This window comes from Cytobacillus massiliigabonensis, from assembly GCF_900199725.1.
In the GTDB taxonomy this organism is placed as follows: domain Bacteria; phylum Bacillota; class Bacilli; order Bacillales; family Cytobacillaceae; genus Cytobacillus; species Cytobacillus massiliigabonensis.
This window is the reverse complement of the sequence record NZ_LT904904.1, coordinates 148,969-206,639: the sequence shown is the minus strand read 5'-3', so window position 1 is coordinate 206,639 and position 57,671 is coordinate 148,969. Positions and strand designations below refer to the sequence as shown.

Genomic DNA, 57,671 nt, shown 5'->3' with positions numbered 1-57,671 from the left:
ACCTTCGATGGAAAAGGCAAATTAGTCATGCCCGGACTAATTGATGCGCATACTCATACATGCCAGCAGCTTCTGCGCGGAAGAATCACCGATGAATACCCTATGATTTGGACACGAATCATGGTTCCATTTGAAAGCACTCTTCAGGAAAAAGATGTTTATATAAGTTCTCAGCTAAGCTGTCTTGAGATGATTAAGTCTGGCACAACTGCATTCATCGATGCAGGCGGAAGACATATGCATAAGGCAGCGGAATCTGTTTTGGAATCTGGTTTAAGAGGTGTTATTACTTGTTCCACAATGGATTATGGCAAGGATATTCCTGATACGATGAAATCGGGGGCAGAGGAAAATATTCGCAGAAATCTGGATTTGTATAACCATTTTCATGGGGCAGGTGACGGAAGAGTGGATGTATGGTTTTCACTAAGATCCATTATTACTTGTACACCTGATTTAATCCAGAAAGTTTTTGAAGCAGCAAATGAATGCTCCACAAGTGTGCAATCCCATATGAACGAATATACAAATGAAATCAGTTATTGCTTAGAAAATTTTAAAATGCGCCCATTTGAATATCTTGAATCTTTAGGTGTCCTGGATCAAAACTTCCTAGGTGCCCATAGTATTCTTCTTTCCGAAAACGAAATGGATATTATCAAAGCACACAACAGTAAGGTGGTTCACTGTCCAATCAGTAATTCAGGGAAAGGGATTCCTAAAACACCTAGCCTACTGCAAAAAGGAATAGGTGTTGGCTTAGGAACAGACGGAGCCGGTCATTCCGGATTGAGCTTATTTGACCAGATGAAGGTATTTAAATCCCTCGTACGAGCTTTTTGGGGAGTACCGATCTTTGATCCTGCAGCAATGCCCTCCAAAAACATTATAGAAATGGCAACATTAGGCGGAGCTAAAGCCATGTTCAAGGAGCATCAGTTAGGAACACTGGAAGTTGGCAAAAAGGCGGACATGGTCTTAATTAACATTGATCAGCCCCATATTCAGCCCACTCATCATTTGTTAAACACCCTCATTGAATCTGTTAATAGTAATGATATAACGGATTGTATAGTTGATGGAAAAATATTAATGAAAAACAGAGAAGTGCTGACAATGGATGAAGAAAAAATAAAATATGAAAGCAAGCTTGCCATGAAGGAGCTTTCTATACGAGCAAACATCTAACCCTGTCTTCATTGTTTAGGGTGAATAATAATTGAGGTCTTATACATGTTCACAAACTTATTTCTTTTTAGCATTGTCATATGTTCCAATTTAATTATCGGTGTTTTACTAGGAATGTCAGGAATTTCCGGATTTCTGCTCCCTTTAATTTATGTAGGTTTTTTAGGGATGCCTGTGCATGATTCTCTTGCACTAAGCTTCCTATCCTTTGCTGTTTCAGGCATAATTGGGGCCTATTCCTATTGGAAATCCAAAAACATGGATTTGAAACTTGCCATATTCCTGAGCATCGGAAGCCTTCCAGGAGCGTTTCTAGGTGTGCAAATCAATGTGTTGATTTCTGATTTCCTGGCAGAACTTCTTCTCTATCTATTTATTCTGCTAGCTGGATTATCTATTCTATTTAAGAAAAACAATGAAAATACGATTACAAAGCAATCTATTCTATTAAATCAATCATTTATTGTTATTCTGCTTGGATTCCTAACAGCGGCTATTTGCGCGCTAACAGGTGCAGGCGGTCCAATTTTATTAGTCCCATTACTAGTTAGCCTTGGAGTCCATATTCGGGTGGCAGTTGGGGTGAGCCTATTAAATTCCGTAGTCATTGCCATCCCATCCATATTTGGCTACTTTGCCCACGCCAATATGGAAACCACCTCTACGTTAATTATTGCTAGTTTACTTGGGACAATTATTGGAATACTCACCGGTGCTCGCCTCGCAAGTAAAGTACCTATTCATCATTTAAAAATAATGATTGCTGTCATAACCATCCTCTCTTCCGTTTACATGCTGGTTATGCTAAAAGTGGGGGCCTGATCCCCACTCTTTTTTATACAGAAGCCACCTTTTGATAATAAGGCACTTCCGCCATTTAAGATTGACAATTGAAGGCTTTCTTCAGTATTGAAAAAAGTAACCCCGAATCACATCCTCAATAAATCAGCACAGATTCATGTTCATCATTATTCGGAGTTATCCGCCCTAACTCTGCTCATGAACTCCTCTGCTGCACTATATCCTTGCTGCTTCAAATACCAGTTATTTGCAGCTGCCTCAATTAACCCCGCCACATCCCTTCCAGGCTGCAGCTGGATTTCAATAGAAGGAATTCTAACCCCCATATAATCTGTATAATGAAATTTCTGATCCAAATCGTTATAAAGGGCATCTTTCTCCCATTTCGTCAAATGAATATCAAGAGCGATACGTGTCTCATCTTGAAATGCCTTACGCCCATACAAACGAACTACATTAAGCAGACCAATACTTCGAAGAGCCAAAAATTCCTTCGTTTTTTCATCATGCGTGCCTAAGATTGTTTGGGGGCTTAGCTTCTTTAGGACAACGATGTCATCAGCAACAAGACGATGTCCACGGCGAATTAATGTGTGTGCCGTTTCACTTTTCCCTACTCCCGAGTTCCCGCGAAGCAAGATTCCAATGCCCGAGACGTTCATACAAACGCCATGTACGGCAATTTCCGGAGCTAATTCCTTTACTAAATACGCATCTAATCTAGTAATAAACTCTGAAGTTGTCTCAGATCTTTTTGCCACTAACAAAGGAATCCCTTGTTCGAGGCAATGATGAGTTAAGTAGGTAAGGTCTTCTTCACCTGCCGTGACAATAAAGCATGGAGGATGATAATGAACAATGTTCCCGATTCGGATTTTACGCTCCTCTTTACTTAACTTATGTAAATAAGTAATTTCCTTTTTCCCTAGAATTTGAACTCGTTCAGTCGGAAAAAAATCAAAATGGCCTACAAATTCCAAGCCTGGACGATGCACCCGTGACTGTGTAATTACTTTTTGAAGCTCACTATGACCAGCTACTACTTTCAAAGCAAACTCACGAACCAATTTTTCAACGGTTATCTTCTTCATCCTGCTCTCACCGCCCTACTCGTTCTTCTTATAGTTGAATTATACTGAAGTAGAATGGAAACGTCATCCATTTACCAGCTTCTTAGCTAAATGAGAATGGAATATTGTATTTTGCAATCATTTTCCCCTTGCATATCGGTAGAAAAGATCAGAGTAAATAAGTATTTTAGTTATAAAATTACTATTTAATTAAAATAATTATTGCATTTATGTTGACATTAATAATTAAGCCTATATAATAATTAATATAAACAAGAAATTGTTATAGATAGATAACTTTTCTCAGTACCCAATGAACAACCTATCTATAATTTTAATACAAACTTTAGGAGGAATTTATTATGTCACTTATCGGAACAGAGGTTAAACCATTTAACGCACACGCATATAGAAATGGAGAATTTTTCGAGGTTTCTGAAGCAGATTTCAAAGGTCAGTGGAGTGTTGTTTGTTTTTATCCAGCAGACTTTACATTTGTATGCCCAACTGAGCTTGAAGATCTTCAAGAACAATACCCAGCACTTCAAGAACTAGGAGTTGAAGTATTCTCTGTTTCTAGAGATTCTCACTTTACACATAAAGCATGGCACGATTCTTCAGAAGCAATCGGCAAAATCACTTATACAATGATTGGCGACCCAGCACATGTAATTTCACGCAACTTTGATGTTTTAGTTGAAGAACTAGGACAAGCAGATCGCGGTACATTCATCATCGATCCAGATGGTGTCATCCAAGCTGTTGAAATTAATGCAGATGGCATTGGCCGTGACGCTAGTACACTAATTAACAAAATTAAAGCAGCACAATATGTTCGCAACAATCCAGGTGAAGTTTGCCCGGCAAAATGGAAGGAAGGCGCAGCAACGCTTAAGCCAAGCCTTGACCTTGTAGGCAAAATTTAAGGAGAAGATACAAATGATACTAGAAGCTGATATTAAAGCACAACTTGATCAATATCTTCAATTGCTGGAAAACGATATCCTGCTCAAAGTGAGTGCAGGAACGGATGAATTATCAAAAGACATGTTAGCTTTAGTTGATGAGCTTGCAACGATGTCCTCTAAAATTAAGGTTGAGAATACAACATTAGAAAGAACACCTAGCTTCAGTGTTAATCGCATTGGCGAGGACACTGGGGTCACGTTTGCTGGGATTCCGCTTGGACATGAATTCACTTCCCTAGTGTTGGCTTTACTGCAGGTAAGCGGAAGAGCTCCAAAGGTTGATCAGAAAGTAATCGATCAAGTAAAAGGCATTAAAGGGGATTACCACTTTGAAACATACGTTAGCTTAAGCTGCCACAACTGTCCTGATGTTGTACAAGCACTGAACGTAATGAGTGTTCTTAACCCTGGCATTACACATACAATGATTGACGGTGCAGCTTTCAAAGAAGAAGTAGAAAGCAAGAACGTAATGGCAGTACCAACTGTTTTATTAAATGGAGAAGCCTTTGGCAGCGGCCGTATGACATTGGAAGAAATTCTTGCGAAAATGGGAAGCACTCCAGACCCTTCAGAGCTTTCTGACAAGGATCCATTTGATGTACTTGTTATCGGCGGCGGCCCATCCGGTGCTAGCGCAGCAGTTTACGCAGCACGTAAAGGCATTCGTACAGGTATTGTAGCAGAACGCTTTGGCGGCCAGATTATGGATACGCTTGGCATTGAAAACTTCATTAGTGTTAAATACACTGAAGGTCCTAAGCTTGCTGCAAGCCTTGAAGAACATGTAAAAGAATATGACATTGATGTCATGAATTTACAGCGTGCAAAACGTTTAGAAAAGAAAGACCTTATAGAAGTAGAACTAGAAAGCGGTGCTGTTCTAAAAAGTAAAGCAGTCATCCTTTCAACAGGTGCTCGCTGGCGCAATGTTGGCGTCCCAGGTGAAGCTGAATTTAAGAACAAAGGTGTGGCTTACTGCCCGCATTGTGATGGCCCATTGTTTGAAGGAAAACATGTTGCTGTTATTGGCGGCGGCAACTCAGGCATCGAGGCTGCCATTGATCTTGCAGGCATTGTAAAACATGTGACTGTTATTGAATTCGCACCTGAGCTTAAAGCCGATTCTGTATTGCAGGAACGCCTTTACAGCCTGCCGAATGTAACGGTCATTAAAAATGCACAAACAAAAGAAATTACTGGTACCGATAAAGTGAACGGCATTACTTACATTGACCGTGCAACAGAAGAGGAGCATCATGTTGAACTGCAAGGTGTGTTTGTTCAAATCGGTCTTGTTCCAAGTACTGAATGGTTAGGCGATGCGGTTGACCGCACTAGAACCGGTGAGATCATTGTAGACAAGCGTGGAGCAACGAATATTCCTGGCGTGTTTGCTGCAGGCGACTGTACTGATAGTGCCTATAAGCAAATCATTATTTCTATGGGATCAGGTGCAACTGCAGCCTTAGGCGCATTTGATTATCTAATCCGAAATTAATAGATTTCAAGCTAGATGGGACATGTCATAACTGATATGTTCTATCTAGCTTATTTATTTATTACGGATCAGCAAGAAATCCAGTTCTTCATATTCAAAATTACGATTGCTATCAATCTAACTTATCGATAAATTGAATTGCCTTATAACATAAAAATAGTTAAATTAAAGAGTAAGTATGCCTGGAAACCACCTAGGCATTTTTTTCTGCACAATTATTTTAGAAATATTCTAGAGAGCGTTCTCATTGTGTGTATCTGAAGGACTGTTTCTTTAGTTGCTATAAAAGGGAGAGTTACATTCCATGAATCTTTATAAAAAAGTCTTCAAAGAGTATTGGAACCCATACATCGCCATTGGTATTGCAGGTCTGGTCAGTGCTTTGTATTTTGGGATTACTGGTACAGTTTGGGCCGTTACTGGTGAGTTTACGAGGTTCGGCGGGCATATTCTAGAATGGTTTGGAATGGATGTGTCGCAATGGGCGTATTTCCAGCTAGTGGGTCTCGAAGGAAATCCAATTAGCAGAACAGATGGCTGGATTGTCATTGGGATGCTTGTTGGCGCAATGATTACAATTTTGTTAAGCAGCAGCTTTAAAATCCGCGTACCGAAACAAAAGAGGAGATTACTCCAAGGATTCATTGGGGGAATCATTGCAGGGTTTGGTGCACGGCTTGCTCTTGGATGCAATTTAGCTGCCTTTTTCACAGGTGTACCCCAATTCTCGTTCCATGCATGGATCTTTATGGTGACCACAGCCATCGGAACCTACTTTGGCGTCAAAGTTGTAAATACGAAATGGTGGCGAGGAAAGCCAACTATGATAAAAGGCCGGATAAGCCCAGGTGGAAAAAAGAACACCTCAAAAAGGAATATCCAGCCCATCCTTGGTCTTATATTTGCCATTCTATATCTAGCAATCATTTTTTACTTTTTCGCAATTGGCAAGACCCTTCTTGCGGTTGCTTGTATCGCAGGAGCCTTGTTTGGTATACTCATTGAACGCGGGCAAATTTGTTTCACTTCTGCTTTCCGTGATTTATGGATCAGCGGCCGTGCAGTCATGTCAAAAGCAATTGCAGTTGGAATGATGATCAGTGTTGTCATTACATTTTTCTATATTCAAAGCGGTTCTATTGCCCTTATCAAAGTAGCTGCTCCCAGCACGGCGATCGGCGGCCTCCTCTTTGGATTTGGCATTGTACTTGCAGGTGGCTGTGAAACTGGAATGATGTATCGGGCAATGGAAGGTCAATTGCTATACTGGGTAGTAGGTGCAGGTAATATTATTGGAGCGACCGTGCTTGCCTATGGCTGGGATCATCTCGGCATTTACCATGCCCTTGTGGAAAATTGGCCGAAAGTAAACTTAATGGAACAATGGGGACCGATGGGCGCCTTATTTGGAACAATGGCCATGCTGGCTGCCTGGCTTTTATTCTCAAATTGGTGGGAAAAGCGATTCCGTTATGGAACAGGAATCAAACAGCAAAAAACGGAACGGATTTCTCACGCTACCGAGGAGGTATGATTCATGTCCCAGATAATAGATGTCAACTACACTTTAGACATTCGCGGTGAACCTTGACCATATCCTGTTATTTATGCGCTGGATGCGCTAAAAACAATGAAAATTGGAGAGATCCTCCAAGTAATCGCAGATTGTCCGCAATCATTTCGAAGTGTTCCCGAAGAAGCTGTCAAACATGGTTATCAGCTTCTAGCAGAGCCAGAGAAATTTGGACAGGATATCTATTTTTATATTAAAGTCGTTCAATAGTTTTCATATTAAATATTGAAAAGTCCCCTGTAAGTAGATGCGAATAACCTACTTACAGGGGACTTTTTTGTATTTCTTTTCAGTTCGTTGTGTAAAGGGAGTAACTTCAATCTAGGGGCTCCTTCAGATGATTTAATCCCACCAAAAGTACCACACCGATGAATGAATGAGTGTTCCCGCTAAAGCATTTACCGTCCATATATCTTTTCTAGCCTGTTTATTTATATTATTTCCCCCCGATTTTCCACTATTTTATCCATCACCCAAGATGTTCTAGCACCAGTCACCCCTGTGCTTGGGACTTGACTAAATCCTTTTGTTAAGTCTGCTACAATTCTTTCTACAAGGGGCTGATGAACATGTTGGAGTGCTGGAAAATCCCATTGTTCAATCCCGCTGTCTGTCGTTAGCAGAACCGGATCATGACCAAATGTAGAAAAGGTTATTTTCCCTTTACTGCCGATAATTTCATTTAAATCTACAGATTCATAAGCTGAAAAACACCAAGCTCCAACACCATGGATGCCAGATTCAAATTGATAAATGCCTGTTACGATATCCTCAGCATGATAGTATCCGGCTTGATTTGCAGCAAATCCATGCACATCTTTTATTGGTCCCAGCAAGAAGTCTAATATATCGAGTGTGTGGCAGCCTAAATCAAAAAATAGCCCCCCACCAGACAATTCAGGCTGGATTCTCCAAGGGGGATTTTGTTTATTTCTTACATCCCCGGCGGCATTTTGATAGTGTGTGGTTGATACGAAACGAACATCTCCAATCATATGTTTATCTAACAGCTCTTTAATTTTAATAAATTTAGGCTGTGCCCTCCGGTAATAAGCAACATATAATGGAACTTCGGCAGCCTTGCAGACAGCAATCATTTCATTGCATTCTGCAAAATTAAGTGCCATTGGCTTTTCTACATAAACTGGTTTCCCTGCCTTAGCCGTTTTAATGGTATATTCTTTATGTGAACTAGGTGGAGTTGCGATATAGACAGCATCGACCTCTGGATCGTTAATAAGTTCATCTGCATCATCGTACCATTTCCGCACATTGTGTCTCTTGGCATAATCTTCTGCTAGCTTTCCTGTTCTCCTCATAACAGCAACCAGCTCGGAGTTTGAAGTTTTTTGGAATGCTGGTCCACTTTTCACTTCTGTTACATCACCGCAGCCAATCATTCCCCAACGAACTTTTGCAAGCTCCATTGTCCTATTCCCCTTTCTGCGATACAGCATATTTGAAGTCCGATCTTAGCCAGAACAGTTTCCTCCATTAGTATCAATAACCTCTTTATACCAATAAAAGCTTTTCTTCTTTATTCGGCGGAGGTCGTGATTTCCTTCCTCATGCTGATTCACATATACGAAACCGTAGCGTTTTTGGAAGCCATTTAACCAGCTTAATAGGTCAGTGAATGACCACACGCAATAACCGAACAGATCAACTCCATCTGAAACGGCTTCTTGAATAGCAAGGATATGTGAGCGGAGGTACTCAATGCGGTAATCATCATTAATGACATCCCCCTGCTCCACCTGATCATATTCACCCAGCCCATTTTCACTAATCAATATCGGCAAATCATAACGGCTAGTTATTCTGCGTAAGGAAATTCGTAAACCTTGTGGATCAATATTCCAATCCCAATTTGTCCTTTCCACATTGGGATTCGCTGTCGTTTTAAATAATCCAGGTATTCCCGAATCCTTTGAAGTCCCTTTTTCACCAGTTGTATTCATTTTCCCCGCGCCGACACCGCCTTCTAAGGGATTGACTTCAAAAGTTGTTGACTGATAATAGTTTACTCCCATAAAATCTGGCGTACCTGCTTTCAGTAATTCGAAATCTCCTTCTTCAATAGCAGGGGCAACCCCCTTTTCCTGCAAATAGCTCCATGCCATTTTCGGGTATTTCCCCCATGCATAGATATCCATCCACCAATAACTGTTTAACTCTTCTGCATCTTCCGCCGCTAGGACGTCTACTGGTTTGGAAGACGCTGCATAAGCAGGTGAGTAGGCAAAGCTGGGGCCAATTTTTCCATCCGGAACATATTTGCGAAACTCCTTTATGACACTGGCATTGGCAAGATTGGCGTGATGATTGACCTGGTAAAATAATTTTTCATCATTCATCCCTGGCGGATGGGTAGCATGAAGATAGCCGTGGCTCGTGAATATATTTTGTTCATTTAAACTAACCCAATATTTCACACGATCACCAAAGCGTTTAAATAATTCAACACTATAATTTGTAAAATCCTCAATTACCCTTCTTGATTCCCAGCCTCCGTATTCTTCCTGCAGTGACTGTGGCAAATCCCAATGATAGAGGGTCAAAACTGGTTCAATGCCATTTTTTATTAATTCATTAATTAAATTGTTATAAAACTCTATTCCTTTTTCATTCACTTTCCCTCGCCCATTCGGAAAAATTCGGGTCCAGGCGACAGAAAAACGATAGGCTTTTAATCCCATTTCCGCCATCAATTCCACATCTTCCTGATAACGATGATAGTGGTCTACAGCCACATCCCCTGTTGTTCCTTTATACGTTTTTCCCGGAATCCGGACAAACTGATCCCAATTCGAGATCCCTTTTTCATCTTTATCCCAAGCACCCTCCACTTGATAAGCCGCAGATGCTGCCCCCCATAAAAAATCCTTAGGAAAACATTTTAGTGTTTGATGACTCATTTCACACGCCCCTTATTCATTGAGAATGGCCTCTCTTTTTTCATCGGCAGATTGCCTTTGCAAGAAATGATACAAGGCACCAATTAAATTGGAATCATTGCCAAACTGACATTTTTCAACGGTAATTGTTAAGTCATTTTGGCTGCGCTTCATCTGGGATAGTATTTCATTAATCTGTTCAATAAAACCTTCACGGCTGCTGATGGCTCCGCCAATCAAAATCTTCTCCGGATCAAGCATATACTGCAAATTATATATTCCAACAGCGATCCGCTTCATGAACCTTTCTACTTCATCCTTCACCTCTTCATCCCCATTTTCAGCTAATTGGAACACTTTTTTGCCAGTAAGTCTAGCTGGGTCCATTCCTTTTCGCTTGGCTACATTGTTAATCAATCCACCTACTGCAGCTAATGAGCTTAATGTTTCCCCATCTGGCTTGTCGAGGTAGTCCTCCATAATCATATAGCCAAATTCTCCACAAAATCGGTTTTTCCCATGGCGAATATTTTTATTAAGTACGACTGCACCGCCGATGCCAGTACCAATCACAAGACACAAGTAATCCATGACATCCTTTGCAGCGCCAATCCACCCTTCTGCTAGTGCTGCACAATTCGCATCATTTTCCATTTCAACCGTTAAATGTGTTCTTTCCCGGAGAAGTTCCTTCATATTCGGTCCATGGATATAAGGAAGTGCACTTAGTCCAGCAATATACCCTGTTTTAACATTCACAGCACCTGGCATACTAACGGCCATTCCTTTTACCTCATAATTTCTTTGATAATCCTTCACAATAAAATGCACTTGATCCAAAAACAAATCGAGACTCTCTTTAGGAGTCGGAACAGAGGATTTTTCGATAAACTCCCCCAATTCATCCATAAGGGCATATTTAATGGAGGAACCTCCAACATCTAGAACCGCATAGTAATTCACAAAACAACCTCCTATCAACCCTTTAAAGCAGAATGTCTATCCATGAGGTCTTGCTAAGAACGGGATTGAAACGTCACTCTTTCGTACCGCATGACTCACGAATAATTAATTCGGAGTCAATTAATACAGGCTTTAATTGTGACTCTCCATTTATTAAATCATTCAGCATATAAGCTGATAGTTTTCCAAATTTCTCTTTATCTTGCTTAACTGAAGTAAGTTTTGGGTCACTATAGCGGCATGCCGCAATATCATCACATCCGATGATCCGAATATCGTGAGGGGCATGAAGTCCCTCCTCCTTCAATGCTCTTAATGCACCAAGTGCCATCAAGTCAGAGATGGCAAAGATAGCTTCTGGATACTCTTCGCACTTTAAAATTCTTTTCATCGCTTCATATCCGCTTTCCTCATGAAAATCACCGTACTGAATCCACTCATCACGAACGTCTAAACCGAATTGATTCATTGCCTCAAAGAATCCTTTATTCCTTAAATTCGATATCGTTGAATCCCATTTTCCTCCGATATAACCGATCCTTTTTAAAGAATGCAGATACAAATACTCAACTACTTTTCTCGATAAATCAATATTATCCGTCATGATGTAACTAGACTTCGGACCATTCAATTCAATATCAATTCCGATACAAGGGAAACCTTCCTTTGCTAAATCAAAGACAGCCTCCTCTACTTCCTCCCCAGCAATGACCAAACAGCCATCTACATGGAAATGTTTGCAGCGTGCAAGATAACTCCCATTGTCTGATTGAAAAAGCTCATTGGAAAACATTAAAATATCATAACCTAGTAAACCAATATTTTTTTTAAATGATGAGATAACTTCGTTGAAGTAAGGGTGTGTCATATCAACATTAATTTTCCCTGCGTAAATAAGACCGATAAGATTAGACTTTTTCGTTGCCAATGTTCTAGCAGAAAAGTTAGGCTCATACCCCATTTTTGTAATGACATCCATTACCTGTTTCTTCGTTTTCTCACTAACGCCTGCATAATTATTAATTACCTTTGAAACAGTGCCTTGAGAAACGCCTGCCATTTGTGCGATATCTTTAATAGTTAAATTCATCTCTAATCCCTTCTATTTCATAAGAAAATAATTGATAATCTTTGTTAGATTATTTCGCTATGGCTTTCTACTTCACGGATCCTTCGGTAATACTCGAAATGAATAGACGGTTAAACAATAAGAAAATAATTAATAGCGGCACAGTTGCCCAGAATACTCCAGATAAAATCATTCCGAAATCAACATTCTGTGTATTGCTCAATTGTGCTAGTGCTACTTGAATCGTATATTGTTCCGGATCCCTTAAAACAGTAAACTGCCAGAGGAACTCTCCCCATGCTGCCGAAAACACAATTATACCTAGAGTAGCAAAGGCAGGAAGAATAATCGGAAGCACAATGCTTCGATAAATTTTAAAATTGGAGCAGCCATCTAATTTCGCAGCTTCAATTAACTCATCCGGTACAGATTCACTAATATATTGCCTCATTAGAAAAATACCGAGCGGATTTAGGAAGAACAATATCATCACGCCTGGCAATGTATCGAGTAATCCTGCCTTGGAAATTAAGAAATACTGCGGAATTAACCCTAATTGCGGCGGAATAATCATCGTTAAAAGGATGGCCATAAAGAGAATATTTTTCCCTTTAAATTTAAATTTTGCAAAAGCAAATCCAGCTAATGAACTTATAAATAAAACAACAATAGTGACAATTGAACAGACTACGAAAGAATTCCACATTGACTGAAAAAAATCAATTTTATCTAGAACCTTATGAAAGTTTTCAACTAATAGTTTCCCTGGTGTAACCGTTGGCGGAATAGAATTATAGGCGGAACTAGGGCTTGTTGCCATGACAAACATCCAATAAAACGGAAACAATGAAAATAATGACACGATGGACAAAAGTACATAGATGAGGATTCTGCTAACAGGGGTACTTCTTCTTTTATCTAATTTACTCATGCGTTTTCACCCCGCTTCTTTCTGCCACCCTTCGCAATTAATGATGTATTAATCACTGCAAATACGGTAATCAGCACTAAAAGAATAATGGCTGTTGCAGATGCAGTACCAAAGGATTGCAATTTAAAGGCATCCCGATACAAATACATAACGATTGTCATAGCCTCATCTCTCGTAAATGCACTATTTCCTAAAAAGACGGTAGGTTCAGAGAATAGCTGCAATGCTCCAACAGTCGAGGTGAATACAGTTAAGATAATAAATGGCTTCAGCATCGGCATCGTAATGTAAATCAGCTGCTGGAATTTATTTGCCCCATCAATCGTAGCCGCCTCATACAAGTCATTTGGAATGCTTTGAATGCCAGCAAGGTAAATAATTGTGTTATAGCCTACCCATCTCCAAAATACCATGATTGAAATAGCAATTTTTGTTCCCCATTCAGAACTGCTCCAATTGACTGGATCAACACCTGCTAAACTTAACAAATAATTGACCAAAGAAGACTCGTGATCACTAAAGAGCACGCTGAAAATAAGGGCTACAGCCACCATCGATGTAATATATGGCATGAAAATTGTTACTCTGAAGAAATTTCTAAACTTTAAAAAGGCCAGATTCAGCAAAAAGGCAAAAATGATTCCAAACACTAATTGTGGAGCGGTACCCATAATTCCCATAACAATTGTATTATAAACCGATTTCCAAAATAGAGGATCTGTTAAGACAATTTTAAAATTTGATAATCCGACAAACTCCATTGGACTTAACCCATTCCACTTTTGAAATCCTAAATAAATACTAAATAACGCTGGATATAAACCAATAATAGAAAAAATGATAAAGAAAGGTGCAATATATAGATAGCCTGAAATCCTATCCTTTTTTTCTTCAGACCTGTATCGCTTCTTTCTTATCTTCGTTGGCATTTGATAGACACTCACATCTCCCTTCTCCCTCACCTTTTCCTCATTGCTTTCAGAATGCATTTTCACACCTCTTTTCCGATCAATAGGCGGAAAGTGAAGCCTTTAAGCTCCACATCCACCTCTAATAAACCATTAATCTATCGATTTAATAAATCCTTCGCCCGCTTAATAGCTTCTGTCCACTCTTTTTCTGGATCTGCTCCCTTAGATTGGACATTCTTTAATGCATTCAGCACTTCCTGGTAAACTGGGAAATATTTTTCCCCTTTATAAATGGCACCATTGATATCTTGGGCAGCTTTTGCAAAAACAGGTGCTGTTGCCTGCCCGCCAAAGAACTCATCTTCATTATTCTTGAATTCATCCATATCATAAACAGATGGTGCTGATGGGAAGAGTCCCTTTGATTGGAATGACTTTAATTGGTTATCTGGTGAAACTAGCCATTCAACAAATTCATATGCTTCCTTCGCATTTTTTGTTTCCTTAGGAATGGCGATAAAAGAACCGCCCCAGTTTGCAGCAAATTCTGATGGCAATGTAGCCACTCTCCATTTTCCTATTGCTTCTGTAGCATTGCCTTCCATCCAGCCCTTCAGCCAGCCTGCACCTAACTCTGCTGCAAACTCCCCTTTGTTTACTGCATTTGCCCATTCTGGCGACCACATTTCAAATTTCCCAACAATACCTAATTCGTTTAATTTAACTGCATAGTCATAGGCGTTTTTAACTGCATTTCCGTCCTCTTCTAGCAATAATTCCCCTTCAGGATTAAGGAAGGTTTCTTGTGCTGCATCTAAATAAGCTCTGAACGCCATTTCAATACTATCAATAAACGGTTTGCCCGTTTGTTCTTTGACCTTTAAACCCGCTTCTTCAAATGCCTGCGGTGAACTAATTAAACTAGCTACTTCTTCTGGTTCAGTCGGCAAGCCCGCTTCTTCAAACACATCAACGCGGTAGTATAAAGCTTTCGGTCCAATATCCGTCGGTAAACCAATTAAGAAATTACCATCATTGCTTTCACCAGTATTCCATTTCCAATCCAAGTATTGATCTTTAATATCCTTCGCACCGAGATCATATAAGTTTTCAAAACGATCTTGTGCTGCTTTAAAACGGTCCAGCTGGTCAATTTCTAGCATTGATATATCTGGGGCACCGCTCCCAGCTGATAAGGCGGTAAACAATGCATCATGGTGCTCTGCTGTTTCAGCCGCTCTTACTTTTATTTTTACATTCGGATTTTCTTTTTCGTATTCTTTAGCTAAATCTTCATAGCCAGTTGCACCGAACGTCCAGAAGTCTAAGGTAACTTGTTTATCTCCGTTTTCAACATCATCAGAAGATGACTTTTCATTGTTATTACAGGCTGCTAATGTAAATGCCAGGGCTGTCGATAATCCTATAGCGAACAGTTTTTTCAAGCTTCTCACTTTTCATTCCCCCCACTTTTTTAGCCAATAAATACTTGCCATTTGAAAGCTCCACCCAAGATTCTTTCTCCCTTTTTTGTATCATTCACCTTCTTTTTATAAAATTTGATTCAAAAAACTAAATTATTGCAAGATAACTCGGAAACCGATTTCTAAACTTCTGAGGAAATTTAGTCTTTTTTATGAAGGAAACCGCTTTCAATTCAGATTATAAAACTAATATTCAGAAAAATCAACCATTTTATCGAAACCGGTTTCCTTATTTACCTCAATATATTTTTAATAAAAAAGAGACCGTCTACTAAAGACGGTCTCAAAATATTGTTACTCAGTGAAATTATTTCCTATAAAATTCTTTCTTTTGATATGGATAAGAAGGAATTTCTGCCCGGCTCCAGTATCTCACTAAGTTCGAACTCTTCTAAGGCAATGCTCTTAACTAAATCCAGTTGTTTATCAAAATCCATCAATACCGCCACCTGAGTTAGATGAAGATGGCGTGGTCATTTTCGTGCCATTACTTAGTCGATTTTCACCATTACCTAGGTCATATGATGCAACTACCCAAAAATCATTATCTACAGAGATGCCAGTTAGTTCTACTGATTCAAACGATCCATTGGAGTTAACTTCAATATAATTTACCTCAGTACTACTATTTCTTAAAGATTCGTGATTATAAACAATAATCTCCATGGCACTATTAGCCGCCCCTTCTTCACCTTCAAGATAGTACATACCATTATTTTCAGTAATCCTCATCTTCTCAAGTACTGGCGCTGGATAAATTATGCTATTCTCGCTTTCACCCGTTTATCATAGGTTTATAACGAGCCTTCACCGTACAGGCGACTTTCATCGCATACGGCGATCCGTCAATATATTGCTCTATTATCATTATCATTTCCCCAAATACCTTAATCAAATGTTTGTAGAAGGTTACATTTCTTGAAAAAACTAATTAATGATATGATTTCCATAAAAATTAAGTGTTCCTTTCGGGTAAATATCCCACTCCCCGATATCAAAGGATTTTGAACCTGTATAAATTCCTCTCTGTCTTACAATTGTTCCGCCATCCTTCATAAATGGTTCAGAAGAATTTACATCTCCTAAAATATCGATGATTTGCCCATTCCTTTTTAAGACAATTGCTGTGGTGTAAATCATATTAGGCTGATATAGGAATTCCTCATCGTTATAATACCAAACGTTCATAATATCAAAGAAATCATAAAATATACTGTTCATAAAGTGATAGGTCATATTAGGCGTTATTTTAAGAATTGGCTTTGTGATTATACTCTTTGATTTTGTTTCCTGCATATATCGATGGATTTCTAATTCATACCCAGTAATCTCTTGTCCAGTTCCATTATCTTTATGAAAGACTTCCAAAGCTATTCGTCCATCACCTGCATCCATATATTCTGAAAAAAATGCTTCTGGCTGACCTTGGACCACTGACGTTATATTGACATTAAAGATCTTATCATTTGTTGATATATGCAATATCTGGGTACCAGCATTTTCAGGAATGAACTTTAGCAGTTTCCCATCCAATGATGCATTGGCTGTTTCAGTCAGTGTCAGGTCCCCATTATTATATTCAGTCATATATGGAGATAAATTAATAGTCACATTCGCATTTCGCTGTTTAAGCGTAAAATTAAGATTTTCGACCGTTTTCGTTGGTGCCAGCGTAATTGTATACGTTTTTACTGTCCCATTTTCCGCCATTACAGCAATAACCATCCCGGTCTCTATATCCATAGTACTAGATAATTCAGTTGCAGCATTAAATTCCTCAGCATTTGTAACCGTATTTGTTGATGAAAGAACTTTTACTGCTGCACTGCTTTTGTTAGGCACTACATCTGATTTTAAATCAGCTACTTTCCCGGATGGTACGTTTGTAATGGTTCCGTCACCAATCGTATAGCTAGTTTCTGCCGTATCTGATAATTTGATAGTGGCATCACCTTCTAGCATTTCTAAACAATTCACATTGAACGATTGGTTGACTCTTCCGCCATTTCCGTCAGATGCAGTAATTTTTAAACGAGTAGTCCCTATTTTTTTTGGTGAAATAGTTAATGTATCACCAGTGACACTAGCATTAGCAACGGTAGAATCAGATGAAGTAACCGTATAGGTCAATGTATCTCCATCTATATCACTAAAGGCATTTCCAACCTGCAGAGTAAGACTGCTGCCCCCTACATAAAGAGTTTGATCTTCTATCTGTCTCTCCATAGCTGGTCTATGGTTGATAACTGTTGGCTGGGTTGATGCAGGAGTTTGGCTTCCACCCATTGTTGTGACTACTCCGTTTCCTAGAAGATCAATGCCGTTTGCATTAATATTTAATGAAGTCACTGTACCATTAACGGTTAAAGATGTACCTGTTGCGCTTTCAGTCAATTCCATATTGGTTACTACGGCGCCTTGTCCTATTTTAACAATTGCCCCTGTACTGTTCACCGTAAGATTCTCAACTGTTTTGTTCTCGGCAATGTTTAAATGAGTATTGGGATTGGGATCATTGAACATAATGGAATTTCCATCGGCAAACTCATTCCAGGTTCCTGAACTAACATCATTAATTGTTAATTCTCCAGTCACTCCGGCGTAATTATTTACTGTTGCGTTCGGAGTTGTAACTGTTAAATTCCCAGTAATACTTCCATTGGAAAAGGTTAGCGTTCCTGCCTCATTTGTATTGACTGTGACATTACCTGTTAGTGTTTTTCCGCCAAAATCAAAATTCACCAAACGGTTTAGGCTGCAATCTATCGAAATATCAGATGTTAATGTAATTTTCTTTACGTCTGAATTTGAAATAGCATTTTGTAGTTCTGTTGCATTTGCTACGTATACTTCGCTATCCCTTGTCGTCTTAACCCGCAGCAGGTTTGCGACTGGTCTACACCGCACAGGCGACTTTCATCGCATACGGCGTGCCATCAATAAGATGTACTCTTATAATCAAATGATATTTTTCGACCCTTTTATCATTGTAAGTTCTTCAGCTTAGAATTCAGTTTATGGACACATCATATATTCATTGTTAAAACTATTTGACTATCTATATTTCTATAATTTGCCCTTCTACAAAGTTACGACATTGATATTGGGGAAATAAGTCGTTATAAGAGCAATAACAATTGACTGGGTCCCTTCGCTCCTGCTAGTTTTTTCCTCCTTATATGTTGCCATACAAGTCCAAACGGCTAGCGATCCTCACTACTATAAACCCGCAGCCACTTTATTAGCGTCTCTGGTGCTAACCCACCTCTTCTAATAAAGCTTCAAACGTTCCATCATAACCATCCCTGCTTTTGATGACCTTAGGTTCCCACTATTCAGGAGTAAGAACGACTCGTTTAACAGTCCAAATTATTCGAATCGCCATTCTCTCATTACAAAGAGAAGGATAAGCACTAAACCCCTAGCGTAGCCTATTCGTAGTACTCATTACCTTACCCTGCCTATACGTGGATTCGTCTCCTAACCATAGCCATCTTTTAAGGAGCCCCGCACTGACAATCTCAGTTACGACTTCACCTGACTTCGCCCCTTCTGTGTGTTAGCACATCATCGGACGCAGGAGGATTAGGCACTTGACTATAAAGACTGTTATCAAGGATAGGACTTTCACCTATCAATTGGTTGTGACAGTTAGAAGGGATATTAGAATCCCTCCCACTTATTTCACTAGATTCTAGCTTATAAAGTAACGTTTCGTTTAGTTTTCTTAAGGGGTTTGTATGTTTTGTATTTCTATATCCTTAGGCTGTGAGTATTGCTCACCTGGTACCAGCTGTTGCTGCTGCTTCGCTTTGTTGCCACCTAAATCCACTATGGAAATATTATCTCCATTAGAACTCATTGTAATGGTTGTACCATGTGATAGCTTGCTTGCTGTTTCAGACCCTAGTTTAACTGTAACGACATTACCAGTAAATGAAATCGTATCATTACCATCAAAATCAAATTCTGATGTGTTTTTTAACATGAAATCATTTACTAATCCTTGATCAAGAACATCGATAGATTGAATATTTTCTGAGAATGTTATCTTTATTAAATCTTCAGCATCAATACCGTTTGCATCTTCATCATGGAATGTTGATTCTATAATGACTGGTGCTGCTCTATCTATTGCTTGTACATTAATTCCTGTAATTTCGGCTCCGTTTTGCCCTCTTATAGATCCCTGCTGAATGACACGAAGATTAGGTGAAGTACCCGTTACAGGTGAAACTTTAATCGTTATATATTGCTCTTCTCCCTGTGTAAAAAGAGCATCTAAACGTGTTCTTCCATTTTTATCTGTTACTTTAATTGATTCAATGTTTCTTTCAATACTGTTATTATCAATTACTTTAAATGAATCTGCTCTTACTGAAGCGGGATCAATATTTGATGAAAATTTCAAACGAATCGTTTCCACATTTCCGTCTTGTGGACTGACACCTGATTTTCCATCTAACATAACTGTTTCTATTAATTGAATCTCTGGCTCTGTAACCGCAGTTGCTTGACCAACTTTTTTAGCCTTCTTATCTGTTGCATTTCTTTCGACGATAACCACTATTTTTCCGTTGGCTGCTTCTACAAGACCATCATTCGGTAGGTTTGTCCAGCCGTCATTTTCATTTACATCTGCATTCAATACTGGTTTACCTGAATTGGCCTCATTTATATCGTTAAATATTTTATAAACATATTCATTGCCAGCATCTGGTCTTTCATTGACGCTAATACTTGTTTTGTTATCACTGTTGTCATCGTCCGTTGCAGAAACAGTTAAATTTCCTAGCCCCTCAATATTAATAGGTGCTGATTCCCCAGCAGAAACTACTTTTCCATCTTTAAACCCTATAGCCACTAAGCGCTTATCATTATTTTCTGCCGTCAATGTTGGTTTTGATGATAATAGTATTCCACCTAATGCATTTGCTACATCTGATTCAGTTGTATTCGTATTCCAAGAGCTTATTTCTGCTCCTTTTGACTCACTGACAAGCAGGTATTTAAACGTTGCACCGTTTGAAGCTGTATCTCCAGAGATCACTCCTGTGTTGTCTACCTGTATATTCAATGGTATTACGTTTTCATCAACTATGTTAGCCGGCGGGATGCTCACTCGTGTTCTTAAACTCTCAGCACATTGTGTTTTTTGATCTGATATTTTTACTATTGCTACATCAATTTCAGTAAGACCATCGAGAAAACCGCCATCAAATTGAGCATATTTTTCCCCATTTGAACCCCAAATTACACTATAGCCTGATAATGGTCTTCCAGTTATATCATATAAACTAATGGAATAATCTGAAGCTGGAGTTGGTAATTTTACTGTTACAGTGTCACTTCCACTCAGGGTATTTTTTACCACAATATCATTAAGTGTTGGGGCATCAGGAAAACTAGTAGGAACTCCTTTTTCTGCTCTAGAACTCTCTGCTTTTCCACTTTCCGTCAATGTTACATAAACCTTATTAAGATTTCCATTAAAGCCATTTGTAATTTGAACTGTAGCTATGCCAGTATTTGTGGCTGTAAAGCTTCCTATTAAATTACCATTCGAACTGGCATCGTACACCTTGACTGTCACACCAGCAGGAACATTATTTACAAGAACCTCGTCATGACCTGCTGTATAGTAATTAATAACGGCTATTTGTGTAGGTGCTTCTGTTTGTGCTTGATACGCAGAAACCGACACTGCTGTTGCTTGACTCGCAGGTACGCTTCCAGCCGCCGCAATACGGACCTCATAGCTGCCTGCTGCTAAACCAGTAATTTCGTTTGATGATGCAGGGACATTATTCCAAGTTGTAGCTGCTGCTAATTTATATTGGTATGACTTATTTCGATCTAATCCAGTGATTTTTCCGTCATTTAATAAGATTGATGGTGCTACACCTTGCAACCCTTGAGGTGCAGCTGGAGCTGAAGGTGTTACAGTTCCGCTATCGCTTGATCCTCCACCATTGTTGCCGGAAGGAGGTGCAGGTGTTGTATCTGGATTCTTTGTTCCGCCAACTTGTTCTACATTTTCTTTTACAGAATCATAGTTTCCAATGATATCAGAAGGCTTTGATCCTGATGGAACGACTAAATTGCCTACCTTTGTTGCTGTTCCTAGCGTGATTTTTGTTTCTTTATTAACTGTTTCTAAAGTACCTACTTTTCCTTGTGTTTGAATAGCTACATTTGCATTTGTTTTTACGGATAGATTGGCAATGTCACCTTTACCAGATAGTTTTATTTCACCAGTAGCAGTCACTTGTAAAGATGTTACATTTGAGTAAATGGCAACTTCTTTTGCTCCCTGAGAAATACTTACTTTTGGAAGCGTCACTGATTGATCTGAAGTTAATGTTGCATTGCTATTAACTACGATTTCTCCCACTAAAGATGTTCCAGTTGTTTTAGATAGGAAAATAACATCTGCATTCTTATCGATATCCACATTGCCTAATTGGAATTCACTGAATACGACTCTTCCTCTAGCTGCTGTTTCATTTGCAGCTGCCAGGAAGCTATTAGCAGCTGCAAGCTTAAATCCTAGCGTTTTATAAGCTGGGCTTGTTTGATTTACAGATTGTAAGGAATCATCAATTGTCGTTTTTCCTTCTACTTTTGTAAATTCTGAGAAGAAGGAGCTTTCGACACCTTTACCAACATGCAAGTCTCCGTTGATTGTCATATTTTTCAGTGTGAAGTAGTCGCCATTCACGGTAATATTCGCATCTACTGTTGCACCTTTTCCATCAAAAACAACATGGTTCGCATATGGATTAGAGAGATCTGTACTTATAGAACCTTTTGCGGTTAATTCGATACGTTCAATTTTTTCAATTTCATTCTCTTTTGCAGCTAGTTCAATTACAGCTCCCTTTAAAGCTGCTAGATTACTAGGGTTGATCCATTTTTTCTGTTCATTTGAAAGGGTATATATTCCCTCAGATGTGACAAGTGTTTCATTTGTAATATTTGAAACTGTCTCAGTTATTTGAACAGGTGCTGCCTTTTTCTCACTGCGATAGACAAATGATGCGATTTGCCCGCGTGTAACATGTTTATTAGGTGAAAATGTAGTCGGAGTTGTTCCAGTTGTAATTTCATTTTTGAACAATGCTCCAATATAATCGGCTGACCAATCACCTTGTTTAACATCTGTAAATGGCAGTTGGTTTGAATCATTGTTTTGGAAATTATATGCTAATGAAATAATCTTCGCCATTTGTGCACGGGTTAAAGGATCATTCGGCTTAAATTCATCACCATAACCTGCAATGATTCCTTTATCCGCTAATGAACATATATATTTATAGGCAAAATCCCCCTTAGGAACATCTTTAAATCCCGGGTCTTTGATATTTGATGTATCTAAATCTAATGCAAGTGCAATTATTTTTGCCGCTTGCGCCCGAGTTAATCGTTCATATGGGCGAAATGTACCATCATCATAGCCTTTAATAATATCGCGCATATGTAAACTATTTACTGCTTCATAAAAGTATTCATTTGACTGCACATCTTTGAAATTAGCTGCTGCAGCATCAGCACTTGGAGCAAGCACTACTATAGCACTAGTTGCAACAGATGCTGTAATAGCAGTTGCCATTATCTTGTTGAAATTTTTATTCTCTTTTGACATGCTATGTCCCTCTTTCTCTAACTGTGATTGTAAATTTTCCACAATAAAAATAATAACTAGTAAAGCAATTATCAATAGTTAGATGCTAAATCCACACCTTTCTTACTAGTTCTAATTACACACTGTAGCTTACCATTATGTTCTCAACAAATTCTGAACAAATATGAGTTATTTTGACAAAATTCGACAATTTTATATATAAAAAAAGAAGACAATTGTCTTCCCTAAAATAAACGCATTTGTAAATGTGCTTGTTCTTCACTATTTTTTCTAGATTTCAGTCTTTCCAATGCCAACATTGCAATTGGCGCAGCAACAGCTTTCGCTAACAGCACTGGAACGGCATTGCCAATTTGTTTGTATTGTTTATCCAATCTGTTATTTAGAGATCCTTTTGTATTGTTTCCATTACTAAATTCGAACCAGTCAGGAAATGTCTGAATACGTGCAATTTCTTTTATCGAGAGCCTTCTATGCTTCTCTTCTCCACCAGGCAAGAGCCACTCATCTTTCCCAAGCTTCTCCATTGCTGGACCGTCGGGATGTAAAGGAGCTTGTCTGCCTGATGCCTGTATTGTAAAACTTTGCTCTTCCCAAGCCTTTTTCCTATTTCTTGACAAGTATATTGTTGAATAAGAACCTGTAAAGTATGGTCCTGGGTCTTCACGTAAGTCATAAATAGCATCTCTTAACGTATTATAAGGAATTAAACCTTTTTTCGCTCCATGTGTTGAGGCTGGATATTTATAAGAGAAACCAAGGCCTTTTTTCACTCCAACAATAAAAACTCGTTCTCTTAATTGAGGTACTCCATAGTCTCTGGCATTTAATAATTTATATTGAACATCATAACCAGCAGAGGCAAAATCCTCTGTAATTTGTTTAATTACTTCTCCTTTTCCGAGAGTCAGCATTCCCTTTACATTCTCCGCTACAAATATCTCGGGCTGGGACTGCATAATACTTCTAATAAAATGAACATATAAGAAATTCCGATCATCATCAACGAGACGGGGACCTGCTTCACTGAAACCTGGGCATGGAAAGCCGCCAATAATAATATCTGCTTTAGGGAAATATTTAACTTTCCGTATATCCTTCTCATGCTGTAAAGCATGATCTAAAAAGTTCAGCTTGTATGATTCGTTCGCCTCTTTAAACATATCATTCGTATAGACCGTATGAAATACACTTTTATCTCTGACTTTATTATATTTTTCTTCATCTTTAAAAGCTTCGAGTGCTTCTGCTTCTCCAATGACTGCTGCAAGACCAGCCAATTCAAAACCTAAATCAAGTCCTCCGCATCCAGAGAATAAACTGATCATATTGAACTTATTTTTTTGGTACCTTATTTTACCCAGCAATTCGATATCACTGTCATCTTCATATATTCTTGAGGCTTCTTCAGCTATTTTTTCAAATAATATGTTTTTAACATCGTCAACGGAATAATCAGAGGCAGGTTTATATTTCCCACGTCCTCTTTCGTTTAGCTTCATGAATTCAACCTCCTAAAGGTCCATTATAACACCAACGATGTAATTGTTCATCGCTGCAAATTGGCAAGAAATCAGCAGATTTTAGAGGAAGATATTATTATTTCCCCAATTCCCCATCATTCTTAGAGACAATCTCCAATCATCCAAAGTTGACTGAAATGGCTCAGATAATCATTTACAACAGGATGCTCATGCGTAAAATGGAAACTATTAATATCTGAAAAAGTATTTAATATACTATATTTCTCCTGTCCTACTTGATACCTCATTTCATAGTCTTCTGCCCATGCAAACTGGGTAGATGTCAAATTGGCTGTGGTAACAAGCAGATTATTGTCAGCAATCATAAATTTGTCATGGATAATTGGGAAAAGAACCTTCTGTTCTATATTCCTAAAACACTTTAAAAACTGTTCTGCTTTGGCTGTTCGATCGCCCTGTTTTTGATGGTTAGATCTAGTTTGTTTTATCACTTTAATATCCAAAGAAGGGTTAGATCCAGCAATCTCTCCAAGCTCACTAACAATGTTTTGAGCTTGCTTGTCAAACGAATTTATATCGCTAATATGCTGGAAGCAAAAATACAGCCTTTGTCTCGCTGTCTTCATGAATTCAATGATCTTATTTTGAACATAATGATTACTCCCTGCTCCATTATACTTAATAAAAGGCGCAGTAAAATAACATGTGCCGTATTCATCTTGAATATCTGAAGGCTTCGTTACATATTGGAAATCATAAGACTGCTGGCAAAATTCTCCGTACTCTTTCAGACTTAAAGATTGTTTATGCAATAAATCAAAATAGGTATGAAACATATGAATATCTTTCTTTCTATCAGTGATAAAGAGATTTTCACTATGTGGCGGGTCTCCTAATGCCATATTAGATGAGGTTGATATGCATTTATAAGATCCGTCTCCATTTTTGATTAAAATGGATTTGCTATGTAAAGCATACGAATCTAATCCGCGAGAGGTCTTTTGAACGTACCAAACGTTCGTATGAGGAATATATCTTAATTCAATAGGGAGTTTACTATTCATTACTCTTTGGACAATTTTCTCAGCATACTCATATTTAGAATAGTGTCCTTTTTTTCCGTTTGGCAAAGTGATCTCTTTCTTTCTCCTATCATACCCGCTTAAGGGAATTGTGTAGATAATAATATGGCATCCCTTAACAGCTAGCAGCTCTATTGCCTTATGTAAATACGGATTATTGTAAAGAAAAAAAGAGATTTTGATTTCTGCAGCTCCCTGCAGCTGCTCAATTAACTTATCTAATAGCTTTGGTGAACTGCCCTTTGTTGACTTTGTTTTTACATCAATAGGGATTTCAAAAAAAGCTAAAGTTTTCATTTAATTTTTACTCTCACTTCCTATCATCCTATAATAAAATCTTCACCGTAATACCAAATTCCTATATTTATAATACCGAATCCATTAGTACTTATTAACCACAACATTTGACAAATAAATGAATATAACTTCAGAAAAATTATTAAATGTTTTTTTCTCAATAGAAAGGGTATGCACAAAATAATATTATATGGAGGAGGATTCTTGTGGAAAATAAAAAGACTGAGCAATTAAAACAATACATCATGGATAATCAACGAAATCATGCGTTAACAACGAACCAAGGATTGAAAATGGCAGAGGATGAATTTTCTTTAAAGGCGGGATTTAAAGGTCCTACACTCATGGAGGACTTTCATTTTCGTGAGAAGATGACCCATTTTGACCATGAACGTATTCCTGAACGCATTGTTCATGCACGCGGCGTTGGTGCACATGGTTTTTTTCAGCTTTATGAATCCTTAGAGGCATATACGAAAGCAGATTTCCTTACAAATCCCTCCAAAATAACCCCCGTTTTTGTACGCTTTTCAACTGTGCAAGGATCAAGAGGATCGAATGACACCGTAAGAGACGTTCGAGGATTTGCCGCTAAATTTTATACGGATGAGGGCAATTACGATTTAGTCGGCAATAATATGCCTGTATTCTTTATTCAAGATGCGATTAAGTTCCCTGATTTTGTCCATGCGGTCAAACCAGAACCACACAATGAAATCCCTCAAGGGGCCAGTGCTCATGATACCTTTTGGGATTTTATTGCACAGAATCCTGAATCGGCTCATATGGTTATGTGGCACATGAGTGATCGCGCTATTCCGCGCAGCTACCGAATGATGGAAGGCTTCGGCGTTCATACATTCCGCCTCATTAATGCAAAAGGTCAAGCCCATTTTGTGAAATTCCACTGGAAGCCAGCACTTGGCGTTCACTCATTGGTCTGGGATGAAGCCCAGAGGATTGCTGGAAAAAACCCTGATTTCCATCGTCAAGATTTATACGAAGCGATTGAAAAGGGGGATTATCCTGAATGGGAGCTTGGATTACAGTTGATCCCTGAAGAAAAAGAGCATGCATTTGATTTTGATATTTTAGATCCTACGAAATTATGGCCAGAAGAAGAGGTACCCGTGAAAATCGTCGGTAAAATGATATTGAACCAAAATGTCGACAACTTCTTTGCTGAAACAGAGCAGGTGGCCTTTCACCCGGGACATGTTGTTCCCGGCATAGATTTTTCCAATGATCCTCTTTTGCAAGGCCGATTATTTTCCTATACTGACACACAATTATCGCGATTAGGCGGACCTAATTTTCACCAAATTCCAATCAATCAGCCTGTTTGCCCTTTTCATAACAATCAGCGTGAGGGCATGCACCAAATGACGATTCACCGTGGCCAAACAAGCTACCACCGCAACAGTTTAAATAATAATCAGCCAGCACCCATTCCAGCAGAACATGGTGGATACGAGCATTATCAAGAAAAGATTGATGGGCAGAAAATTAGAGGCCGCAGTGATAGCTTTCTAGATTTCTACTCCCAGGCCAAACTATTCTTTAACAGCCTGGCCTCCTATGAACGGCAGCATGTAAAAGATGCATTTAGCTTCGAACTCGGCAAATGCAAATCAGCTATGGTGAAAGCTAATGCAGTCGCTCTATTGAATCATATAGACCGACAATTAGCCCAAGAGGTAGCTGACAATATCGGAGCGCCATTGCCTAAGGAAAATTTCGAAATGCAATCAGATAAAAAATCTCCCGCACTTAGCATGGCCAATACGATCTACAAACCCGATTCCAAGAATGTCGCGATCGTATTGAATGGGAAGCCCAATGTATCTCTTCTGTCAGAATGGATTAAGGCTTTAGCAAATCACCGGATAAATTATAGCATCATCGATAAAAAGGTTTCTTTTTTTGATGATTTCCTAAAGGTTACCGATACTTATAACACAACAGATCCCTGCCTTTTTGATGCTGGATTAGTCATCAGCACTGAATCTCTTATACAGACACCTGTCCTGGAATTCATAGAAACAACCTTTAAACATTATAAACCATTAGCCCTTGCCCTTAGTGATCCTCGTACATTACATTCCAGCAGGGTGGAACTTGAGGGAGCGGGTGTTTACAATTTATTAGACTCCACGATTGAATCATTTATTAAAGGCATTGCCAAAGGCCGATTCTGGAATCGGTGAGATAAGAGACGGCTCAAAGCTACTAAACAAGTTTTATCCATGGAAAAAAGGGTAGTTTATAAATGAAGGAGCTGAGTGGAATTGATTAAAAAAATTGCTGTTTTAGTAACAGACCATTTTGAGGACTCGGAATACACCGAACCAGTAAAAGTGTTTAAGGAAAAAGGATATGAAGTAACAACTATTGAAATGGAAAAAGGAAAAAAAGTAAAGGGTAAACAAGGACATAGTGAAATCATCATTGATAAAAGTATTAGTGATGTTTCCCCCGAGAATTTTGATGCCTTATTCATCCCAGGCGGATTTTCTCCAGATATTCTTCGTGCAGACGAGCGTTTTGTTCATTTCAGCAAAGCATTTATGGATGCTAAAAAACCTGTTTTAGCTATTTGCCACGGTCCTCAGCTGCTGATTACCGCAGAAACACTCGAAGGACGAGATGTGACCGGTTATAAATCGATACAAGTTGATTTAAAGAATGCCGGCGGAAATTTCCATGACAAAGAAGTCGTCGTATGTCAGAATCAGCTAGTTACCAGCAGACAGCCGGATGACATCCCAGCATTTATTCAAGAATCGCTGCGAATATTAGGATAGCTAATAGGCAGAAGGAGCTTCCTTCCGCCTATTTTATTTTTTAGGCTCTGTAATAACTGAATGTTGATTTTGCGGTGTTTGAGAAATAAACGGAAAAATTCCGGCTAAATTAGGAAATACCTATATTTCCTTAAAAATAAAGGGAGTTTTTCCGGTTACCGTATCCAAATCTTTGGATTTTGCCTTAAATGGAGCTATTAATCGGAATATTTCCGCTTATATTTGCTTCTTAAGCTTCATCTCTATAAATAGCCGGAAATTCTCCGCTTATGAATTCTCATACAAACACGAAAATCAACAATGAATAATAACAGAGCTAATTCTAAAAAGAAAATAGCCATGCAGAGAGGATTAGAAAATGAGAAAACCTATATTTGCTATCATAATCATTCTTCATTTATTTCTTTTCGGCATAATTAATGGAGCTGAAGCTGCGGAACATCAAGAAACTGATAGAAAGGTTATACTTGTCTCTTTTGACGGAATGAAAAATGACTTCACAAATAAATATGTGAAGGAAAATAAATTGCCTCATATCAAACAGCTGCGAGACAACGGGGTTTCAGCAAAAAAGCCCTCTACTATTACTCCTTCTCTTACAGCGCCTTCACACGCAGCAATTGCCACTGGAGCTGCACCTGATCAGACTGGAATTGTAAGCAATCATTGGCACGAACCTAATAAAACTTTAGACAATGATGATAGCGGTTTCCAAGAGAAAAGCCAGGTCCCTCCATTGTGGATCGAGGCTAGAAAACAAGGGAAAATAACCGCCACTATTGCTTTTCCAGGTGCTAATCCTAAAGAGGATAAACAGGGGAATTATTCTATTTACTTTGAAAAAACATGGTCTCCAAGCAATTTAGAGCCACTAACCTTTACAAAAGCTGCCGAATGGGTTCATTCTCCCAAAAGCTTCACTCCTTTACAAGAAGCAAAACTCACACTCAACATAAAAAATGAAAGGGATCAGCTCATCCACATTTTAGCGATTGACTCAACGGATGATCAGCAGCAAAACTATGACACTTTTATACTATCTCAGGATAAAAAAGTAGATCCTGCTGACTCGATTGTAAAAGGAAAACAATGGGGCTCTCTTTCATTACAGATAAACGATCAGAAAACTGCAGGTTTTTGGTTCAAAATGAAAGCAAATAATAAAGATCTTCCCCTTCCTGCACAGTTGTATCGGACAGCAGTCACTTCCGGCCAGTTTAATGGTCCTAAAGGATTTGCTGATGAGATACAGGAAGAGTTTGGGTTTTATCCGGCTCAAGATGATGATACTGCACTTAAAAAAGGATGGATTACGAGAAAAGAATATAAGGAGATAAGCACAAGATTTGTCATGTGGATCACAAAGGTTTCTCTCTATATAAAACAAAAATACAATCCTGATTTACTGATGTTCTATACCCCCCAGATTGATCATGAGCAGCATAAATATTTATTAATAGATCCCAGGCAGCCAGGATACTCACCTGAAAAGTCAAAAGAATATATGAGTTATATCGAATGGTCCTACCAGCTAGCAGACAAGGTGGTCGGTGAAACAATGAATTCCCTAAACGAGAATGACTATTTGTTTATAGTCTCCGATCATGGGATGGAACCTGCTCATTCCACTCTATCACCGAACAAAGTATTAAAAGATGCCGGGTTATTAACTGTAGATCAAAAAAATAAGATTAACTTTACGGAATCAAAAGCGTATGCCATTCCAAGCGGATCAGCCGCACATGTATACATTAACTTACAGAACCGTGAAAAAGATGGAATCGTGCCTATAGGAGAATATGAAAGTGTCCAGGGTCAGATTATTCAAGCTTTTAAAGAAGCAGAAATTAAATATAAAAGAGGAGAAGATATTGAATATGATATGAAAGCAATTATGTCAGCCATTCATACGGACAGCTTCTCATTCCGTAAGCTTCAAGAACATGTTAAAGATTTTTGGAAACACCTTTTCAGACAAAAAATCCATCCTTATGAAAAAGTAATGAAAAATACAAATAAAAATAAAACACTTTTGGACCATCAAAATTCAGGGGATGTTGTGTTAATTGGTGCTCCAGGCTATGTGATGGGCAGCGGTATTGCAAAAAATGTCTCTCCGCCAATTGAATTAGGAACACATGGGGGAGATGCAGACAGAAGCATGCTTAGACCTGTTTTTATGGCTACGGGAGCAGACTTTTACAAAGGGAAACAGATTAGCTCCATGTCTAATTTAGACATAGCTCCTACGATTTACGATTTACTAGAGTTAGATATCCCTTCATTTGTAGAAGGCAAAAAGATTAAAGGTATCTATAGGGATAGAACGGACGATAAAATTCCCCAATAATCTAATTTCCTTTAACTATCATACTTTAATGAAACATCCCCTTGTCTATATTAATTATAAATAGATAAGGGGAAGAGAAATCATCTTCGTTTATTAACTTGGTGATATATCCTATCTGAACCACTCCCAAAAATATAGTAGACACTTCGTTATTCCTTTTTGCATTTTACTTTAAATTAATTGCAGTTTATTAAAATAACATCAGTGTTAAACTATGTAATAGTATTTTTGTAAGGGATGTGTCTTATATGGACTTTTTCCAAGGCCAAGAAACACTTACCAGCTTTGAGTGGATACTTCGAGCGGTTGTGGCTTTTTTCTTTTTATTAATGGTAACGAGAGTATTGGGTCAGCGTGCCATCTCCCAGTTAAGACCTCTCGATTTTGCAATTGCATTAGTCATCGGAAACATTATTGCTCATCCTCTTTCAGATGAAAATCTGGGGTTAAAAGGATCTATCATTACAACCCTTGTATTGGTAGTGTTGTATCTTGGAGGCATTTTTACGATTCTCAGATGGCCATGGTTTAGAAGGCTGATTACCCCTGACCCAATTACTATCGTTAAGAATGGAGAAATCATCTATAAAGGATTAAAAAAGGCAAGAATATCTATAGATGTGTTATTAGAAGAATTACGGGAAGAAAAAATAGAAGATGTAAAAAAAGTAGCTCTAGCTATTTGGGAAGCTGATGGGAAGTTTTCTGTTTTTTTGGATCCGAAATACGAACCTTTAACCCCTTCGTCGATGCAGATGGAAGTACAGCCATTCGATTTTCCCAAGACCATTATTAAAGAAGGGAAGATTAATTCCGAGGAATTAAAACGAATTCAAAAGAGCGAAGAATGGATTATTTCAAATTTAAAAAGTCTATATCAGACTGAAGTGAAAAATGTTCTGTTTGCCACACTGGATAGTCAAAATAATCTAAAAGTTTTTCTATACAAATAATATATATAGAAGCTTACATGCTTCTATATATCCATTCATAACCCTCATTATCATGATTGCACCATGACGCGTCCACACAATCATCGCACCACTTTTAACTATTTTGCTATGAGATATTGTAGAAAGTATAAAAGGTTGAAACCTATTATATATACTTTTTAGTTTTAAGTCATGCTGGCATAATCAAAAAAAGCACGCTGGCTGCGTGCTTTAAAGTCAATTTGATAAATCACAATCCTTTAACGGGATCAATTTTGTTTTTTTCGTAAATTTGTATCCAAGCCATAAAATAAGGAATAAAGGCAATCCTATATAAGAAACCAATATACCGTTCCAATCAATATGATCCCCTAAAAACGCTGAATAGTTTTGTCCTAATACAACAAAGCCACAAACTGCGAAGGCAAAAATAGGACCAAATGGGAATAATTTCGCTTTGTATGGCAAGAGGTTTAAGTCTTTTCCTTGAGCAACAAATGCCCGGCGGAATCGATAGTGGCAAATAGCAATTCCGAGCCATGCGATAAAGCCTGACATCCCTGAAGCATTTAGCAGCCAAACATAAACAGTACCATCACCAAATAATGAAGCCAAGAAAGCAAGTGTTCCGACTAATGATGTGATAATCAAAGCATTTACAGGAACCCCTCTTTTATTTAGTTTCCCAAGAAACTTAGGTGCTTTCCCTTCACGGGCTAAATTCCAAAGCATACGTGTGGAAGCGTACATGCCTGAGTTTCCGGCAGACAGCACGGCTGTTAAAATTACTGCATTCATTACGGAAGCAGCAAAGGCAATTCCTGCTTTTTGGAAAACAATCGTGAATGGGCTAACCGTTACATCACTGCTTGCAAGATTTTCATTTGTATAAGGAATGATTAAACCAATTACAAAAATCGCCAGGATATAGAATAAAAGGATGCGCCAAAACACTGATTTTACAGCTCTTGGAATTGCTTTACCTGGATCATCGGTTTCACCCGCAGCGACTCCAAGCAATTCTGTGCCTTGGAAGGAGAAACCAGCGGCCATAAAGATTCCAAGCATTGTCATAAAGCCGCCATGAAACGGGGCATCTCCTACTGTAAAATTCTTAAAACCAATTACCTGGCCACCCAAGATTCCGAAGATCATTAATATACCAGTAATAATAAAGATGATTACAGTAACCACTTTAATTAAAGCGAACCAATATTCCGTTTCACCAAAGCCTTTTACTGATAAATAGTTTAATAAAAACATGATTACTAAGAAAATGGCACTCCAAATAATAGAAGGTGTATGAGGGAACCAAAACTTCATAATCATCGTGACAGCTGATAATTCTGCTGCAATGGTTATCGCCCAGTTATACCAATAGTTCCAGCCAAGAGCAAATCCAAGTGATGGGTCGACAAATTTGGTGGCGTATGTGCTAAAGCTTCCTGCAACAGGCATATAGGCACCCATTTCCGCAAGACTTGTCATTAAGAAATAGACCATAATCCCAATCACAAGATAGGATAGAATTGCTCCTCCGGGACCAGCGGAGTGGATTGCGCCGCCACTTGCGAGAAAAAGGCCTGTCCCAATAGTTCCGCCCAGAGAAATCATTGCCAAGTGACGTGACTTTAAACTGCGTTTTAATCCGGTTGTTTCAGTATCAGTATTGAATTTATCTTTTCTTACTTCTGCTGTTTTCATCGATGTAACTCCTTTTCTTCAATTTTTCTAGCCCAGAGCCATAACTAAAAGACCCATCAGCTTTTCTAATCTGGAAGGAGTTTGGAACAAAAAATGCCACCGAAGTAGATTCAGGTGACATGATAAATAGCCCGCATCATACCTTCCGAAAGATAGCCCAACACGAATGGCTGGTAAAGCCAATCGTGACAGTTCTGTTCCTATTCGGAGACAGCCCCAGCATACTTAACCAGAGAGACAAGCACACTTCGGCAGCTTTTCCTTTCAAACGGAGTCAAGTGATGTCTCTGCATCTCGTCCGCCTTACTGATAAAAACTGCAACCTCTACCTCATCGGTTTGGATGAGGATTTATTATATAAAATTATTACGTTCCTTACTTTATAATACTATTTTAGAATAGTCAATATCTCGTTGTTTTCTCCTATTTCAAAACCCAGTATTCAAGGGATGGTTATTATTTACCAATCTATTCGTATGTTAATTCAATCTGCCGTGTTTCTTTTCCTAAAAACGCAAGTACAATTACACCGACGACGATACTTGCGCAAAACAAGGCAAAAATGAAACCAATAGAATTACCTGCAGCAACAAGTGAGCCAACAAGGAGCGGTCCAAGAATCCCGCCTACTCGTCCAATCGATGCAGCCATACCAGCGCCTGTCCCACGAATGACAGCCGGATATTGTTCAGGCGTATATGCGTATAAAGCTCCCCATGCACCGAGGTTGAAGAATGATAAAAAGATACCTGACACAATGAGAACTGCAGTTGTTTCTGCCTGACCGAAAACTAGGGCAGAACCCGCCGTCCCTAGCAAATAAGTGACAAGCACAAACTTTCTCCCCATTCGTTCAATGAGCCATGCAGCTGAAAAATAGCCTGGCAGCTGAGCGAGAGTCATGATCAAAACATATTCAAAACTTTGAATCATACTAAATCCTTTCATTACCATCACACTTGGCAGCCAAAGAAACATCCCATAATATGAGAAAACAACTGTGAACCAAACAATCCAAAGGACAAATGTGGAACGTGCATATTTCTTCGACCAAACTTCCCGGACATTTTGAGCAATGGACCGTTTCTCCGCTTTCTTTGGTGAAAATGCCGGAGAATCAGGAAGATTCAGCCTTAAATAAATCGCATAAAAAGCAGGTATAGCGCTAAGAATTAAAGCAACCTTCCATCCAAATGACGGAATAACAAAATATGAAATAAGTGCTGCAATGAGCCAGCCAAATGCCCAAAAGCTTTCAAGTAAAACAACTACACGCCCACGCTCTTTTGCAGATACACTTTCTGAAACAAGAGTTGAAGCGACAGGTAATTCTCCACCGAGCCCCATGCCAACAAAAAAACGCAGAACGAGAAAGGCAAAAAGGGTAGTTGTCAATGCGGAAAGCCCGCTCCCAAGCGAAAATAATAGCAAGGTGATAATAAATATATTCTTCCTGCCAATCTTATCTGCCCATAGACCAAAAAGAAGTGCGCCAACAGCCATCCCAATTGAGTTTACACTTCCTATCCACCCCATCTGTTCAGGGGTCAAACCCCAATCTGTTTTAAGTGCTGCAATAATAAACGAAAGCATCCCTACATCCAGCGCATCAAACATCCAGCCGAGTCCTGCGATGCCAAGAAGCTTTCGCTGTGAAATTTTATTTTCTGCCACAATGTTTACCTCCAGTGTCTTGACAGTTGTCATTGCTATTTCACTATAATCATCTTCAATTAAAAAAACAAGATTTATTTTCTCTGTAAAGGCTTTAGTATGCCCTTTTCATCTACATATATTATTATGAGGAACTCCGAGCTTTCTAAAACAAATGATATGAATTCCAAGGATATCTAAAGGAGTCTGGCATTAAATAGAGAATATTCTATATTAATAAAAATTAGCTTATAGAAAGGTGTGACAAATTGAAAAGATTGTCTTTGCCATTATTCATCTTAATCACGAGTGCATTATATATTTTTATCATTCCTGATGCACCTCTTCTTTTTAATCTTCCATTCAAGTTAATTCCGATGTGGTTAATCATTGCTTATGCATATATTCAAATTCGTGGAAGGCATTCTTTCACCAGTTCGATTATTTTGGTAGGATTAATATTTTGTATGTTTGGTGATGGTTTACTTCATTGGTTTTTGATCGGACTTGCAGCCTTTTTAATAGGCCATATTTTTTATATCATTGGATTTTTTAAAGAATGGCGTTTTTCCCTTATACGTGTTTTATCAATTATTCCAATCAGTTTCTACGCCATTTTTATTGGGCATCTTCTTACCGAATCTCTTATTGAAAAGGGAAATAATGCTTTAATCATTCCAGTTTGTTTATATACAATTATCATTTCTACAATGGCCTGGTCTGCCATTATGACCGGCAATAAATGGACAATTACAGGAAGCATCTTATTCGTTATTTCCGATTCCATATTAGCTTGGAATCGGTTTGTATTTGACATCTCTTACGCATCTGTCCTAATCATGATCACCTACTACACAGCCCAGTTCTTTATCGCTCATAGTATTAAATCATTTCAAAAAGGACCTAATTTATAAATTAGGTCCTTTTCGATGATCAATTAAACCATCCATTTGGTAGTCTTCAATTTTTCTTATCATCCTATTTGTTCCACGTGGAACAAGCCAGGCAAAGGTATTTAAAACTCATTCACTACTATGCTTAGGCATACTGATGATAGATTTAAATAAATCCCCATCAATTTGAATCATAAATGTCCCTTTCTGTATATCGATTAGGCTCTTGGCAATGGAAAGCCCCAATCCACTGCCTTGGCTAGATCTAGATTCATCGCCTCTTTTAAAACGCTCCATTAATTCATCAGCTGAAATATTTAATTCGTAAGCTGAAATATTCTTGAAGGTTAGAAGGATTTCATTTCCTAAATCCTCAATATTAATATAAACCCTTGATCCTTTAAGAGCATACTTAAATATATTTGATAATACGTTTTCAATAGACCTCCATAATAATTTTCCATCAGCCGTTACATAGACTTTATCATTTGAATGGTTGAACCTGAATTCTAAATCTAGTTCTTCAATCTTCTCACTCACTTCCCCAAGCCCCTGAGTGATTAATGATACAATATCAATCTTTTCGAGCTGGACTGGAATATTTCCGCTTGAAGCTTTAGCAGCTTCAAATAAATCATCCGTTAGGAGCTTTAGCCTTTTAGACTTTTGATCTAGTACTTCGGTATATTCCGCTATCTTTGATAGGTCCTTTTCTTTTTTAAGTAAATCGACATATGTGATAATGGATGTTAACGGTGTTCGTATGTCATGAGATACATTGGTGATGAGTTCTGTTTTTAATCTCTCACTTTTTAGCTCGTTATCTACTGCATTTTTCAACCCATCGGTAATGCTGTTTATATTGGCAGCCAGGCTAACAAACTCACCCTTCCCATCAATTTCAATGCTGTGATGGATATCTCCATTTTTTATTCTTTCTACTCCATCTTTTATTGCCTTAAATGCTTTAACCTTCTTTAAGGCAAACCAGGCAGCGATCCCTATGGTTATTGGAAACATAAAAAATGTTAAAGCAATCAATAGCGGATACCCAATAACAATCATAACTGTCTTTACCCCAACATTTCCGCTATCATAAACATTTCTTACAAATTGGATAAGTCCTTTGATTATTTGATAGATCAGGGAATGCTTAAAAAACGTTCGATTCTTAAAATGTCTCACCATTGATAAAATCAGTGCAAAAAAAGCAGCTGAAAATGGAATTGTGATTGGAATGACCCATTTTATGTTATGTGGCAGCTCCAAAAGATCAAGTAGAATAACCCAAAACGTTATAAGTCCTATACATAGCAAGATGTTCAGATCAATATATAATTTATCGACTGCATGCAAGCGCAGCTCTTCATCCTTAAAGGACTTTCTCCCGCTCACTAATGCCAGGTAGAAAAGAGAGAGGATAAATCCTGCTGAAAATCCTAATAAACGATAAAAACCCTTTGTGGCATTCACTTTATTTTCTTTCCACTCACTTATTTTAGAATCTAAAAACTCCTTTGAAAAAGCTACATAAATGGCATGGTTTTCAGAGCCTAATTCATCCATTTGCATAGTAATCCAATTTAATTGTTTATTTTCCTCTACTTCTTTTGGATAGATCTCTCTTTTATATCCCTCAAACACCATGTAAGATGGATAAGCTTTAAATTGTTCTTTTTCTTTCATTGTACTATTCGTATACACATTTACACCGTCACTGACATAATACAATGGATCTTTAACCTCTTTGATATTGTTCAATAGGTAATGATATTCTTTTAAATCCCTCTTTATCATTTGGTCCTTTATCTGGGCAATTTTATCAGCATAATCCACTTTAAACTTCTCATAATTTTCTGTTTCACTTAAATTTGGATTATAACTTTTGGATTCATACTGATAATCTGAAAACAAGTTCTGTTCTTCCATTCTTAGTTCATCTTTATCGATTGTCTCACCCTTTAATACATTTGCCTCATTCTTATATTCACCCAGCAGCCTCGTAAGATCACTTATAAGACTTTCGCTTTCTCTCACATACGACTCGCTAAAGAAGTAATTATCTTCAAAAACGATTCCAACATCGCCATCATTCACGGAAACTAAATGGGCAATTGATTGCATAACACCTGAAAAGCATGCAAGCATGATCATAAATACAATCAATTTTGTTGCCATTGAGTGGCTATATTTTTTCAACCTTATATCCAATTCCCCACACCACCTTTAAATATTTTGGCTCTTTCGGATTGATTTCTATTTTTTCTCTAATTTTTCTTATATGGACACTTACTGTATTCTCCGGGCTAAAGGCTGTTTCATTCCAAACCTTTTCATAAATCTCCTCTATAGAGAACACCCTTCCTGCATTTGCGGTCAAAAATTTTAATATCTTGTATTGCACTGGAGTAAGCTGAACCGCCTCTCCATCAACAGTAATTATTTTACTTTCATCATCAATCATGAGCCCGCCTGTTTTATATACATTACTCTTTGTTTCAAGGCTTCCTAAAGTTGTATACCTTCTCAGCTGGGATTTAACCCTTGCAATAAGCTCCAAAGGATTAAAAGGCTTCGTAATATAATCATCTGCGCCTAGATTTAATCCTAATATTTTGTCGTAATCCTCCGCTTTAGCGGAAAGCATAATCAACGGGATGTTGTTTTCTTCCCTGATCTTCATGGTCGCTTTTATTCCATCCATCTTTGGCATCATAATATCCATAATAATTAGATGAATTTCCTGATCATCGATCATTTTGATTGCCTCTAAACCATTAAAAGCCTTAAAAGTGGAAAAACCCTCATTTTCTAAGTAAATTCCTATCGCATCAACAATTGCTTTATCATCATCACAAACCAATATATTCACTGCGTTCACCCCTAAAATAAACTACATGCCCTGCTCCTCCCTCTATTATTCGTTTTTAGTTGATTTTTTTGCAAACATAAATAAAAGCCGGGGGAAAATTTAATGGAACATAATGGATTCTCTCGATGCGGAAAGTTTTTGAGAGCCGCTTTTTCATTTGTAAAGAATATTGAAAAGCAATGAAATACCCTCCTGGCTTTAATGAATCTATCACCTGATTCAGTAATCTTTCACGCAGTTCCATTGAAAAATTAAAGAAGGGCAGTCCGCTAATGACACAATCTAATTGCTTAATATCATGGTGGTCCATTATATTCAGTAATTGAACAGCATTCTCATAACACAGGTAACCTGGGAATTCCCTCTGAAGATTCTCATTCATTTCTCCATCCTTCTCAAACAGAAGAACGGTTGCCTTTTTTGATGCATGTGATTTGATCTCTCTTGTAATCGCACCCGTTCCAGAACCAAGCTCTGCTACCGCACCAACTTCTTCCCATGACACTTGCTGGACCATTTTTCTAGCCAAAAAACTTGAGCTTGGCCATACACTGCCAATTTCCTTTGGTCTGCGGATAAAGGATTGTAAAAATAACAAGGAATTGTGATTATTCAAATAACTCCCCTCCACTGACTTATGGTCTTGCTTTTTGCTGATGAGGTTATCTTAATAAAAAAATCTTAGAAATTAGTGGATAGGTTTCTTAAGATTTTCTTAAGTTTTTTATTAGGAGAGCTGTTAGTGATAAGAAGGGGTAAAAAAAAAAACAGTCTACTTTTATTCATAGACTGTTTGATGCGATATATAAAAGTTTCACTTACTTCGATAGTGTATTACTTTTTTTTCGCTTCATGTACTTTCAATAACTTACCTTTTATGGTTGTATTCTTCATCCGTTTTAACACCATCGGACCTTTATCATTTAATATTTCAACATAAGAAACAGTATCTAATATGGTAATGATGCCAATATCTTCTGCTGTTACTCCGTCAATTTTGGCAATTGTTCCAACAAAATCTACTGCCCTAAGTTTCTTTTTCTTGCCGCCATTAAAGTACAGCTTCATAATCTGCTTATTTAATTCTTCACTTCTCGCCTTTTTAATCGTTGGTTCCACATTCATTTTTGCTTCAAAATCTGATTTCTTATTTGAAACTTCCTCTTTTGAAGGAGCAGCCATACTTGGAATCGCAAAACCAATATATTCTTCAATTTCATTTAAAAACTTATCCTCAAATGGGGTAACAAAAGTGATGGCTTTCCCCTTTTGACCTGCCCGTCCTGTTCTTCCCGTACGATGGACATAGCTTTCTTTCTCTAAAGGAAGGTCATAGTTAATAACATGTGTGATATTATCAATATCAATTCCTCTAGCGGCTACATCCGTAGCAATTAAATAGCGGAATTCTCCTCTTCTAAAGTCATTCATCACATCAAGCCGATCTTCTTGGACCATGCCGCCATGAATTTTATCGCAGCTATAACCTAAATCCATTAACTGATCACACAAAGTATCTACTCGATCTTTTGTTCGGCAAAAGATTATGCAGCTATCTGGATTTTCAACAATTGTTACATCTTTAAGCAAAGAAAATTTATGGTCTTCTGCCACTTCGAAAAGAGAATGATTAATTTTATCAGTCGTGAGTCCAGTCGCCTTAATTTCAATATCGATAGGTGTTTTCATATAGTTAAGTGCTAGGTTTTTGACCCTTTCTGGCAAAGTAGCTGAAAATAACATGGTCACCCGTTTTCGTGGCAGCTCTTTGATGATCGCTTCCACTTGTTCAATAAATCCCATGTTTAACATTTCATCCGCTTCATCTATAACAAGATAGTTAACCCGTTCTAAAGGCAGAGTACCTTTTTCAATATGATCTAACACGCGGCCCGGAGTACCGACGACTACATGCGTTTTTTGCTTTAATTCTGTTTTTTGGATGGCAAAAGGCTGTTTTCCAAAAACTGCTGCAGCTTTTATCCGTTTAAATCTGCCTATGTTGATGAAATCCTCCTTTACTTGAACAGCAAGTTCTCTTGTTGGTGTCAAAATTAACGCTTGCGGTTTATTTTCCTTCCAATCAATTAATTCACAAATTGGAATCCCATATGAGGCAGTTTTCCCGCTTCCTGTTTGTGATTTTACGACAAGATCCGTTTTCTCTAACACAAGAGGGATAACCTTACTTTGAACGGCTGTTGGATTTTCATAATCTAAACTATCCAGCGCATCCACTATTTCACTGCTTAATTTATAATCCTTAAAACTTTCTCTGCACATAACTAAGCCTCTTTTATTTTGAATTATTTACTTTATTATCTTGCATATAGATCATTTCCTTATACAAACTACCATTATACGCGAAGTTCTATTTTATTACTGATTCTTCAACACTTCGGCAAGTTCATTCAAGGAATGGGATTGTTTAATATGATAGTTCCGTCCATCCTTTTTCAAGTAATTTTTAGCGCAAAATTGTGTAAGTACGTGCAATAAGTGCCGATAGGATACCCCTAAATAATCACAAACCGTTACATGTTTCTCTTTATAAATTCCTTCATCAGCCGTTTGCAAAATGAAATCCGCCAGCCGGTTTTCAAGCGGGAAAGCGAGACTTTGTGAATACTTTGCAGCCATATGTGTAGCTTTTATACTTAAAAATTTGGTCAATTCACGGAGAAATTTTGCATCATCCAGTAGTTGTGTGCGATATCGATGAATTGGAATCGCAAAACAAACGGTCTTTGTTGATGCTTGAATCCCCTTTGTATAATACACATCATTTAATAATTCCATTTCCCCAATATAATCATGAGCATTGATAAAATTAATTAAGGATACTTTCCCATTTTGATGTGTAACATATATTTTTGCTTTTCCTTCCATTACATAAAATAAAAAATCCGGTCGCATGCCCTCTTGAATGATCCATTCATCCCGCTGGTATTCATGCACTTCCATAAATGCTTCGACTTGAAAGGAAAATAGATGCGCGATTGAGTTATACTCCAAATACAGCCTTTTTTTCTCACCTTTGTAAACTTCCATATGCCACCTCAAAAATATGAGATATCTCATATTATTCCTCTTTCATCCAATGATATCATTCATTCGATGAGGAGGATACTAATGAACACACAGCTCTGGATGAGTACACGTTTTTTTAGCTTCTTTTTGACATGGGGCATATTTCTGCCTTATTGGTCAGGATGGATGATTTATACAAAAGGAATTACAGTCTCTCAAGCTAGCTTAATCATGAGCTTTGGTTTAATTGCGAGAGGCTTGTCCACATTATTTGCATTTCCTTATTTATCAGGGAAATTTAGCAGTAAAGTCCTTTTAAAAGTGGCAGGAATAGGCACACTGGCTGCTATTCTTTGCTATATTCCAGCAGACTCCTTTGCTGGCTTACTAGTAGTAACGATCGTTTTGCACCTATTTTATCCTGCTCTGATGCCTGCTTTAGATAGTGCCGCCAGTGTCCTTGTACAAAGCAAACAATTAAGGCACTATGGAAGAAGCCGTCAATGGGGATCCATTGGGTTTGTCTCAGTGGGCATCATTTTAACCATTTTTACAGGAATGTATGGAGATGAGGTAATTTTCTGGTCACTATTACTTGGAATGATCGGATTTGTATGTCTTAGTTTTATGCGTGCACCAGAAGTTTTATCAGAAAAGCCGCAAGTAAACCAAGCGCAAAAAGCTGGGATGTTCCATTTATTCCGGATCAAACACTTTGGTTTGGTGCTCATGATTGTCATTTTACTTCAAGCAGCACATGCTACTTATTACAATTATGGCTATATTTTTTTACAGGATATCCATGCACCCATTTACCTGATTGGTCTCATTATTAATATTGCTGTCATTGCAGAAATCATATTCTTCTCTATTGCAGATAAAAGCTTTAACAAATTTTCTGTAGGCACTTTACTGACATTAGCAGCAATTGGTTCTTCCTTTCGCTGGATACTAGTGTTTGCCTTCCCAAATGTACTTGTTTTCTGTCTTGCACAAACTTTACATGCATTTTCTTTTGCTATGGGGCATTATGCCTTTATGAAATACTTAATCAACAACATTCCACATACGCAGATACCGATAGCACAAGGCATGTATTCCGCGCTTGCACTTAGCTGGAGCACTGCAGTGTTTACAATCTTTGGGGGCTACTTATACGAAATTGAGCCAAGATATGCCTTTATAGGAATGATTATTTGTACTCTGCCAGCCATGCTGATTGCGCTTGTATACCGAAAACTAGAACGTAGAAAGGAAGTCTTCATTTCTATTTAAATCTCTTGTCTAGTTCTTACAAAGCTGATTCAATTTTCTGCCGTTCAAACATAGCCATAACAAAAAAGATGAGATTTACCTGATTTCGATAAGTCTCATCTTTTTTTTACATTGATTCAACCAATAATTTATCACTTAGCTATCTCCATTTCCTGGGAGGCAGCTAGCGAGTAATCTAATTCCCTTCTCAATCTCTTCAATTGATAATCCGCCAAACCCTAACATGATATAGGATTGTCCTTCCGGGTTTGGATTTAGCCAAAAGCTTAACGGAGAATACACTTTGACTCCCTTCTGCAGACTTTTTTCAATCAGCTCATGGGTGGATATGCCTTTTAGTTTCAATAAAATATGCAAGCCCGACTTTTCTCCAACGATTTTTACTTGAGTGCCCATATATTGATCGATACTTCTTAGCAGAGCTTGATGTTTTCTTTGATATATTTTGCGCATTCTTCGAATATGCCTTTCGAATTCTCCGGACTGCATGAACAGGGACATCGCTCTCTGAATTATAGGAGAGACAGATTGGTTATAAGCCGGGAACTTTCGTGAATATTGAACCATTAATGACGGTGGCAATACTATATAACTTAACCGAGCTGAAGGAAGAAATGATTTAGAAAATGTACCTAAATAAATGACCTTTTCCTCTTCATCCAGGGATTTCAGCGAAGGAATTGGCTGCCCCTGGTATCGAAACTCTCCATCATAATCATCCTCAATAATGTATCCCCCCGTTTGATATGCCCACTTTAATAATCGCATTCTTTTCGAAATGGACAGAATCATACCAAATGGAAATTGGTGAGAAGGCGTTACATATACGGCATTTGCCCTGCTCGTTTGAATGTGCTCCACTGACAATCCGTCCTTTTCAAGAGGTATAGGATCAATATAGCATCCCTGGTCTTCAAAGACTGTTCGAACACCGCTATAACCTGGTTCTTCCATGGCCACTGTTTTTCCCCCGAGTCCTAAAAGACGGCAGATCAACGTCATGGAAGTTTGTGTTCCGGCCGTTATCAGAATCTGTTCTGGTGTAGAGCGTACACCTCTGGATTGCAGTAAATGGTTTGAAATCTCCCGCCTCAATGCAAACTCACCTTGTTTTTCACTATACTGAAATAACCAGTTGTTCTCTTGATCAACTGCGTCTGACAAACATTTCTTCCACTGCTTCAAAGGAAATTTGTCAAGATCGACATTTCCATATTCAAAATCCACAAGAACTTCGCTTGAAGGCTCACATTCCAGCATAATCGGATGTTCCACTACAAACGGATGCAGTGAAGGTTTTTCAATCTCAGCTACCCATATTCCACTTTTAGGGATACTTTCAAGGTATCCCTCTGATTGCAGCTGCTGATATGCAGACTCAACCGTATTCCGGCTGACCTTTAAATGAATGGTTAGCTGGCGAATGGATGGCATCTTCATTCCTGGCAAGAGCCTGCCTTCTTCAATTTCCTTCTTAATCCAATGATACAACTGGCTGTATAAATGCTCTGGCAGCTCTCTACGTAAAAATGGGGTAAGTTCCACTGTTAACCCTCCATCTGTCCCTATTAAACTTTTTAATTCTGTCACTTTCGTCATGTACAGAAATTTCTTAAAATGATTTTAACATTTATAAAGAAAGATGGGATGAAGAATGCATAAGATCCGCCAAGAAAAATTAAAATGTACAGATGATAAGCGTATTGATCAGTTTTTAAGCAAAGCTCGGACGGGTTATCTTGGATTAACGGATGGGGATCTCCCTTATGTTGTTCCTTTGAATTTTATCTGGATGAATGAAGCCTTGTATTTTCATGGTGCCGCAAAAGGGAGAAAAATCAATTTGATTCATGCCAATCCCAACTGCTGTTTCGCAGTATCTGAAGATTACGGAACGATGGTAAGCCCTATACCCGCAAAAACAGATACTGCTTATATGAGTGTGATGCTGTTCGGAGTACTTGAAGAGGTAAGCGATCTAACAGAAGCGACCGCGGCAATGCAAGCCATGCTGGATAAGTACGTACCCGGCTACTACGATAAAAGCCTTTCACAATCCCATGTTGAGAAATATCGCTCCTCTCTAGGAAGTCATACAATGGTTTTTAGGCTTACACCCAGCATACGAACGGCAAAAGAAAACCAATTGAATCCGCAATTGTCATTCTACCCAGGCAGGAACGTTGAGATGGATATTTAAATTTTCTATAGGCTAGACAACATTTACAATAAAAAAATCGTAAAAAGGCAAATGATACAAGGAATAAGACTTGAAATGGAGCCAATCCTGTACGATACACTGGCTCCATTTTTTATGTCAAAACCTCTTTTACTTATGATAAGGGTCTCTCGTTACTATTATTCATAAAATTCTGCTTCTCCAAGTAATTCAGTACTGTCTGTGAAAATTCGATGTGAGATTCTTGCGTATATTTGGCAATGGTATAGACTTGAGCCAGATTCTTTAATCCCAGCCGTTCTGTCATTTCCTTTAGCCTAGGAATGTCCATATAGCGTTTCCATCCCTTTTCATTTCTTTCTTTGTAGATTTCTAGAATTTCTTCATCTGAATAATCGCGATACTGATCATAGTGAACCATTCCATGCCTCGGCAATCGATCTCTTGGAGCAGGGTTTTCTGCAGGATATCCTAATGAATAACCCACAACTGGTACGACATTTGGCGGCAAGTTCAGCAGTTTACCAATTTGGTCACAATTCGCAAGTGTTGAGCCCATATAACAAATCCCCAGACCAGCATTCTCTGCTGCTAAAGCACAATTCTGTGCCGCCAAAGAAGCATCAATAGCACCTATCATAAAGCTCATGAAATTATCAAAATGCACAGGTGCATCATTGAGCGATAGCCATTTTCTCATTCTATTAAAATCAGCACAAAAGGTTAATAGGACAGGTGCATCAACAACCATCGATTGTTCCATATGTGCGGTGTACAATTTTCGCTTAAGCTCTTTGTCTTTTGTGACGATAATCGAATACGTTTGCATATTGCCGCTTGAAGAGGCACGAATGCCTGCATCTATTATTTGCTCTAGCAGCTCTTGACTTACCTCCCTATCTTCATATTCTCGTATGGATCTATGTCCGAATATCACATCATTTAATTCCAAAGCACTCGCTCCCTATTCATCGTTTATGTAAGAGTTTAAACAATTCATTCTTTTGTTTATTAGCATAAATTAGGTGTTTATCTCTTAAATAAGTAGTCTCTGATAATATTATATCATTATTTCCAAATAATCTGATAAAACACAAAAAAGGGTTTTCATTGATGATGCTATTAATGAAGCGGTTTGAAGGATGGAGTAGTAAAGCACACTTAACTCGTTTAATAGATTTATATTAATAGAGTTCTTTATTATAATTAACCTACTACTAGTTAAAGAGAGGATTTTAGGAAATGGAGATAATAGATTTTTCTAGTGAAGCAGTTACTTCTGAGCAAGAACTTAGAGAAATAATAGGGATTCCTCATGAATACTCGTAAAAAAGGAAATTTCAATGCTGGATGAGCATTGTAAAAGGTTCATTTCCATGTCACCACTATTTTTCCTCTCTACAGCAAATGCAAACGGAACATGTGATGTTGCACCCCGAGGGGATTTGCCAAGCAAAATACTAATATTAAATAATCATCAATTAGTCCTGCCTGATCGTCCTGGCAATAAACGAGTTGATTCCTTTGAAAATATTTTATCGAATCCACATGTAGGGCTCGTTTTTCTTATTCCGGGGTTAGATGAGGTACTGCGCATAAATGGAAAAGCAACCATTATCAAAAATAAAGAAATCTTAGAGAAAATGAGTTTAAACGGAAAACCGCCATTACTTGGAATTGCCGTGGATGTAGAAGAATGCTTCATCCATTGTTCTCGAGCACTGAAAAAATCAGGAATTTGGAGCCAAAATACATGGCAAAACCAAGAAACATTGCCTTCAAGTCTTGAAATATTCCATGCCCATCTCAAGATTAATGGAGTGGATATAAAGAAATAACCTCCTTCTGTTCTATATTGAAGGATAATAAATAATAGCCAAAAATAATCAAGTTTTACTCTTAACTTGATTATTTTTGGCTATTTAATCGAAGGCTGAATTTTCCTTACTAAATACTGAAAGTTAAATAAAAATAATACTGATACAAATGCTATTCGGTTTTCAAAAATTTCTCTCCTGACTAGCAGCTGGGCAAACTTAAAATCTATAGAGGTTTTAACTGGCACTAATTATGGGCAGTATAGAAATAACCTTTTCTGTAAACCTTCCAAGACTTCTTCTGGCATTTCCCTGACCTTAATATCCCCACCTAGAAAAAGCAGCCAATTCGTTATTTCGGTCAATTCTTCTGGATGATTAACATGGATAAAAGTCTTTAGAATGGCTGTGGTTTGGTAAGGATTCGTATAAGAGATTGAAACTTTTAAAGGATGGTATTTTTTATACTGTGCAATCGCCTTTGGACCGAGTTCAAGGACAAGGTTGATTACTTCTTCCTGCTTACTTAGTTTTTCTAAAATCTTTTTCTTGCTTACTCTTTTTTTCGTCGGGTATGGTTTCACATCGGTTAGATTGTCTACCGAAAAAATTTGCCTCTTTTCTTCCTTTAGGTCAAAGCCCTCAATCAGCCAAAGGCTTTTTTCACGGTAAAGGTGCAGGAGATAAATGGGAAAAGACTTTATTTCTTTCTCTTCTTTGATACTAATCAATAAATAGCTATCCAACAGAAGAATTTGAATAAGTTTTTCTAACATCGGATGGGGAAGGTCTGACAGATCAAGCAAGTCGGGATTATGAGGGTTAGTTCCTTCAAAAAGCAAGATTTGATTTAAAAGAACAAGGTCCTCTTGCTGGTTTTCTGAGATGAGGCCCAGTAACTTTTCAGCTAAAGACTGACGGCTCTTTAGATAGGGGAGCTGCTGATTTCTTGTAGCCATAAATGCAATAAAAAGAGCTTTGATCTCATTATCAGTAAAGCGAACAGTAGGCAGGACAGAGTTGCTCATGACAAAATATCCGCCATCCCTTCCAACTTCAGCGACCAGCGGCATCCCCATGGCTTCAATTTCTCTGATATCTCTAATCGCTGTCGAACGAGAGATGTTAAATTCCCGCATGATTTCAGAAATTGTAAAGTGGGCGCGGTTATTGATATACCGCATGATGATATTAATCCGTTCAACTTTTTTCATCGGGGCCTCCTAAACAGTATCATTTTTTGACATGATTTAAAGCTATTATAAACTCATCAAGTGAAAAGACAAATCATTTGATAAATTTATTTAAAAAGGAAGGTTTTGAAAATGACAAATTATACTTTAGAAGAAAAAGAGAGCTTTACCGTATTAGGAATTGGCACTGAACTTACGAGTGATTATACAGACTATGCCGGTATTAATAAGGAAAAGGCAGACTTTTGGCAGGCAGTTAAAGAGGACGGAAGGCTTGAAAAGTTAAAATCCATCGCCACAAATGATTACATCTTTGTTGTGAATGAAGCGGTGAATAACAAGATGATGCATTATGCTGGCGTCATGACAGAAGAGTCACTGCCAGAAGCATCAAGAGTAATTCAATTCCCTAAAGGGGAATACATCGTTGTTAAAGGGGAAGCTAAGACATCTGAGGAGTTAAGTAATATACTTACTGGCATGGCCTTTGGTCAAGTGTTGCCAGAAGCAAAAAATGTCGCTTATGTTGGAGGACCAAATGCAGCGGTTGAGATGGGGCAGAAAAACGGTTTAGTATTTGGTGAAATGTGGATTCCTGTTGTTAGGAAATAAAGATATAAAGGAGCATAGAAATGTCCTATATCGTTGATTTTAAAAATGTATCTGCGGCTGGTTTAGAATCTTCACCTGTAGCAGAAGCGCTTGCTGGTTTACGTGCGAATGAAGCCCGTTACTTTATGAACAAATATAAGCATGAATTTACGGTTGTCCCCGCCAGTGATAACCAGGACACACTTGATTATGTAAACAAAATTTTGAAAGAAGAACGTGACATTGAGTTTGCTGCCAAACCTTTAGAAACGTCACGTTTTCAAGTGGAAAATATCAAATGGGCCTTTGTCTTTTTTGAGGATGGTCTTGGGGTCAATGTCATGTATACAGTTGATGACCCTAAGAAACGGGCTGTTGGTTTTAAGCTTTCTGAGGGGATGGAGGTTCCAAAGGAATTAGAAGGGAAGTTTAAATTTGCCAGGCAGAAGTCTAAACTAGCTGGAACCATTCGGGGCTCATTTTTTGTAATCAAAGGTGAATATTGAAGGAAGCAAAATCGCTAGAGCAAATACAGCTTTTCATGAAGCAAATGATCATCTAGCTATTCAAAACAAAACAGCACCTTTCCAGCCAATTAGAAGGTGCTGTTACTTTTTTCGCAAAAACGGTTCTTCTTGTAACAATAAATTATTCTTTAGCCTGCATCAGCCTTTAGTTTAGTAAAGTCTAAATTCTTCAGACGTTCTTTTTCGATAAATATCATTAATTTATCACCGTCATGCCAGCACCACTCTAGATCATCATCCGAATCAATCGTTAACAATGAGATCCAATCTGCTCCAGGCGTTGGATTATATGCTAGCGTATAATGAGAAGGATAACCTAGAAGATAGTCTGAACTTTTATGTAAAGAATCACGTACTTCCGAGTATGAGTCGCTCTGATCCTCCTTGAAAGGCCAATCCCTCAACTGATATTCGTCATAAGGAATATCAACTGTCGGGGAAAACTCAATCACTGCAGCCTTGCCGATATCTGAATTTGGCGGGCATATAGTCTCTAAATTCACAGAATCAGGAATATATATAGCATGAATATATCCGTCCTCAAACGCCTCCAAATAATCACCATCATCAGGATTATCATCTGCCACAAAAAGACTCAGAAGTCCCTTCGATGGCAGACTTGCTTCGATTGATGGAATTTCTGAAAAATTGATTTGGCCAAGAAAGCGATAAGGCTTCATCCCATATGAAGGCCATTCGCTGCCGGCTGGTAAATCAGATGCTCCTCCAAAACGGCTACCACCCAATCGTGGCTCGGCATCTTTATTCTTAAGTATATCAATCGCTGGTCTTAAAACTTGGCACAGATACTCCTTATGGTCTGCGATTTCGGACTGTTCAATCATCTTTAGAAATTCGTTCCTATTCATTTTATCCTCCCTGCATGTGATTTTCTCTCTCTTAATTATATTTCTACTAAACTGTTACAGTCCATTTGTTTTGGCATTTAATTCTCTCCGTATTTCTTAAAGCTTCCTACTAAAAAAGAGAAATCAGCTATTCTCTAACATCCACAGAAAAATTCTAAATAACTATAGAGGCCGTCTATTATCGACGACCTCTTTGTTATAAATATTTTACTATCATTTGAAGACAAGGCTTAGTAGAAAGGAAAGTGCGAGAACCGTATCTGTGCTTCCATTTCATTTCATTTCCAACATACTTCTCTTTGCAGAAAAATGATTTTTAATAAATAGGATAACAAATCTATCAAGACCGTAGTAATACCTTCCTTTTCCAACAATTAATAGAATCATTGCTGCTGCGAATAGCTTTGAATCTAGACTAGATAATCCCATCCCCGCCATTATAAAGTTCAAATTCATAAAGGCACCGGCAATTAATGCCGGAACTGTCGCTAACCCTAAAATTAATCCTAAGCCCGCTAGAAGCTCTCCCCAAGGAATAAGGATATTAAAAAGCTCTATATTTGGTAATGCAACTCCTTCGAGAAAGCCCGCATACCAACCTTGAACTGTTGGGTGATCTCCACTTGCATTTGCAATTGCTCCCTGTAAAAATCCACTTGCATCAAAGCCAGATCTAATTTTATTATAGCCTGCTTCGATCCAATGAAATCCTAACCAAATACGTATTATAGTCAAAACGAGTGCCATTATTGGTCCATTTATATGTTTTCTCATCATAAGTTTCCCCTTTTTATTGTGAAATATTTCACAATTACTATTAAATTTTTTAGATTGAACTGCAGATTTTCGAGAAAGTTTGTGAAATATTTCACTTATTTGTCTGCACATATGAATAAATCTCTTAATCTTCTCTTCCCCAATCTGCCAATCATACTGATTATGTATCTGCTGAAAGAATCATGATGTTCGGTCTCCTTTTTCATTTTTATGTTCTTATTTTAACAAGCTTATTTATTCTTTGCCTTGATTTAAATCAATACTTTGCAGGGTTTTTTTTGGAACTACTGGGGGTTCTAGCTTATTAACTGAAAGGAATATACGTAGAGGAAGTTGGAATATTATTTCACGGATTATATAGAGGCACATGTAAAAGTAATAAAAGGAGAAGAGAAATCATCATCAGACGATCCCTCTCCTCCCTTAATAGAAAAATACTACTTGTAATCATTTATTGGCCCTTTATCCATTATAACTTCTACCATATTTGAACGCCCCATCCTAAGTATAGGTCTGCGTTCTGAGTTCGGTGCACTATAAAGCTCCAATGGACTTATTATCACTCCATCTTGCGTATTATGAAGTATTCCTGGCACACAAGAATAAATTCTATCATTATTATTTGCATTCTTGGCGAAAATAGTAACAGAGGTTCCATTATGATTATCTATACTCATGGACACTTTGTATCTGTAGAATGAGCCTGTTCCATTTGACTGAGCAGAATAAACGACTGGAACAACTGCAAGAATATCATTATTTAACCTCAATTTTATTACTTCTGTCTTAGTTGATCGATTATTCCTCCTAACATCCCCCATATGTTCCACTGCTCCGTTGCCAAAACTCCTGAGGGGAGGTGTTCCTTGCGCCCCAAACATTGCTACATCTATCTGCTTTCCATTCCTTGTATAGACCAAAGCATATATATCATAATCTGTCCCAGACTTCCAAGATACCGTAGCAGTAATTTCTGGTGTTTTCTCAATGATAACTGGCTTTTGACCTTTGTCTAGGCTTATTTTACCCTTTACCTTTTCAAGGCTTATCGGCGGCAGCGTGTTTTGTTTATTTTCATTTTCAGGAACAGTTAAAGTCTTATTAGGTTCTGTTGGGGTTTGTTTTGGATTCGTTATAGGTTCAGATGGCATATTTTGCTCATCAGATTCAACCTCAACACCGTAATTTTTACATAACCCTTCAAGCCCAGAGTAAAATCCGCGCCAGATTGATTTTGCCTTTATCTGCCCATTCCTTAGATATAATTCTAATACGACAATTCCATTTTCATTTGTGAAACTAGATGGCGTTAACTGAATAATATTATGATCGGTCCATATTTCGGCCTTTAAATTCTTTACATTTGAAAATCCCGTGCTATTATCCTCTGTAAGAGTTATAGCTATTTTAGTAATGCCTTCAGGGACTTTTCTCATGTCAAAATTAATTTTGTGTACTTCTGTGTTGCCTACTTTCTCAGATGGTATAAGGGTAGCTACACCAGAAGAGGTCGTTGGCTGATTATAAAATATAATTCCGCTATCTCCTTGGACCTTATCTGAATCAGTTAAAAGGAAAGCGGTTAAGGAAATATCTATCAAATTAGAAATTTCGTAGCTAACAGTAATAGTACCTTTTGGGGAACTTAAAACAGTGTTCGCTCCCATCTGCAGCAGCTGATTCATTTTAACAGCCACTCCTTCCTCATCTATGCATTGATTACCTACCTTGATTTAAAAACCGCATTTATTTATGGTATGGTACTCCTGATTGATACGAAATAGAATTACTTTCCTATCATTTCATCAAAAGCTGCTTTAATCAAACATAAAAAAATAGATTTTTCTATTAAGTGATTCTGAACTTACGAATTAACTCATTTAATTCTTCCGCAATATTTGTTAATGCATAAGCAGAAGAATTGACTTCTATCATGGACGCTAATTGTTCTTCAGATATAGAAGCGACCTCATGCGCATTTGAGCTCGTTTTTATCGCTAATTCTGCCATTTCATTTACGGATGTGGAAACCTCTTCTGACCCTGCACTTATTTGTTCAGAAATTACATGAATTTCATTAATTTGCTCAGCAACTTCTTCCATGCCATTTAAAATTTCATTAAATTTTTGTGCTGTTTCATTAGTAATTTTGATTCCTTCATTGACCTTCCCTTTCACTTCATCCATTGATTTAACAGATACATCCATTTCAGTTTGAACATCAAGGATAATCTGATGAATTTGACCTGCAGAATTGGTTGTCTGTTCAGCTAATTTCCTTACTTCTGCTGCTACAACGGCAAAGCCCTTCCCGCTTTCCCCTGCTCTTGCTGCCTCAATTGCTGCATTCAATGCCAATAAGTTCGTTTGGTCCGCAATATCGGAAATCAATTTAACGATATCTGTAATTTGCTTTGACTTTTCATCAAGTGCCGCAACAGACTGATCTGTAGTTTCAACAGCTTGTTTAATGGAATCCATTTGTTTAACTGTCTCTGTTACAAATTTTTGACCTTCCATTGCCTGCATTTGCGTCACATTTGTAACTGCTGTTACTTTTTCTGCCCCTTCTGCTATTCGAATGACTCCAACTGCTGTCTCCTTCACTGCTTTAGCACTTTTTTGTGTCATGAGATTTTGATGATCCGCTCCACTTGATACTTGCTGGATTGAGCTTGTAATAAGTTCTGTTCCTTTACTGGCTTCATCTGCGCTAGCACTTAATTCTTCTGCGGAGGCAGCTACTTGTTCAGAAGTATTTCCGATTGTACTTATGAGTTCTTTGAGGTTTTCAACCATTTGATGAAAAGCGGTATTAAGATAATAAATTTCATCCTTCGATTTTACGACTATAGTTTCGATGGTTAAATCTCCATCCGCCACCGATTGAGCATTTTGGGCAATCCGTCTTACGGCAAGTGCCATTTTATTCGTTTGAATATAAACAAGCACACTTGCAATCAATAGTAAAGCTATTAAAGAGATAATTGCAAACATCTGAATAAATGAAATTTTACTTTTTAATTCCGATTCACCAAGAAGATACATATCATTGGTAAGCCTATTTAATTGATAAATATCATTTAGAATCCCTTTTGTTCGTAATGCTTGCTTTTTAGATTCTGCTTGGTCTTTTCCCGAAATCGCCTTTTCACTTTCCTCTTTTAAAGAACCGAACTTTCCTTTAATTTTTTCAACTAGTTCCTTCTGCTCTTTCGTATTTACTTGATCAAACCAATTAATTAGCTTTTCTGTCTCTTTTATATAAATTTCAACACTTTCTGCATTTGCATCAGATGTACTAAAGGAGAAATTTATAAGTGATGATTGAACCGAGACGAATGAGCCATTTAGTTTTTCCACATTCGTTAGTTCTTTAACGGTCGAAGAACTGTTCGATTGTATTTGGTTCATTTGAAAGATAATTGCTCCAATAATCCCTCCAGAAAGGATTAACGGGATTAAAGCTACTAGCAACAATTTTTGTTTCATATTCATGTTGTAACTCCTCGCTAGCTGTTATTTTTCATTTACTGACCTACTGCCATTTGTTATTTCACTTTTCATTTTGTCTAATTGATCTTTTTCTTGCTTATTTAATTGCAAAACACGGATAGGTGCTACATCTACTCCATTTTCAGCTACACCCAATAATTGGTGTTTTTTTGCAATCTTTTTATTTTCAACAAGCTGTTTCGCAATTTCAAACATTGCTACATCTACTTTCTTTAACATGGAAGAAACAATCGTATCTTCCGCTAAAAAAAATTGATCACTATCGACTCCAAATGCAAATACCTTGTTCGACTGAGCAGCCTGAATTGCTCCAACCCCAGTAAATCCAGCTGCAGGATAAATAAAGTCCGCTCCACTTTGAATCATTTTTAAAGCAATCACATTACCCTTTTTACTGTCTCCAAAATCACCTGCGAATTCAACAAGAATTTGTGCACTTGGATTCACATCCTTCACACCTTGTTCAAAGCCAGCTCTAAATTTATTTATTAATGGAACATCTACTCCTCCAATAAAGCCAACGATATTTGACTTTGTTTTTAATCCAGCAATAACCCCTAATAAATAGGAGCCCTCATGTTCTTTAAAAGTTACATTATAAACATTTGGTAAATCAGAAACTTCATCTACTAATAAAAAGGTTTGATCCGGATAATCCTTCGCTACTTTTTCTATCGCTTCTTTCATAGCAAACCCCAGGCCTACTACTAGATCATTCTTCTGTTTTACTAACTCTTTTAACCCATTTTCATAGTTTTTTGTATCTTTTACCTCTCTGTAATCAAATGTAACTCCTAGTTCATCTCTTGCTTTTTCTAAACCTATAAAGGCAGAATCTGAGAAGGATTGATCCCCCAGTCCAGCATCTGATAACATAATGCCTATTTTTAAATTAGGCTTTTCCTGAACAGCTTGTTTTTGAGCAGGAACACACCCTGATAACATAAAAATAAATATAACTATAAAAATGAAAATACGATATTTATTCAATTCCCTTTTCCTCCTGTTGCAAATCAATATCAATGATAGCGGGTTAAGTGTATGTACGAACTGCATTTATATCGACATTAAAAGGCGAAAATTAAACTATATACCATTTCCTGAATTTTAAAAAACAAAAACGGATACCTGTCCCACACAGATAATCCGTTTTTGTCGGCATTTTTCATCAAACTAATCTTTAATAACTCATCTGTAAAATAGACATTTCACTTTTCACTCTCTAACAGGATGAACTATGAAAGGCAAGCGTTCATGGCCTTGATTTAAAGTTTCAAATCATTATAATAAAAGGTTTTCATGCATCCCCTGGAGCATTCCACCATCAGGTTAGCCCCCGAGCAGCGGCAGCTGACGCCTTTTTACTATATAGTCACACACGAATCATTCAGTTCAAAATACCACTCTAGGAAGGAGTTAAAGCTTTCCCATTGCGAATTCAATTTACCGGCAAAAAAATCCTCCATTTGCTGGCCTAACCCTAAGCCTAACACTTCATCTGTGTTCTTATTATAAAAAAAACCGAACTCCCCTTCAAAGCTATCCAGCGGAATATATTCTTCAGGCAGGTTTAAAACGACATGAGTTCTCTCCATGCCTAACATATAATCAGAAGAATTGATCATAAACCAACAAATCTGATAGATTTCACGTCGTCTATTAAAGAAAGTCGGCCCATCCTCTGCATGCAAATAAAACGCAGCAAAATCTGTATCCAAATCGATGCCTAACTTTACTAATGCTTGTTCATACTCCTCTGTAATGTCTTCAAACCACCAGTTTTTGCTTTTGCAATAATTGATCACTTTTTCCGATAGCATCTCGACTACACCTCCGATATAAAATAAACGATCTAAATTATTTTCCTAAGTATGCGACACACATAAGAGGACGGTATTTTTGAGTGATACGCCATTAACATCGGGATATATCCTACTTCGTTTATAACGCAACCCTCCAGGATCAGTTCAATGACTTTGCGTTCCCTGCGCTAAATCATGAGAATTGCCAAAAACCTGCTACTGGATTTTGTATTTCATTCATTTCAACTTTAGCAAAAATATAGAGAGATCCAAAACTAAAAGGATAACTGTAACCGTCTTGAAGAAGCGTTTCGGGGTAACCATCTTCATCTATTTGAAATAAAAAAGAAAATGATTCCTCCGTCAGCTTCGTAAAATAATAGTCTGGATTTTGAATTAGTCTCGGTTTTCCCCCTAGTTTGATCAAAAAAGACTGATCCATAGATTTTTCGTCATTGCTTATTTCCCCGTCTGAAATTGCATGTTTTATTAGACCTGGATTAGTAAACATATCTCTGACGCTTTCCGTTGAAGTTGGATGCTCAATCACCTTTATCGAGCAATTAGGATAAATATTGTTATCCAAATATTCCTCATAGTCCTCTGGGATGAAGATTGAAATCATGCTCTCAGATTTAAAGGGATGGACGAGGCTCAAGTAAAAATAATATCTTTGGTTTCCTTCGTGGATATGGTCTTCTTGATCATCAAAGAATTCAGGTGCATTCCCTCCAATCCAGCCTGTACTATGTTCGTTCGATTGGCCTGGTCCCGCATAATAAAGAATACAGTCTGTTCTCTCAACTAAAATATTCATGCAGTTCTTCATTTACAACTCTCCCTCAAGAAACTTTATGAGGTGCATTTCAGGCTGCGCGAGGAACTCTGTAAAACTGCATAAATCCGCATAAGTCTGATGCTCCACGTCATAACAGCCTATCAAACCTTTTTTCTTTGGATTCCAGACTAGCTGCAGATCGGAGTAATTACCGATATCAGCTGATAGACGCAGCAGCTTTTGCC

The 57,671-nt window shown here is 37.9% G+C and carries 48 protein-coding genes and 1 riboswitch (2 of these 49 only partly in view); of the genes, 16 read left to right on the top strand and 32 right to left on the bottom strand.

The window, feature by feature from the left end:
* A protein-coding gene (locus C1726_RS12330; RefSeq protein WP_180968178.1) for an amidohydrolase family protein crosses the window boundary here: on the top strand, window positions 1–1,188 show its 3' portion. 162 nt of this gene lie to the left of the window's left edge; 1,188 of the gene's 1,350 nt are visible here — the last part of the coding sequence; the start codon falls outside the window, past its left edge; the stop codon is at window positions 1,186–1,188.
* Window positions 1,189–1,233: 45 nt separating this feature from the next.
* Window positions 1,234–2,010 carry a sulfite exporter TauE/SafE family protein gene (locus C1726_RS12325; RefSeq protein WP_102273429.1) on the top strand — a complete coding sequence of 259 codons (777 nt, stop codon included), beginning with the start codon at window positions 1,234–1,236 and terminating at the stop codon, window positions 2,008–2,010.
* Between the two features lie 146 nt (window positions 2,011–2,156).
* On the opposite strand, the gene hprK is transcribed toward C1726_RS12325, so the two are convergent.
* On the bottom strand, window positions 2,157–3,080 hold the full coding sequence (hprK, locus tag C1726_RS12320; RefSeq protein WP_102273428.1) for an HPr(Ser) kinase/phosphatase: 924 nt from the start codon (window positions 3,078–3,080) through the stop codon (window positions 2,157–2,159).
* A gap of 341 nt (window positions 3,081–3,421) precedes the next feature.
* Here hprK and ahpC point away from each other — a divergent pair, with 341 nt between their 5' ends.
* From ahpC to C1726_RS12300, 4 genes are all read left to right on the top strand, one after another.
* Window positions 3,422–3,985, top strand: coding sequence for an alkyl hydroperoxide reductase subunit C (ahpC, locus tag C1726_RS12315; protein ID WP_102273427.1), 564 nt, complete (start codon window positions 3,422–3,424; stop codon window positions 3,983–3,985).
* A 13-nt stretch (window positions 3,986–3,998) separates the two neighbouring features.
* A complete protein-coding gene (gene ahpF, locus C1726_RS12310; RefSeq protein ID WP_102273426.1) occupies window positions 3,999–5,528 on the top strand; it encodes an alkyl hydroperoxide reductase subunit F in 1,530 nt (509 codons plus the stop codon).
* Window positions 5,529–5,832: 304 nt separating this feature from the next.
* On the top strand, window positions 5,833–7,062 hold the full coding sequence (yedE, locus tag C1726_RS12305) for a selenium metabolism membrane protein YedE/FdhT (protein ID WP_102273425.1): 1,230 nt from the start codon (window positions 5,833–5,835) through the stop codon (window positions 7,060–7,062).
* 69 nt (window positions 7,063–7,131) lie between these two features.
* Window positions 7,132–7,311 carry a sulfurtransferase TusA family protein gene (locus tag C1726_RS12300; protein ID WP_268877052.1) on the top strand — a complete coding sequence of 60 codons (180 nt, stop codon included), beginning with the start codon at window positions 7,132–7,134 and terminating at the stop codon, window positions 7,309–7,311.
* A 221-nt stretch (window positions 7,312–7,532) separates the two neighbouring features.
* Here C1726_RS12300 and C1726_RS12295 read toward each other — a convergent pair whose 3' ends face one another.
* The 13 genes from C1726_RS12295 to C1726_RS12240 form a co-directional block, all read right to left on the bottom strand.
* A complete protein-coding gene (locus C1726_RS12295) occupies window positions 7,533–8,528 on the bottom strand; it encodes a Gfo/Idh/MocA family protein (RefSeq protein WP_102273424.1) in 996 nt (331 codons plus the stop codon).
* A gap of 45 nt (window positions 8,529–8,573) precedes the next feature.
* Complete coding sequence (locus C1726_RS12290) at window positions 8,574–10,019, bottom strand: glycoside hydrolase family 1 protein (protein WP_102273423.1); 1,446 nt, start codon at window positions 10,017–10,019, stop codon at window positions 8,574–8,576.
* A gap of 12 nt (window positions 10,020–10,031) precedes the next feature.
* On the bottom strand, window positions 10,032–10,961 hold the full coding sequence (locus C1726_RS12285; RefSeq protein WP_102273422.1) for an ROK family protein: 930 nt from the start codon (window positions 10,959–10,961) through the stop codon (window positions 10,032–10,034).
* A 73-nt stretch (window positions 10,962–11,034) separates the two neighbouring features.
* On the bottom strand, window positions 11,035–12,051 hold the full coding sequence (locus C1726_RS12280) for a LacI family DNA-binding transcriptional regulator (protein ID WP_102273421.1): 1,017 nt from the start codon (window positions 12,049–12,051) through the stop codon (window positions 11,035–11,037).
* A 67-nt stretch (window positions 12,052–12,118) separates the two neighbouring features.
* Complete coding sequence (locus C1726_RS12275) at window positions 12,119–12,961, bottom strand: carbohydrate ABC transporter permease (RefSeq protein ID WP_102273420.1); 843 nt, start codon at window positions 12,959–12,961, stop codon at window positions 12,119–12,121.
* Window positions 12,958–13,890 (bottom strand): carbohydrate ABC transporter permease, encoded by a 933-nt coding sequence (locus C1726_RS12270; RefSeq protein WP_102275788.1) that lies wholly within the window; start codon window positions 13,888–13,890, stop codon window positions 12,958–12,960. Before C1726_RS12270 ends, C1726_RS12275 begins: the two co-directional genes overlap by 4 nt.
* Before the next feature lie 137 nt (window positions 13,891–14,027).
* Window positions 14,028–15,326: an ABC transporter substrate-binding protein gene (locus C1726_RS12265; RefSeq protein ID WP_102273419.1), complete on the bottom strand. Its 1,299-nt coding sequence runs from the start codon at window positions 15,324–15,326 to the stop codon at window positions 14,028–14,030.
* A gap of 344 nt (window positions 15,327–15,670) precedes the next feature.
* Window positions 15,671–15,793, bottom strand: a complete 123-nt coding sequence (locus tag C1726_RS26770) for a hypothetical protein (RefSeq protein ID WP_268877021.1) — start codon at window positions 15,791–15,793, stop codon at window positions 15,671–15,673.
* A complete protein-coding gene (locus C1726_RS12260; RefSeq protein WP_142385084.1) occupies window positions 15,783–16,088 on the bottom strand; it encodes a hypothetical protein in 306 nt (101 codons plus the stop codon). Before C1726_RS12260 ends, C1726_RS26770 begins: the two co-directional genes overlap by 11 nt.
* Before the next feature lie 195 nt (window positions 16,089–16,283).
* The gene (locus tag C1726_RS12255; RefSeq protein WP_102273417.1) at window positions 16,284–18,263 is read right to left on the bottom strand and encodes an Ig-like domain-containing protein; all 1,980 of its coding nucleotides are present in this window, start codon (window positions 18,261–18,263) and stop codon (window positions 16,284–16,286) included.
* 820 nt (window positions 18,264–19,083) lie between these two features.
* Window positions 19,084–23,001 (bottom strand): S-layer homology domain-containing protein, encoded by a 3,918-nt coding sequence (locus tag C1726_RS12250; RefSeq protein ID WP_102273416.1) that lies wholly within the window; start codon window positions 22,999–23,001, stop codon window positions 19,084–19,086.
* Window positions 23,002–23,225: 224 nt separating this feature from the next.
* Window positions 23,226–24,503, bottom strand: coding sequence for a DNA cytosine methyltransferase (locus tag C1726_RS12245; protein WP_102273415.1), 1,278 nt, complete (start codon window positions 24,501–24,503; stop codon window positions 23,226–23,228).
* Window positions 24,504–24,625: 122 nt separating this feature from the next.
* Window positions 24,626–25,864 (bottom strand): hypothetical protein, encoded by a 1,239-nt coding sequence (locus C1726_RS12240; protein ID WP_102273414.1) that lies wholly within the window; start codon window positions 25,862–25,864, stop codon window positions 24,626–24,628.
* 245 nt (window positions 25,865–26,109) lie between these two features.
* Between C1726_RS12240 and C1726_RS12235 the strand changes: the two genes are divergently transcribed.
* From C1726_RS12235 to C1726_RS12220, 4 genes are all read left to right on the top strand, one after another.
* Window positions 26,110–28,071, top strand: a complete 1,962-nt coding sequence (locus tag C1726_RS12235; protein WP_102275787.1) for a catalase — start codon at window positions 26,110–26,112, stop codon at window positions 28,069–28,071.
* An 81-nt stretch (window positions 28,072–28,152) separates the two neighbouring features.
* Window positions 28,153–28,668, top strand: coding sequence for a type 1 glutamine amidotransferase domain-containing protein (locus C1726_RS12230; RefSeq protein ID WP_102273413.1), 516 nt, complete (start codon window positions 28,153–28,155; stop codon window positions 28,666–28,668).
* Between the two features lie 358 nt (window positions 28,669–29,026).
* Window positions 29,027–31,018: an alkaline phosphatase family protein gene (locus tag C1726_RS12225; RefSeq protein ID WP_102273412.1), complete on the top strand. Its 1,992-nt coding sequence runs from the start codon at window positions 29,027–29,029 to the stop codon at window positions 31,016–31,018.
* A 248-nt stretch (window positions 31,019–31,266) separates the two neighbouring features.
* Complete coding sequence (locus C1726_RS12220) at window positions 31,267–31,971, top strand: DUF421 domain-containing protein (protein WP_102273411.1); 705 nt, start codon at window positions 31,267–31,269, stop codon at window positions 31,969–31,971.
* Between the two features lie 216 nt (window positions 31,972–32,187).
* On the opposite strand, the gene C1726_RS12215 is transcribed toward C1726_RS12220, so the two are convergent.
* Window positions 32,188–33,654, bottom strand: coding sequence for an amino acid permease (locus C1726_RS12215; RefSeq protein ID WP_102273410.1), 1,467 nt, complete (start codon window positions 33,652–33,654; stop codon window positions 32,188–32,190).
* 145 nt (window positions 33,655–33,799) lie between these two features.
* A riboswitch (Lysine riboswitch) is annotated at window positions 33,800–33,990 on the bottom strand.
* A 132-nt stretch (window positions 33,991–34,122) separates the two neighbouring features.
* Window positions 34,123–35,361 carry an MFS transporter gene (locus tag C1726_RS12210; RefSeq protein WP_102273409.1) on the bottom strand — a complete coding sequence of 413 codons (1,239 nt, stop codon included), beginning with the start codon at window positions 35,359–35,361 and terminating at the stop codon, window positions 34,123–34,125.
* A 215-nt stretch (window positions 35,362–35,576) separates the two neighbouring features.
* Here C1726_RS12210 and C1726_RS12205 point away from each other — a divergent pair, with 215 nt between their 5' ends.
* A complete protein-coding gene (locus C1726_RS12205) occupies window positions 35,577–36,221 on the top strand; it encodes a lysoplasmalogenase (RefSeq protein WP_102273408.1) in 645 nt (214 codons plus the stop codon).
* A gap of 108 nt (window positions 36,222–36,329) precedes the next feature.
* Here C1726_RS12205 and C1726_RS12200 read toward each other — a convergent pair whose 3' ends face one another.
* The 5 genes from C1726_RS12200 to yeiL all read right to left on the bottom strand — a co-directional run bounded on the left by C1726_RS12200 (window position 36,330) and on the right by yeiL (window position 42,123).
* Complete coding sequence (locus C1726_RS12200; protein ID WP_102273407.1) at window positions 36,330–38,411, bottom strand: HAMP domain-containing sensor histidine kinase; 2,082 nt, start codon at window positions 38,409–38,411, stop codon at window positions 36,330–36,332.
* Window positions 38,386–39,072: a response regulator transcription factor gene (locus C1726_RS12195; protein ID WP_102273406.1), complete on the bottom strand. Its 687-nt coding sequence runs from the start codon at window positions 39,070–39,072 to the stop codon at window positions 38,386–38,388. The genes C1726_RS12200 and C1726_RS12195 overlap by 26 nt, the downstream gene beginning before the upstream one ends.
* A 55-nt stretch (window positions 39,073–39,127) precedes the next feature.
* Window positions 39,128–39,688, bottom strand: coding sequence for a class I SAM-dependent methyltransferase (locus C1726_RS12190; RefSeq protein ID WP_102273405.1), 561 nt, complete (start codon window positions 39,686–39,688; stop codon window positions 39,128–39,130).
* Window positions 39,689–39,906: 218 nt separating this feature from the next.
* Complete coding sequence (locus C1726_RS12185; protein ID WP_102273404.1) at window positions 39,907–41,355, bottom strand: DEAD/DEAH box helicase; 1,449 nt, start codon at window positions 41,353–41,355, stop codon at window positions 39,907–39,909.
* Between the two features lie 96 nt (window positions 41,356–41,451).
* Window positions 41,452–42,123: a transcriptional regulator YeiL gene (gene yeiL, locus C1726_RS12180; protein WP_102273403.1), complete on the bottom strand. Its 672-nt coding sequence runs from the start codon at window positions 42,121–42,123 to the stop codon at window positions 41,452–41,454.
* 81 nt (window positions 42,124–42,204) lie between these two features.
* Here yeiL and C1726_RS12175 point away from each other — a divergent pair, with 81 nt between their 5' ends.
* Window positions 42,205–43,377 carry an MFS transporter gene (locus C1726_RS12175; RefSeq protein WP_102273402.1) on the top strand — a complete coding sequence of 391 codons (1,173 nt, stop codon included), beginning with the start codon at window positions 42,205–42,207 and terminating at the stop codon, window positions 43,375–43,377.
* 135 nt (window positions 43,378–43,512) lie between these two features.
* Here C1726_RS12175 and pdxR read toward each other — a convergent pair whose 3' ends face one another.
* Window positions 43,513–44,976, bottom strand: a complete 1,464-nt coding sequence (gene pdxR, locus C1726_RS12170; RefSeq protein ID WP_102273401.1) for a MocR-like pyridoxine biosynthesis transcription factor PdxR — start codon at window positions 44,974–44,976, stop codon at window positions 43,513–43,515.
* Between the two features lie 55 nt (window positions 44,977–45,031).
* On the opposite strand from pdxR, the gene C1726_RS12165 reads away from it, so the two are divergent.
* On the top strand, window positions 45,032–45,577 hold the full coding sequence (locus C1726_RS12165; protein ID WP_102273400.1) for a pyridoxamine 5'-phosphate oxidase family protein: 546 nt from the start codon (window positions 45,032–45,034) through the stop codon (window positions 45,575–45,577).
* A 133-nt stretch (window positions 45,578–45,710) separates the two neighbouring features.
* Here C1726_RS12165 and C1726_RS12160 read toward each other — a convergent pair whose 3' ends face one another.
* Entirely contained in the window at window positions 45,711–46,508 is a 798-nt protein-coding gene (locus tag C1726_RS12160; RefSeq protein WP_102273399.1) for a nitroreductase family protein, read from the bottom strand.
* A gap of 424 nt (window positions 46,509–46,932) precedes the next feature.
* Between C1726_RS12160 and C1726_RS12155 the strand changes: the two genes are divergently transcribed.
* Window positions 46,933–47,394 (top strand): MSMEG_1061 family FMN-dependent PPOX-type flavoprotein, encoded by a 462-nt coding sequence (locus C1726_RS12155; protein ID WP_322090990.1) that lies wholly within the window; start codon window positions 46,933–46,935, stop codon window positions 47,392–47,394.
* A gap of 230 nt (window positions 47,395–47,624) precedes the next feature.
* On the opposite strand, the gene C1726_RS12150 is transcribed toward C1726_RS12155, so the two are convergent.
* Complete coding sequence (locus C1726_RS12150; RefSeq protein WP_102273398.1) at window positions 47,625–48,587, bottom strand: helix-turn-helix transcriptional regulator; 963 nt, start codon at window positions 48,585–48,587, stop codon at window positions 47,625–47,627.
* Window positions 48,588–48,698: 111 nt separating this feature from the next.
* On the opposite strand from C1726_RS12150, the gene C1726_RS12145 reads away from it, so the two are divergent.
* Both C1726_RS12145 and C1726_RS12140 read left to right on the top strand, forming a co-directional pair.
* Window positions 48,699–49,178 (top strand): GyrI-like domain-containing protein, encoded by a 480-nt coding sequence (locus C1726_RS12145; protein WP_102273397.1) that lies wholly within the window; start codon window positions 48,699–48,701, stop codon window positions 49,176–49,178.
* Window positions 49,179–49,198: 20 nt separating this feature from the next.
* Window positions 49,199–49,663, top strand: a complete 465-nt coding sequence (locus C1726_RS12140) for a phage tail protein (RefSeq protein ID WP_102273396.1) — start codon at window positions 49,199–49,201, stop codon at window positions 49,661–49,663.
* Window positions 49,664–49,812: 149 nt separating this feature from the next.
* On the opposite strand, the gene C1726_RS12135 is transcribed toward C1726_RS12140, so the two are convergent.
* The 8 genes from C1726_RS12135 to C1726_RS12100 all read right to left on the bottom strand — a co-directional run.
* The gene (locus C1726_RS12135; protein ID WP_216629065.1) at window positions 49,813–50,553 is read right to left on the bottom strand and encodes a YwqG family protein; all 741 of its coding nucleotides are present in this window, start codon (window positions 50,551–50,553) and stop codon (window positions 49,813–49,815) included.
* A 273-nt stretch (window positions 50,554–50,826) separates the two neighbouring features.
* Window positions 50,827–51,327, bottom strand: a complete 501-nt coding sequence (locus C1726_RS12130; protein WP_102273395.1) for a DoxX family membrane protein — start codon at window positions 51,325–51,327, stop codon at window positions 50,827–50,829.
* A gap of 440 nt (window positions 51,328–51,767) precedes the next feature.
* Window positions 51,768–53,015: a TerD family protein gene (locus C1726_RS12125; RefSeq protein ID WP_102273394.1), complete on the bottom strand. Its 1,248-nt coding sequence runs from the start codon at window positions 53,013–53,015 to the stop codon at window positions 51,768–51,770.
* 163 nt (window positions 53,016–53,178) lie between these two features.
* Entirely contained in the window at window positions 53,179–54,828 is a 1,650-nt protein-coding gene (locus C1726_RS12120) for a methyl-accepting chemotaxis protein (protein WP_102273393.1), read from the bottom strand.
* 21 nt (window positions 54,829–54,849) lie between these two features.
* Window positions 54,850–55,836, bottom strand: a complete 987-nt coding sequence (locus tag C1726_RS12115; protein WP_235822769.1) for a BMP family lipoprotein — start codon at window positions 55,834–55,836, stop codon at window positions 54,850–54,852.
* A 374-nt stretch (window positions 55,837–56,210) separates the two neighbouring features.
* The gene (locus C1726_RS12110; protein WP_102273391.1) at window positions 56,211–56,666 is read right to left on the bottom strand and encodes a hypothetical protein; all 456 of its coding nucleotides are present in this window, start codon (window positions 56,664–56,666) and stop codon (window positions 56,211–56,213) included.
* Between the two features lie 175 nt (window positions 56,667–56,841).
* Window positions 56,842–57,477 carry a hypothetical protein gene (locus C1726_RS12105; RefSeq protein WP_102273390.1) on the bottom strand — a complete coding sequence of 212 codons (636 nt, stop codon included), beginning with the start codon at window positions 57,475–57,477 and terminating at the stop codon, window positions 56,842–56,844.
* On the bottom strand, window positions 57,478–57,671 hold the end of the coding sequence (locus C1726_RS12100) for an ankyrin repeat domain-containing protein (protein ID WP_102273389.1). 886 nt of this gene lie beyond the right edge of the window; 194 of the gene's 1,080 nt are visible here — the last part of the coding sequence; its start codon lies off the right edge, out of view; it ends in the stop codon at window positions 57,478–57,480.

Coding starts and splice junctions, on each gene's coding strand:
- C1726_RS12325 (WP_102273429.1), top strand. CDS start 1,234: ATGTTCACAAACTTATTTCTTTTTAGCATTGTCATATGTTCCAATTTA.
- hprK (WP_102273428.1), bottom strand. CDS start 3,080: ATGAAGAAGATAACCGTTGAAAAATTGGTTCGTGAGTTTGCTTTGAAA.
- ahpC (WP_102273427.1), top strand. CDS start 3,422: ATGTCACTTATCGGAACAGAGGTTAAACCATTTAACGCACACGCATAT.
- ahpF (WP_102273426.1), top strand. CDS start 3,999: ATGATACTAGAAGCTGATATTAAAGCACAACTTGATCAATATCTTCAA.
- yedE (WP_102273425.1), top strand. CDS start 5,833: ATGAATCTTTATAAAAAAGTCTTCAAAGAGTATTGGAACCCATACATC.
- C1726_RS12295 (WP_102273424.1), bottom strand. CDS start 8,528: ATGGAGCTTGCAAAAGTTCGTTGGGGAATGATTGGCTGCGGTGATGTA.
- C1726_RS12290 (WP_102273423.1), bottom strand. CDS start 10,019: ATGAGTCATCAAACACTAAAATGTTTTCCTAAGGATTTTTTATGGGGG.
- C1726_RS12280 (WP_102273421.1), bottom strand. CDS start 12,051: ATGAATTTAACTATTAAAGATATCGCACAAATGGCAGGCGTTTCTCAA.
- C1726_RS12275 (WP_102273420.1), bottom strand. CDS start 12,961: ATGAGTAAATTAGATAAAAGAAGAAGTACCCCTGTTAGCAGAATCCTC.
- C1726_RS12270 (WP_102275788.1), bottom strand. CDS start 13,890: ATGCCAACGAAGATAAGAAAGAAGCGATACAGGTCTGAAGAAAAAAAG.
- C1726_RS26770 (WP_268877021.1), bottom strand. CDS start 15,793: ATGGATTTTGATAAACAACTGGATTTAGTTAAGAGCATTGCCTTAGAA.
- C1726_RS12260 (WP_142385084.1), bottom strand. CDS start 16,088: ATGAGGATTACTGAAAATAATGGTATGTACTATCTTGAAGGTGAAGAA.
- C1726_RS12250 (WP_102273416.1), bottom strand. CDS start 23,001: ATGTCAAAAGAGAATAAAAATTTCAACAAGATAATGGCAACTGCTATT.
- C1726_RS12245 (WP_102273415.1), bottom strand. CDS start 24,503: ATGAAGCTAAACGAAAGAGGACGTGGGAAATATAAACCTGCCTCTGAT.
- C1726_RS12240 (WP_102273414.1), bottom strand. CDS start 25,864: ATGAAAACTTTAGCTTTTTTTGAAATCCCTATTGATGTAAAAACAAAG.
- C1726_RS12235 (WP_102275787.1), top strand. CDS start 26,110: ATGGATAATCAACGAAATCATGCGTTAACAACGAACCAAGGATTGAAA.
- C1726_RS12225 (WP_102273412.1), top strand. CDS start 29,027: ATGAGAAAACCTATATTTGCTATCATAATCATTCTTCATTTATTTCTT.
- C1726_RS12220 (WP_102273411.1), top strand. CDS start 31,267: ATGGACTTTTTCCAAGGCCAAGAAACACTTACCAGCTTTGAGTGGATA.
- C1726_RS12215 (WP_102273410.1), bottom strand. CDS start 33,654: ATGAAAACAGCAGAAGTAAGAAAAGATAAATTCAATACTGATACTGAA.
- C1726_RS12210 (WP_102273409.1), bottom strand. CDS start 35,361: ATGACAACTGTCAAGACACTGGAGGTAAACATTGTGGCAGAAAATAAA.
- C1726_RS12185 (WP_102273404.1), bottom strand. CDS start 41,355: ATGTGCAGAGAAAGTTTTAAGGATTATAAATTAAGCAGTGAAATAGTG.
- yeiL (WP_102273403.1), bottom strand. CDS start 42,123: ATGGAAGTTTACAAAGGTGAGAAAAAAAGGCTGTATTTGGAGTATAAC.
- C1726_RS12175 (WP_102273402.1), top strand. CDS start 42,205: ATGAACACACAGCTCTGGATGAGTACACGTTTTTTTAGCTTCTTTTTG.
- pdxR (WP_102273401.1), bottom strand. CDS start 44,976: ATGACGAAAGTGACAGAATTAAAAAGTTTAATAGGGACAGATGGAGGG.
- C1726_RS12165 (WP_102273400.1), top strand. CDS start 45,032: ATGCATAAGATCCGCCAAGAAAAATTAAAATGTACAGATGATAAGCGT.
- C1726_RS12155 (WP_322090990.1), top strand. CDS start 46,933: ATGTCACCACTATTTTTCCTCTCTACAGCAAATGCAAACGGAACATGT.
- C1726_RS12150 (WP_102273398.1), bottom strand. CDS start 48,587: ATGAAAAAAGTTGAACGGATTAATATCATCATGCGGTATATCAATAAC.
- C1726_RS12145 (WP_102273397.1), top strand. CDS start 48,699: ATGACAAATTATACTTTAGAAGAAAAAGAGAGCTTTACCGTATTAGGA.
- C1726_RS12140 (WP_102273396.1), top strand. CDS start 49,199: ATGTCCTATATCGTTGATTTTAAAAATGTATCTGCGGCTGGTTTAGAA.
- C1726_RS12135 (WP_216629065.1), bottom strand. CDS start 50,553: ATGAATAGGAACGAATTTCTAAAGATGATTGAACAGTCCGAAATCGCA.
- C1726_RS12130 (WP_102273395.1), bottom strand. CDS start 51,327: ATGAGAAAACATATAAATGGACCAATAATGGCACTCGTTTTGACTATA.
- C1726_RS12125 (WP_102273394.1), bottom strand. CDS start 53,015: ATGAATCAGCTGCTGCAGATGGGAGCGAACACTGTTTTAAGTTCCCCA.
- C1726_RS12120 (WP_102273393.1), bottom strand. CDS start 54,828: ATGAATATGAAACAAAAATTGTTGCTAGTAGCTTTAATCCCGTTAATC.
- C1726_RS12110 (WP_102273391.1), bottom strand. CDS start 56,666: ATGCTATCGGAAAAAGTGATCAATTATTGCAAAAGCAAAAACTGGTGG.
- C1726_RS12105 (WP_102273390.1), bottom strand. CDS start 57,477: ATGAAGAACTGCATGAATATTTTAGTTGAGAGAACAGACTGTATTCTT.